52 protein-coding genes and 1 riboswitch (2 of these 53 cut by a window edge) are annotated in these 57,671 nt (G+C 72.2%); of the genes, 46 read left to right on the top strand and 6 right to left on the bottom strand.

Annotation, left to right across the window (positions count from 1 at the left end):
* The 15 genes from pyrR to MED15_RS14510 all read left to right on the top strand — a co-directional run.
* Positions 1–548: the 3' portion of a bifunctional pyr operon transcriptional regulator/uracil phosphoribosyltransferase PyrR gene (gene pyrR / locus MED15_RS14440; RefSeq protein ID WP_091401898.1), read on the top strand. It extends 37 nt beyond the left edge of the window; only the last 548 of its 585 coding nucleotides appear in the window; its start codon lies off the left edge, out of view; the stop codon is at positions 546–548.
* Positions 545–1,471: an aspartate carbamoyltransferase catalytic subunit gene (locus MED15_RS14445; RefSeq protein ID WP_091401900.1), complete on the top strand. Its 927-nt coding sequence runs from the start codon at positions 545–547 to the stop codon at positions 1,469–1,471. The genes pyrR and MED15_RS14445 overlap by 4 nt, the downstream gene beginning before the upstream one ends.
* The gene (locus tag MED15_RS14450) at positions 1,468–2,745 is read left to right on the top strand and encodes a dihydroorotase (RefSeq protein WP_091401901.1); all 1,278 of its coding nucleotides are present in this window, start codon (positions 1,468–1,470) and stop codon (positions 2,743–2,745) included. The genes MED15_RS14445 and MED15_RS14450 overlap by 4 nt, the downstream gene beginning before the upstream one ends.
* Positions 2,745–3,908 carry a glutamine-hydrolyzing carbamoyl-phosphate synthase small subunit gene (gene carA / locus MED15_RS14455; protein WP_112735907.1) on the top strand — a complete coding sequence of 388 codons (1,164 nt, stop codon included), beginning with the start codon at positions 2,745–2,747 and terminating at the stop codon, positions 3,906–3,908. The genes MED15_RS14450 and carA overlap by 1 nt, the downstream gene beginning before the upstream one ends.
* Complete coding sequence (gene carB / locus MED15_RS14460; RefSeq protein WP_112584581.1) at positions 3,901–7,248, top strand: carbamoyl-phosphate synthase large subunit; 3,348 nt, start codon at positions 3,901–3,903, stop codon at positions 7,246–7,248. The genes carA and carB overlap by 8 nt, the downstream gene beginning before the upstream one ends.
* Positions 7,245–8,291, top strand: a complete 1,047-nt coding sequence (locus tag MED15_RS14465; protein WP_112602174.1) for a quinone-dependent dihydroorotate dehydrogenase — start codon at positions 7,245–7,247, stop codon at positions 8,289–8,291. The genes carB and MED15_RS14465 overlap by 4 nt, the downstream gene beginning before the upstream one ends.
* Positions 8,292–8,378: 87 nt before the next feature.
* Positions 8,379–9,653, top strand: a complete 1,275-nt coding sequence (locus tag MED15_RS14470; RefSeq protein WP_112602175.1) for an adenosylmethionine--8-amino-7-oxononanoate transaminase — start codon at positions 8,379–8,381, stop codon at positions 9,651–9,653.
* A gap of 73 nt (positions 9,654–9,726) precedes the next feature.
* Positions 9,727–10,563 carry an orotidine-5'-phosphate decarboxylase gene (gene pyrF / locus MED15_RS14475; protein WP_112584584.1) on the top strand — a complete coding sequence of 279 codons (837 nt, stop codon included), beginning with the start codon at positions 9,727–9,729 and terminating at the stop codon, positions 10,561–10,563.
* A gap of 178 nt (positions 10,564–10,741) precedes the next feature.
* Positions 10,742–11,059, top strand: coding sequence for an integration host factor, actinobacterial type (mihF, locus tag MED15_RS14480; RefSeq protein ID WP_112584585.1), 318 nt, complete (start codon positions 10,742–10,744; stop codon positions 11,057–11,059).
* 25 nt (positions 11,060–11,084) lie between these two features.
* A complete protein-coding gene (locus MED15_RS14485; protein ID WP_112584586.1) occupies positions 11,085–11,618 on the top strand; it encodes a nucleoside/nucleotide kinase family protein in 534 nt (177 codons plus the stop codon).
* 64 nt (positions 11,619–11,682) lie between these two features.
* Complete coding sequence (gene rpoZ / locus MED15_RS14490) at positions 11,683–11,946, top strand: DNA-directed RNA polymerase subunit omega (protein ID WP_030335666.1); 264 nt, start codon at positions 11,683–11,685, stop codon at positions 11,944–11,946.
* A gap of 14 nt (positions 11,947–11,960) precedes the next feature.
* Positions 11,961–13,169 (top strand): bifunctional phosphopantothenoylcysteine decarboxylase/phosphopantothenate--cysteine ligase CoaBC, encoded by a 1,209-nt coding sequence (coaBC, locus tag MED15_RS14495; protein ID WP_112602176.1) that lies wholly within the window; start codon positions 11,961–11,963, stop codon positions 13,167–13,169.
* Between the two features lie 87 nt (positions 13,170–13,256).
* Positions 13,257–14,450, top strand: coding sequence for a methionine adenosyltransferase (metK, locus tag MED15_RS14500; protein ID WP_091401916.1), 1,194 nt, complete (start codon positions 13,257–13,259; stop codon positions 14,448–14,450).
* Positions 14,447–16,420: a primosomal protein N' gene (locus MED15_RS14505; protein WP_112735909.1), complete on the top strand. Its 1,974-nt coding sequence runs from the start codon at positions 14,447–14,449 to the stop codon at positions 16,418–16,420. The genes metK and MED15_RS14505 overlap by 4 nt, the downstream gene beginning before the upstream one ends.
* Positions 16,421–16,681: 261 nt before the next feature.
* Positions 16,682–17,665, top strand: coding sequence for an AAA family ATPase (locus MED15_RS14510; protein ID WP_112604931.1), 984 nt, complete (start codon positions 16,682–16,684; stop codon positions 17,663–17,665).
* A gap of 80 nt (positions 17,666–17,745) precedes the next feature.
* Here the strand turns inward: MED15_RS14510 and MED15_RS14515 are convergent, their stop codons facing one another.
* On the bottom strand, positions 17,746–19,026 hold the full coding sequence (locus MED15_RS14515) for a chymotrypsin family serine protease (RefSeq protein WP_112735910.1): 1,281 nt from the start codon (positions 19,024–19,026) through the stop codon (positions 17,746–17,748).
* 239 nt (positions 19,027–19,265) lie between these two features.
* Between MED15_RS14515 and MED15_RS14520 the strand changes: the two genes are divergently transcribed.
* The 4 genes from MED15_RS14520 (at position 19,266) to MED15_RS14535 (ending at position 24,757) form a co-directional block, all read left to right on the top strand.
* The gene (locus MED15_RS14520) at positions 19,266–21,749 is read left to right on the top strand and encodes an ATP-binding protein (RefSeq protein ID WP_112735912.1); all 2,484 of its coding nucleotides are present in this window, start codon (positions 19,266–19,268) and stop codon (positions 21,747–21,749) included.
* Between the two features lie 85 nt (positions 21,750–21,834).
* Positions 21,835–22,392, top strand: a complete 558-nt coding sequence (gene def / locus MED15_RS14525) for a peptide deformylase (RefSeq protein ID WP_112584591.1) — start codon at positions 21,835–21,837, stop codon at positions 22,390–22,392.
* Between the two features lie 5 nt (positions 22,393–22,397).
* On the top strand, positions 22,398–23,324 hold the full coding sequence (gene fmt / locus MED15_RS14530) for a methionyl-tRNA formyltransferase (protein ID WP_112584592.1): 927 nt from the start codon (positions 22,398–22,400) through the stop codon (positions 23,322–23,324).
* Positions 23,279–24,757: an RsmB/NOP family class I SAM-dependent RNA methyltransferase gene (locus MED15_RS14535; RefSeq protein ID WP_112584593.1), complete on the top strand. Its 1,479-nt coding sequence runs from the start codon at positions 23,279–23,281 to the stop codon at positions 24,755–24,757. The genes fmt and MED15_RS14535 overlap by 46 nt, the downstream gene beginning before the upstream one ends.
* A 55-nt stretch (positions 24,758–24,812) precedes the next feature.
* Here MED15_RS14535 and MED15_RS14540 read toward each other — a convergent pair whose 3' ends face one another.
* A complete protein-coding gene (locus MED15_RS14540; RefSeq protein WP_112584635.1) occupies positions 24,813–25,703 on the bottom strand; it encodes a septum formation family protein in 891 nt (296 codons plus the stop codon).
* 82 nt (positions 25,704–25,785) lie between these two features.
* Complete coding sequence (locus MED15_RS14545; protein ID WP_112584594.1) at positions 25,786–26,676, bottom strand: septum formation family protein; 891 nt, start codon at positions 26,674–26,676, stop codon at positions 25,786–25,788.
* Positions 26,677–26,930: 254 nt separating this feature from the next.
* On the opposite strand from MED15_RS14545, the gene rpe reads away from it, so the two are divergent.
* The 7 genes from rpe (at position 26,931) to ribH (ending at position 33,147) form a co-directional block, all read left to right on the top strand.
* Positions 26,931–27,611, top strand: coding sequence for a ribulose-phosphate 3-epimerase (rpe, locus tag MED15_RS14550; protein WP_112584595.1), 681 nt, complete (start codon positions 26,931–26,933; stop codon positions 27,609–27,611).
* Position 27,612: 1 nt separating this feature from the next.
* Positions 27,613–28,569, top strand: a complete 957-nt coding sequence (locus tag MED15_RS14555; protein ID WP_112584596.1) for a response regulator — start codon at positions 27,613–27,615, stop codon at positions 28,567–28,569.
* A gap of 78 nt (positions 28,570–28,647) precedes the next feature.
* Positions 28,648–28,818, top strand: a riboswitch (FMN riboswitch).
* Positions 28,819–28,985: 167 nt separating this feature from the next.
* Positions 28,986–30,047, top strand: coding sequence for a bifunctional diaminohydroxyphosphoribosylaminopyrimidine deaminase/5-amino-6-(5-phosphoribosylamino)uracil reductase RibD (ribD, locus tag MED15_RS14560; protein WP_112584597.1), 1,062 nt, complete (start codon positions 28,986–28,988; stop codon positions 30,045–30,047).
* A gap of 1 nt (position 30,048) precedes the next feature.
* Complete coding sequence (locus MED15_RS14565; RefSeq protein ID WP_112584598.1) at positions 30,049–30,693, top strand: riboflavin synthase; 645 nt, start codon at positions 30,049–30,051, stop codon at positions 30,691–30,693.
* Entirely contained in the window at positions 30,693–31,382 is a 690-nt protein-coding gene (pnuC, locus tag MED15_RS14570; protein ID WP_112584599.1) for a nicotinamide riboside transporter PnuC, read from the top strand. Before MED15_RS14565 ends, pnuC begins: the two co-directional genes overlap by 1 nt.
* Positions 31,379–32,644 carry a bifunctional 3,4-dihydroxy-2-butanone-4-phosphate synthase/GTP cyclohydrolase II gene (locus tag MED15_RS14575; RefSeq protein WP_112584600.1) on the top strand — a complete coding sequence of 422 codons (1,266 nt, stop codon included), beginning with the start codon at positions 31,379–31,381 and terminating at the stop codon, positions 32,642–32,644. Before pnuC ends, MED15_RS14575 begins: the two co-directional genes overlap by 4 nt.
* Positions 32,645–32,646: 2 nt before the next feature.
* Entirely contained in the window at positions 32,647–33,147 is a 501-nt protein-coding gene (gene ribH, locus MED15_RS14580) for a 6,7-dimethyl-8-ribityllumazine synthase (RefSeq protein ID WP_091401939.1), read from the top strand.
* Positions 33,148–33,175: 28 nt separating this feature from the next.
* Here ribH and MED15_RS14585 read toward each other — a convergent pair whose 3' ends face one another.
* From MED15_RS14585 to MED15_RS14595, 3 genes are read right to left on the bottom strand one after another with little or no spacing between them, the layout of a single operon-like run.
* Positions 33,176–33,919 carry an amino acid ABC transporter ATP-binding protein gene (locus tag MED15_RS14585; protein ID WP_112604919.1) on the bottom strand — a complete coding sequence of 248 codons (744 nt, stop codon included), beginning with the start codon at positions 33,917–33,919 and terminating at the stop codon, positions 33,176–33,178.
* 3 nt (positions 33,920–33,922) lie between these two features.
* Entirely contained in the window at positions 33,923–34,768 is an 846-nt protein-coding gene (locus MED15_RS14590; protein WP_112584602.1) for an amino acid ABC transporter permease, read from the bottom strand.
* The gene (locus tag MED15_RS14595) at positions 34,765–35,628 is read right to left on the bottom strand and encodes an ABC transporter substrate-binding protein (protein WP_112584603.1); all 864 of its coding nucleotides are present in this window, start codon (positions 35,626–35,628) and stop codon (positions 34,765–34,767) included. The genes MED15_RS14590 and MED15_RS14595 overlap by 4 nt, the downstream gene beginning before the upstream one ends.
* Before the next feature lie 133 nt (positions 35,629–35,761).
* Here MED15_RS14595 and MED15_RS14600 point away from each other — a divergent pair, with 133 nt between their 5' ends.
* The 20 genes from MED15_RS14600 to argH form a co-directional block, all read left to right on the top strand.
* Positions 35,762–36,025 (top strand): phosphoribosyl-ATP diphosphatase, encoded by a 264-nt coding sequence (locus MED15_RS14600; RefSeq protein WP_030335709.1) that lies wholly within the window; start codon positions 35,762–35,764, stop codon positions 36,023–36,025.
* A 50-nt stretch (positions 36,026–36,075) separates the two neighbouring features.
* Positions 36,076–36,921: an ATP phosphoribosyltransferase gene (hisG, locus tag MED15_RS14605; protein ID WP_030488425.1), complete on the top strand. Its 846-nt coding sequence runs from the start codon at positions 36,076–36,078 to the stop codon at positions 36,919–36,921.
* A 223-nt stretch (positions 36,922–37,144) separates the two neighbouring features.
* Positions 37,145–37,618 (top strand): PH domain-containing protein, encoded by a 474-nt coding sequence (locus tag MED15_RS14610; RefSeq protein ID WP_181518664.1) that lies wholly within the window; start codon positions 37,145–37,147, stop codon positions 37,616–37,618.
* Between the two features lie 536 nt (positions 37,619–38,154).
* On the top strand, positions 38,155–38,805 hold the full coding sequence (infC, locus tag MED15_RS14615; protein ID WP_091401946.1) for a translation initiation factor IF-3: 651 nt from the start codon (positions 38,155–38,157) through the stop codon (positions 38,803–38,805).
* Between the two features lie 20 nt (positions 38,806–38,825).
* The gene (gene rpmI, locus MED15_RS14620) at positions 38,826–39,020 is read left to right on the top strand and encodes a 50S ribosomal protein L35 (RefSeq protein WP_007458415.1); all 195 of its coding nucleotides are present in this window, start codon (positions 38,826–38,828) and stop codon (positions 39,018–39,020) included.
* 32 nt (positions 39,021–39,052) lie between these two features.
* A complete protein-coding gene (rplT, locus tag MED15_RS14625) occupies positions 39,053–39,445 on the top strand; it encodes a 50S ribosomal protein L20 (protein ID WP_030488429.1) in 393 nt (130 codons plus the stop codon).
* A gap of 83 nt (positions 39,446–39,528) precedes the next feature.
* On the top strand, positions 39,529–40,326 hold the full coding sequence (locus MED15_RS14630) for a TrmH family RNA methyltransferase (protein ID WP_112604916.1): 798 nt from the start codon (positions 39,529–39,531) through the stop codon (positions 40,324–40,326).
* A 218-nt stretch (positions 40,327–40,544) separates the two neighbouring features.
* Positions 40,545–41,612 carry a phenylalanine--tRNA ligase subunit alpha gene (pheS, locus tag MED15_RS14635; protein WP_030335722.1) on the top strand — a complete coding sequence of 356 codons (1,068 nt, stop codon included), beginning with the start codon at positions 40,545–40,547 and terminating at the stop codon, positions 41,610–41,612.
* A gap of 40 nt (positions 41,613–41,652) precedes the next feature.
* Positions 41,653–44,199 carry a phenylalanine--tRNA ligase subunit beta gene (gene pheT, locus MED15_RS14640; protein ID WP_112604913.1) on the top strand — a complete coding sequence of 849 codons (2,547 nt, stop codon included), beginning with the start codon at positions 41,653–41,655 and terminating at the stop codon, positions 44,197–44,199.
* A 339-nt stretch (positions 44,200–44,538) separates the two neighbouring features.
* Positions 44,539–44,865, top strand: coding sequence for a hypothetical protein (locus MED15_RS14645; protein ID WP_112604910.1), 327 nt, complete (start codon positions 44,539–44,541; stop codon positions 44,863–44,865).
* A 16-nt stretch (positions 44,866–44,881) separates the two neighbouring features.
* Entirely contained in the window at positions 44,882–46,990 is a 2,109-nt protein-coding gene (locus MED15_RS14650; RefSeq protein ID WP_112735914.1) for a tetratricopeptide repeat protein, read from the top strand.
* A gap of 137 nt (positions 46,991–47,127) precedes the next feature.
* On the top strand, positions 47,128–49,947 hold the full coding sequence (locus tag MED15_RS14655; protein ID WP_146766718.1) for a hypothetical protein: 2,820 nt from the start codon (positions 47,128–47,130) through the stop codon (positions 49,945–49,947).
* A 58-nt stretch (positions 49,948–50,005) separates the two neighbouring features.
* Positions 50,006–51,007, top strand: a complete 1,002-nt coding sequence (gene argC, locus MED15_RS14660; RefSeq protein ID WP_112726813.1) for an N-acetyl-gamma-glutamyl-phosphate reductase — start codon at positions 50,006–50,008, stop codon at positions 51,005–51,007.
* Positions 51,004–52,176, top strand: coding sequence for a bifunctional glutamate N-acetyltransferase/amino-acid acetyltransferase ArgJ (argJ, locus tag MED15_RS14665; protein ID WP_112726812.1), 1,173 nt, complete (start codon positions 51,004–51,006; stop codon positions 52,174–52,176). Before argC ends, argJ begins: the two co-directional genes overlap by 4 nt.
* Positions 52,173–53,078 carry an acetylglutamate kinase gene (gene argB, locus MED15_RS14670; protein WP_112699801.1) on the top strand — a complete coding sequence of 302 codons (906 nt, stop codon included), beginning with the start codon at positions 52,173–52,175 and terminating at the stop codon, positions 53,076–53,078. The genes argJ and argB overlap by 4 nt, the downstream gene beginning before the upstream one ends.
* Positions 53,075–54,304 (top strand): acetylornithine transaminase, encoded by a 1,230-nt coding sequence (locus tag MED15_RS14675; RefSeq protein WP_112584612.1) that lies wholly within the window; start codon positions 53,075–53,077, stop codon positions 54,302–54,304. The genes argB and MED15_RS14675 overlap by 4 nt, the downstream gene beginning before the upstream one ends.
* On the top strand, positions 54,301–55,269 hold the full coding sequence (gene argF / locus MED15_RS14680; RefSeq protein ID WP_112699802.1) for an ornithine carbamoyltransferase: 969 nt from the start codon (positions 54,301–54,303) through the stop codon (positions 55,267–55,269). The genes MED15_RS14675 and argF overlap by 4 nt, the downstream gene beginning before the upstream one ends.
* Positions 55,266–55,781, top strand: a complete 516-nt coding sequence (locus MED15_RS14685) for an arginine repressor (RefSeq protein WP_112584614.1) — start codon at positions 55,266–55,268, stop codon at positions 55,779–55,781. The genes argF and MED15_RS14685 overlap by 4 nt, the downstream gene beginning before the upstream one ends.
* Positions 55,778–56,989: an argininosuccinate synthase gene (locus MED15_RS14690; RefSeq protein WP_112584615.1), complete on the top strand. Its 1,212-nt coding sequence runs from the start codon at positions 55,778–55,780 to the stop codon at positions 56,987–56,989. The genes MED15_RS14685 and MED15_RS14690 overlap by 4 nt, the downstream gene beginning before the upstream one ends.
* Positions 56,990–57,065: 76 nt before the next feature.
* Positions 57,066–57,671, top strand: the beginning of a protein-coding gene (gene argH, locus MED15_RS14695; RefSeq protein ID WP_112584637.1) for an argininosuccinate lyase. The gene runs 858 nt beyond the window's last position; 606 of the gene's 1,464 nt are visible here — the first part of the coding sequence; the start codon lies at positions 57,066–57,068; its stop codon lies off the right edge, out of view.

Consider the following 57,671-nt stretch of genomic DNA (forward strand, 5'->3'; position numbering starts at 1 on the left):
AACAACCCTCGGTGAAGGTGATCCTCGCCAGCGCCGACGTGCAGCGCGTGGTCGACCGCATCGCCCACCAGATCCTGGAGAAGACCCAGGGCGCCGCCAACACGGTGCTGCTGGGGATTCCCACCCGGGGCACCCCCCTCGCCCGGCGGCTCGCCGACCGGATCAGCACCTTCGAGGACGTAGCCGTTCCGGTCGGTGTGCTCGACATCACCCTGTACCGCGACGACCTCCGTCGGCACGCCACCCGCGCGGTGGGTCCGACCGAGCTGCCCCCCGGCGGGATCGACGGCAAACGGGTCATCCTGGTCGACGACGTGCTCTTCTCCGGCCGCACCGTCCGGGCCGCGCTCGACGCGCTCAACGACGTGGGCCGCCCGGCCTCGGTGCAGCTCGCCGTCCTGGTCGACCGGGGCCACCGGGAGTTGCCGATCCGCGCCGACTACGTCGGCAAGAACATCCCGACCTCGCTCGCCGAGAGCGTCAAGGTGACGCTCGCCGAGATCGACGGGACGGACGAGGTCAAGCTCTACGGGGGACCTGCCTCATGATCAAGCATCTGCTCTCCGGCGGGGACCTGGACGCCGACACCGCCACCGAGATCCTGGACACCGCCGCCGAGATGGCCACCGTCGCCGGCCGGGAGATCAAGAAGCTTCCCGCGCTGCGCGGACGGACCGTGGTGAACCTCTTCTACGAGGACTCCACGCGTACCCGGATCTCCTTCGAGGCGGCGGCGAAGCGGCTCAGCGCCGACGTGATCAACTTTTCCGCGAAGGGGTCCAGCGTCACCAAGGGTGAGAGCCTGAAGGACACCGCGTTGACCCTGCAGGCCATGGGCGCGGACGCCGTGGTCATCCGACACCCCGCCTCCGGCGCGCCGCACCGCCTGGCCAACTGGGTGGACGGGTCGGTGGTCAACGCCGGCGACGGCACCCACGAGCACCCCACCCAGGCGCTGCTGGACGCGTACACCATGCGGGCCCGGCTGGGCCGGCTCGCCGGCCTGTCGGTAGCGGTGGTCGGGGACGTGCTGCACTCCCGGGTGGCCCGCTCCAACGTGCTGCTGCTCTCCACCCTCGGCGCCAAGGTCACCCTGGTCGGCCCGCCGACCCTCATCCCGGTCGACATCGCGGGCGCCCTCGCGCCCGGCACCGACGTCTCCTACGACCTCGACTCCGTCCTGCCGAACGTGGACGTGGTGATGATGCTGCGCGTGCAGCGGGAGCGGATGAACGACTCCTACTTCCCCTCCGCGCGCGAGTACGCCCGCCGCTACGGGCTGGACGGGCCGCGGATGCGCCGGCTGCCCGAGCACGCGATCGTCATGCACCCCGGCCCGATGAACCGGGGGATGGAGATCACCCCCGAGGTCGCCGACTCACCCCGCTCCACCATCGTCGAACAGGTCACCAACGGGGTCTCCGTGCGGATGGCTGTCCTTTACCTGCTGCTCGGAGGGAACAACCGGTGACCGCGTACCTGATCACCAGCGTGAGTGTCGTCGGCGCCGCGCCGACCGACCTGCTGATCCGCGACGGCGTGATCGCCGAGGTCGGTCCCGGCCTGACCGCGCCGGACGCCACAGTCGTCGACGGCACCGGCCTGGTCGCCCTGCCCGGCCTCGTCGATCTGCACACCCACCTGCGTGAGCCCGGTCGGGAGGACGCCGAGACCGTCGAGTCCGGTTCCCGGGCGGCGGCGCTGGGCGGCTACACGGCGGTCTGCGCGATGGCCAACACCTCCCCGGTGGCGGACACCGCCGGTGTGGTCGAGCAGGTCTGGCGGCTCGGCCGCGAGGCAGCCCTGGTCGACGTGCAGCCGATCGGCGCGGTCACCGTCGGGCTGGCCGGCGAGCGGCTGGCCGAGCTGGGCGCGATGGCCGACTCGGCGGCCCGGGTGCGGATCTTCTCCGACGACGGGCACTGCGTCGCCGACCCGAAGTTGATGCGCCGAGCCCTGGAGTACGTCAAGGCGTTCGACGGGATCATCGCCCAGCACGCCGAGGAGCCCCGGCTCACCGAGGGCGCCCAGATGCACGAGGGTGAGGTCTCCACCCGGCTCGGCCTGATCGGCTGGCCGGCGGTCGCCGAGGAGGCGATCATCGCCCGGGACGTGCTGCTCGCCGAGCACGTGGGCAGCCGACTGCACGTCTGCCACGTCTCCACCGCCGGCAGCGTCGAGGTGCTGCGCCAGGCAAAGGCCCGCGGTGTACGCGTGACCGCCGAGGTGACCCCGCACCACCTGCTGCTCACCGACGAACGGGCGGAAACCTACGACCCGGTCTACAAGGTGAACCCGCCGCTGCGCACCGCCGCGGACATCGCCGCGCTGCGTGCCGCCCTCGCCGACGGGGTGATCGACGTGATCGCCACCGACCACGCCCCGCACGCGGTGGAGGACAAGGAGTGCGAGTGGGCGTACGCCCGACCGGGGATGCTCGGTCTGGAGACGGCCCTCTCCATCGCGCTGGACGTGCTCGGCCCCGAGTGGGACCTGATCGCCGAGCGGATGTCGCGCACCCCCGCACGGATCGCCGGCCTCACCGGGCACGGCGTCGACCCCGCGCCGGGTGTGCCGGCCAACCTGACCCTGATCGACCCGGCCGCCCACCGCACCATCGAGCCGGCGGAGCTGGCCAGTCGCAGTCGCAACACTCCGTACGCCCGCATGACGCTGCCAGGTCGCATCGTGGCGACCTTCCTGCGTGGCGAGCCGACGGTCCTGGACGGAAAGGCTGTCAAGTAATGGTCAAGCGCAGACCCGCAATCCTGGTGCTGGAAGATGGGCGCACGTTCCCCGGCGAGGCGTACGGCAGCGTCGGAGAGACCTTCGGCGAGGCGGTCTTCAACACCGGCATGACCGGTTACCAGGAGACCCTGACCGACCCGTCCTACCACCGTCAGGTGGTGGTGCAGACCGCGCCGCACATCGGCAACACCGGCGTCAACGGCGAGGACGACGAGTCCGGTCGGATCTGGGTGGCCGGCTACGTGGTGCGCGACCCGGCCCGGATCGGCTCGAACTGGCGGGCCACCGGTGGTCTCGAGGACCGCCTCGCCACCGAGGGCGTGGTGGGCATCAGCGGGGTGGACACCCGGGCGCTGACCCGGCACCTGCGCGAGCGGGGCGCCATGCGGGTGGGCATCTCCAGCATCGACAACGACCCGCAGAGCCTGCTGGCCCGCGTGCGCCAGGCGCCGCAGATGGCCGGCGCGGACCTGTCCGCGGAGGTGAGCACCGCCGAGCCGTACGTCGTCGAGGCCCTGGGCGAGCACCGGTTCACAGTGGCCGCGCTGGACCTGGGCATCAAGCGCAACGTGCCGCGTCGGCTGGCCACCCGTGGGGTGACCACCCACGTGCTGCCGGCGTCGTCGAGCATCGACCAGATGCTCGCCACCGGCGCCGACGCGATCTTCCTGTCGCCCGGCCCGGGCGACCCGGCCACCGCCGACGCCCCGGTGGCGCTGGCCCGGGAGGCGCTGCGGCGGGAGGTGCCGCTGTTCGGCATCTGCTTCGGCAGCCAGATCCTCGGTCGGGCGCTCGGCTTCGGCACCTACAAGCTGGGCTACGGCCACCGGGGGATCAACCAGCCGGTGCTCGACCGGGTCACCGGCAAGGTCGAGGTGACCAGCCACAACCACGGCTTCGCCGTCGAGGCGCCCGGTGTGGGCGCCGGCGCGGTCGTCCCCGACCAGGTGATCGACACCGACTTCGGTGGCGTACGGGTGTCGCACGTCTGCCTCAATGACAACGTGGTCGAGGGGCTGCGGGCCGTGGACCTGCCCGCGTTCACTGTTCAGTACCACCCGGAGGCGGCGGCCGGCCCGCACGACGCGGACTACCTCTTCGACCGATTCGCCGATCTCATCGAGGGCCGGACCCACAGCAAGGGGCGCAGCAATGCCTAAGCGGACCGATCTCAAGCACATCCTCGTGATCGGCTCCGGGCCGATCGTCATCGGGCAGGCCTGCGAGTTCGACTACTCCGGCACCCAGGCGTGCCGGGTGCTGCGCAGCGAGGGGATCCGGGTCAGCCTGGTCAACTCCAACCCGGCGACGATCATGACGGATCCGGAGTTCGCCGACGCGACCTACGTCGAGCCGATCACCCCGGAGTTCGTGGAGCTGGTCATCGCCAAGGAGCGCCCGGACGCGATCCTCGCGACCCTCGGCGGGCAGACCGCGCTGAACACGGCCGTCGCCCTGCACGAGGCCGGCGTCCTGGAGAAGTACGGCGTCGAGCTGATCGGCGCGAACATCGACGCCATCAACCGGGGCGAGGACCGGCAGCTGTTCAAGGAGATCGTGGCGAAGGCCGGCGTACGGCTGGGTGTCGACGACCCGACCGGGCTGGTGCCCCGCTCGCGGGTCTGCCACTCGATGGACGAGGTCGAGGCGACAGTCGCCGAGCTGGGCCTGCCGGTGGTGATCCGGCCGTCGTTCACAATGGGTGGCCTGGGCTCCGGCATGGCGCACAACCCGGAGGACCTGGCCCGTATCGCCGGCGACGGCCTGTCCGCCAGCCCGGTGCACGAGGTGCTCATCGAGGAGAGCGTGCTCGGCTGGAAGGAGTACGAGCTCGAGCTGATGCGCGACCGGCACGACAACGTGGTGGTGGTCTGCTCGATCGAGAACATCGACCCGATGGGTGTGCACACCGGCGACAGCGTCACAGTGGCCCCGGCCATGACGCTCACCGACCGGGAGTACCAGCGCCTGCGTGACCTGGGCATCGCCGTGCTGCGCGAGGTCGGGGTGGACACCGGCGGCTGCAACATCCAGTTCGCGGTCAACCCGGTCGACGGCCGGATCGTCGTGATCGAGATGAACCCCCGGGTGTCGCGGTCCTCGGCGCTGGCCTCCAAGGCGACCGGCTTCCCGATCGCGAAGATCGCCGCGAAGCTGGCCATCGGCTACACCCTCGACGAGATCCCCAACGACATCACCCTGAAGACCCCGGCGGCGTTCGAGCCGACCCTGGACTACGTGGTGGTGAAGATTCCCCGGTTCGCGTTCGAGAAGTTCCCCGGCGCGGACCCGGAGCTGACCACCACGATGAAGTCGGTGGGCGAGGCCATGAGCCTGGGGCGCAACTTCACCGAGGCGCTGAACAAGGCGATGCGCTCGATGGAGACCCGATCATCTGGTTTCTGGACCACTCCGGACCCGGAGGGCGCCACCCGCTCGGACACCCTCGCCGCGCTGCGGATCCCGCACGACGGCCGGTTGTACACGGTGGAGCGGGCGCTGCGCCTCGGCGCGTCGATCGCCGAGGTCGCCGAGGCGTCCGGCGGGATCGACCCGTGGTTCCTGGACCAGATCGCCGCGCTGATCGAGCTGCGCACCGAGATCGTCGACGCGCCGGTGCTCGACGCCGACCTGCTGCGCCGCGCCAAGCGGGCCGGTCTGTCCGACCGGCAGCTCGCCGCGCTGCGCCCGGAGCTGGCCGCCGAGGACGGCGTACGGACCCTGCGCCACCGCCTGGACGTGCGCCCGGTCTACAAGACAGTGGACACCTGCGCGGCCGAGTTCGAGGCGACCACGCCGTACCACTACTCCACGTACGACCTGGAGACCGAGGTCGTGCCGTCGGACCGGCCAAAGGTGCTGATTCTGGGCTCCGGCCCGAACCGGATCGGGCAGGGCATCGAGTTCGACTACTCATGCGTGCACGCCGTCCAGGCGTTGCGGTCGGCCGGTTACGAGACCGTCATGGTCAACTGCAACCCGGAGACGGTCTCCACCGACTACGACACCGCCGACCGGCTCTACTTCGAGCCGTTGACCTTCGAGGACGTCCTGGAGGTCTGGCACGCCGAGGACTCGTCCGGTCGCGCGGCCGGCGGGCCGGGTGTGGTCGGGGTGGTTGTCCAGCTCGGCGGGCAGACCCCGCTGGGGCTGGCGCAGCGGCTCAAGAACGCCGGTGTGCCGATCGTCGGCACCTCACCGGAGTCGATCCACCTGGCCGAGGAGCGCGGCGCGTTCGGCGCGGTGCTGGCCCGCGCCGGACTGCGCGCGCCGGCGCACGGCATGGCCACCTCGTACGACGAGGCCAAGACGATCGCCGACGAGATCGGCTACCCGGTGCTGGTTAGGCCGTCGTACGTGCTGGGCGGTCGGGGCATGGAGATCGTCTACGACGACCCGACGCTGCGCGACTACATCGGCCGGGCCACCGACATCTCCCCGGACCACCCGGTGCTGGTGGACCGGTTCCTCGACGACGCCATCGAGATCGATGTGGACGCGCTGTGCGACGCCGACGGCGAGGTCTACATCGGCGGCGTGATGGAGCACATCGAGGAGGCGGGCATCCACTCCGGCGACTCGTCCTGCGCGCTCCCGCCGATCACTCTCGCGGGCTCGCACCTGGTCGAGGTCCGCCGCTACACCGAGGCCATCGCGCGTGGCGTCGGGGTCCGTGGTCTGCTCAACGTGCAGTACGCCCTCAAGGACGACGTGCTCTACGTGCTGGAGGCCAACCCGCGTGCGTCGCGGACCGTCCCGTTCGTCTCCAAGGCCACGGCGGTGCCGTTGGCCAAGGCGGCGGCCCGGATCGCGCTCGGCGCGAGCATCGCCGAGCTGCGGGCCGAGGGCCTGCTGCCGGCGACGGGGGACGGGGGCACGATGCCTGCCGACGCGCCGGTCGCGGTCAAGGAGGCGGTGCTGCCGTTCAAGCGTTTCCGGACCCGCGCGGGCAAGGGGATCGACTCGCTGCTCGGGCCGGAGATGAAGTCGACCGGCGAGGTGATGGGCATCGACACCAACTTCGGGCATGCCTTCGCCAAGAGCCAGTCGGCCGCGTACGGGTCGCTGCCGACCGCCGGGAAGATCTTCGTCTCGGTGGCCAACCGGGACAAGCGCGGCATGATCTTCCCGATCAAGCGGCTGGCCGATCTGGGCTTCGAGATCGTCGCCACCGCCGGCACGGCCGAGGTGCTGCGCCGGCACGGCATCGCCTGTGAGCAGATCCGTAAGCACTACCAGGCCGGTGCGGGCGACGACGCGGTGTCGCTGATCGGCGGCGGCCACGTGGCGTTGGTGATCAACACGCCGCAGGGCTCGGGTGCCAGCGCCCGCTCCGACGGCTACGAGATCCGCAGCGCGGCCGTCACCGCTGACATCCCCTGCATCACCACGGTCCCCGGCGCAGCCGCGGCGGTGATGGGCATCGAGGCGCGGATCCGCGGCGACATGCAGGTCCGCCCCCTGCAGGACCTGCACGCCATCCTGCGGGCGGCCCAGTGACAGTGTTCGAGCAGGCGGTACGGCCGTGGTTGTTCCGGCTGGGGGGCGGGGACGCCGAGGCGGCGCACGAATGGACGCTGCGGCGGTTGGCGGCCCTGTCGCGGCGGCCGGCCGCGCTCGCCGCACTGCGGGCCCGCTATGCGGTCGACGCGCCGCGCACGGTGTTCGGGGTGCGGTTCCCCAACCCGGTCGGGTTGGCCGCCGGCATGGACAAGGACGGCGCGGCGCTGCCGGCCTGGCCGGCGCTCGGCTTCGGTTTCGTGGAGGTCGGCACTGTCACCGCGCACGCCCAGCCGGGCAACCCCCGGCCGCGGCTGTTCCGGCTGCCGGCCAGCGAGGCGGTGGTCAACCGGATGGGCTTCAACAATGCCGGGGCCGCCGCGCTGGCCGCCCGGCTGGCGGCGCTGCCGCGCCCGCTCGGGGTGCCGCTGGGCATCTCGCTGGGCAAGTCCAAGGTGACGCCGCTCGACGAGGCGGTCGAGGACTACCTCGCCTCGTACCGGGCGCTGCGCGGGCACGGCGACTACTTCGCGGTGAACGTGTCCTCACCGAACACCCCGGGTCTGCGGTCGTTGCAGGACCGTGGCCACCTGGACGCTCTGCTCGGCGCGTTGGTGGGGGAGAAGCCGGTGCTGGTCAAGATCGCACCAGACCTGACCGAGGCGGCGATCGCCGAGCTGCTGGAGGTCTGCCTGGCCCGGGGTGCCGCCGGGGTGATCGCCACCAACACCACGCTCTCGCGGGACGGCCTCGCCGGCGTCGACGTCGAGCGTGGCGCGCAGGCCGGTGGTCTGTCCGGTCGGCCGCTCACCGGGCGGGCCCGCGACGTGGTCGCCTTCGTCCACTCCGAGACCGGCGGCCGGCTGCCGATCATCGGCGTCGGCGGGGTGCTGGACCCGGACGACGCGGCGCGGATGTTCGACGCCGGCGCCGCCCTGGTGCAGCTCTACACCGGCTTCATCTACCGAGGACCGGCCCTGGTCCGCGCCGCCGCCCGCGCGGCGGCCGCAACGGCGGCACCGGACGCGGTCGCCGGCCGGTGACCGCTCCCGGTCCGGTGCTGGCCCGGAGGTTCGATCCGGCCGCAGGACGTCCGCCGTCCGGACCGCTTGAGGCGCAGAGGAGTACGCGTGACACCCGAGGAGATCCTGGCCGCTGACCGGGCGCACGTCTGGCACCCGTACGCCGCGCTGCCGCCGGCCAACCCGCCGTACGTGGTGCGCGGCGCCGAGGGGGTACGGCTCACCCTGGCCGACGGGCGGGAGCTGGTGGACGGGATGTCGTCCTGGTGGGCGGCGATCCACGGGTACCGGCACCCGGTGCTGGACGCGGCGGTGACCGACCAGCTCGGCCGGATGAGCCACGTGATGTTCGGCGGGCTCACCCACGAGCCGGCGGTGCGGCTGGCCCGGACCCTGGTCGAGCTGACCCCGGACGGCCTGGAGCACGTGTTCCTGGCCGATTCCGGCTCGGTCAGCGTCGAGGTGGCGGTGAAGATGTGCCTGCAGTACCAGCGGGCCGTCGGGCGGCCGCAGCGGCGCCGGCTGGCGACCTGGCGGGGTGGCTACCACGGCGACACGTTCCACCCGATGAGCGTCTGCGACCCGGAGGGCGGGATGCACCACCTGTGGGGCGACGTGCTGCCCCGGCAGGTGTTCGCCCCGGTGCCGCCGGGCGGCTTCACCGATCCGCCCGACGACGCGTACGTGGCGGCGCTGGTGGAGACGGTCGAGCGGCACGCCGACGAGTTGGCCGCCGTGATCGTCGAGCCCGTCGTCCAGGGCGCCGGCGGGATGCGCTTCCACCACCCGGGCTACCTGCGGGTGCTGCGCGAGGTGACCCGTGCGCACGGGATTCTGCTGATCTTCGACGAGATCGCCACCGGGTTCGGCCGTACCGGCGAGATGTTCGCCGCCGAGCACGCCGGGGTGACGCCGGACGTGCTCTGTGTGGGCAAGGCGCTGACCGGCGGGTACCTGACCCTCGCGGCGACAGTGTGCACCGCGGAGGTCGCCCGGGGCATCTCGGCGACCGGCGTGCTGGCGCACGGGCCCACGTTCATGGGCAACCCGCTGGCCTGCGCGGTGGCGAACGCCTCCATCGGGCTGCTGCGGGCCGGAGACTGGGCCGGCCAGGTCGCCAGGGTCGGCGCCGGCCTGCGCGCCGGTCTGGAGCCCCTGCGCGGCACGCCGGGCGTGGCCGACGTACGGGTCCTCGGCGCGATCGGCGTGGTCCAGCTCGATCACGAGGTCGACCTCGGCGCGGCGACCGCGGCCGCTGTCGCCCAGGGGGTGTGGCTGCGTCCGTTCCGCGACCTGATCTACACGATGCCGCCGTACGTCACCGACGACGCCGACCTGGCCCGGATCGCGACCGGGGTGGCGGCGGCGGTGGCGGCTGGCTGAGTCGGCCCGGTCACCGGGTCGACGGGTTACCCGGGCGGGTCGGCCGCCCGGACGAGAAGAGGAGAACACTCCGATGGAGAGCTTCGGTACCCGGCTGCACCGGGCGATCACCGAGCGCGGCCCGCTCTGTGTGGGCATCGACCCGCATCCCGGTCTGCTGGCTCAGTGGGGCCTCCCGGACGACGTTCAGGGGCTCGAACGCTTCAGCCGGACCGTGGTGGAAGCGCTCGGTGACCGGGTTGCGGTAGTCAAGCCTCAGTCGGCCTTTTTCGAGCGGTTCGGGTCCCGAGGTGTGGCGATTCTTGAGTCAACTATCCGACAGTTACGAGATGCCGGCTCGCTCGTTCTGCTTGACGTCAAGCGCGGCGACATCGGCTCGACGGTGAGCGCGTACGCCGCCGCGTACCTTGATCCATCCAGCCCCGTGTATGTCGACGCGGTCACCGCGAGCCCCTACCTCGGGGTCGGATCGCTGGCGCCGATGTTCGAGCTGGCCGCCGAGCACGGCGGCGGGGTGTTCGTGCTGGCCCTCACCTCCAACCCCGAGGGCGCGGCCGTGCAGCGGGCCGTCACGGCCGACGGCCGCACCGTGGCGCAAACCGTGATCGACGAGATTTCCCAGCTCAACATGGGTGCGTCCCCGCTCGGGAGCTTCGGTCTGGTGGTCGGCGCGACCATCGGTGACACCGGTCACGACCTCTCCGGTGTGGGCGGCCCACTGCTCGCTCCGGGGCTCGGCGCGCAGGGTGCCGGCGCGGCCGATCTGCGTACCGTCTTCGGTTCGAGCCTCGCCTCGGTGCTTCCGTCGTACTCCCGGGAAGTGCTCTCGGCAGGCCCCGATGTGGCCGCGCTGCGGGCCGCCGCGGACCGCGTGTTGGTCGACTGTCGGGCCGTCCTGCCTGCCCGGTGACTGACTGACGGGTCGGTCACTCTACGGTGATCATGCGGCCCCCACGTTGCCGAAAGCTCCGTTGGCCGCTAGTTTTCCCCGCGCTGGGAACCATGGACCCCTTGGTTCACAGCGACACCACGTTTCACAGATGCGGCGGTGCGCCCCGCCCGCCGCGATAGGGACCTGAGGAGAACTGGTGCCGCTCCCGTCACTGACCCCCGAACAACGCGCTGCCGCGCTCGAGAAGGCCGCGGAGATCCGCAAGGCCCGTGCTCAGCTGAAGGAGCAGCTCAAGCAGGGCAAGACCACCCTCGGTGCCGTCCTCGAGCGGGCCGAGAACGACGACGTCGTTGGCAAGCTCAAGGTGTCGGCCGTCCTGCAGGCCATGCCGGGCATCGGCAAGATCCGGGCTACCCAGATCATGGAGAAGCTCAAGATCGCCGACAGCCGTCGCCTGCGTGGCCTCGGCGAGCAGCAGCGCAAGGCACTGCTTGGAGAGTTCGCCGCCAACTGAACCTGGCAGCGTGTAGAAACAAGCAGTGAGCACGGATGACGAGGCGCGCCCGGCGGCTCGGCTCACTGTCCTGGCTGGACCTTCGGGTTCCGGCAGGGAGAGTGTCGTCGAGCTCGTCCGGGCGCGTTCTCCGTCCGTGTGGATCCCGGTCGCGGCAACCACCAGGCCGCGCCGGGAGTCGGAGATCGACGGGGTGGACCGCGTCTTCCTCGCCCCCGCCGAGTTCGATCGACGGATCGTCGACGGCGAGCTGCTGGAGTGGTCCCGGATCGGTTCGCACCGCCGGGGCACCCCGTACCCCCCGCTGCGCGCCCGGCTCGACGCCGGGCAGCCGGTGCTGCTCCCGCTCGACCTGCGCGGCGTCCCACTGATCCGGGCGCGACTGCCCGATGCCCGGCTGGTGTTGCTGAGCCCACCCGGGTACGCGCCCGACGCCACGGTGGCCGCCACCGTCGAGCACGCGCTGACCCACGACCACACCGAACGGGTGGTCGAGGAGCTGGTAGGCTTACTCGGTTCTTCTTATCCGGATCCGGCCTGGTCGCGCGTGCGTGGCTGACGGTCGGCCGCCGTTGAGACTCAGCACCGCGTCCGCGCGGCTCGAAAGACGCAGAGGTTAATTCGTGGGATCCATCGCCAACCCCGAAGGCATCACCAACCCGCCGATCGACGAGCTCCTCGAGAAGACGACGTCGAAGTACGCGCTGGTCATCTTCGCCGCCAAGCGCGCGCGCCAGGTCAACGCCTACTACAGCCAGCTCGGTGAGGGTCTGCTGGAGTACGTCGGCCCGCTCGTCGAGACCACCCCGCAGGAGAAGCCCCTCTCCATCGCCATGCGCGAGATCAACTCGGGCCTGCTCACCGCCGAGCCGACCGACCAGCCGTAAGCCCCCGCTGGCCGATGTCCGCCTCGATCGTCCTCGGGGTCGGTGGCGGCATCGCCGCCTACAAGGCGTGCGAGCTGCTGCGACTCTTCACCGAATCCGGTCACCGGGTTCGGGTCGTGCCAACCGCGTCGGCGCTCCGCTTCGTTGGAGCGCCGACCTGGGCCGCGCTCTCCGGTCAACCGGTCGCCGACGACGTCTGGACCGACGTCCACGAGGTGCCGCACGTCCGGCTCGGTAAGCAGGCCGACCTGGTGGTGGTCGCGCCGACCACCACCGACCTGCTCGCCAAGGCCGCCCACGGCCTCGCCGACGACCTGCTGACCAACACCCTGCTGACCGCCCGCTGCCCGGTCCTGCTGGCCCCGGCCATGCACACCGAGATGTGGGAGCACCCCGCCACCGTTGCCAACGTGGCGACGTTGCGCTCCCGGGGGGTCCGGGTCATCGAGCCCGCCGTCGGCCGGCTCACCGGCGCCGACACCGGCAAGGGTCGGCTGCCCGACCCGGCGGAGATCTTCGCCGTCGCCGGACGGCTCCTGGCCCGCGGCGACTCCGCCCCCGCCGACCTGGCCGGTCGCCGGGTGGTCGTCACCGCCGGTGGCACCCGCGAGCCCCTCGACCCGGTGCGTTTCCTGGGCAACCGCTCGTCGGGCAAGCAGGGCTACGCGTTCGCCCGCGCGGCGGTCGCCCGGGGTGCCCGCGTCACAGTGATCTCGGCCAACGTCGGCCTCGCCGACCCGGCCGGGGTCGACCTGATCCGGGTGGGCACCACCGCCGAGTTGCGGGAGGCGACCGTCAAGGCCGCCGTCGACGCCGACGCGGTGGTGATGGCGGCGGCTCCGGCCGATTTCCGGCCCGCGACGTACGCGACTGGCAAAATCAAGAAGTCGGACGACGGTGTCGCGCCCACCATCGAGCTCGTCACGAACCCGGACATCGCGGCGGAGCTCGGCCAGCGCAAACGACCGGGGCAGGTGCTGGTGGTGTTCGCCGCCGAGACCGGCGATGCCGAGGCCAACGGCCGGGCGAAACTCGCCCGGAAGCGGGCCGACCTGATCGTGGTCAACGAGGTCGGTCCGGACCTGGTCTTCGGCGCCGACACCAACACGGTGACGGTCATCGGCGCGGACGGTTCGGTCAGCCGGCTGCCCGAGCAGGCCAAGGAAGCGGTGGCCGACGCCGTCTGGGATCTCGTCGTGGCGCGGCTGTCCGGCCGCTCCTGACGGGTGGAACAGGGCTCGACCGATCCCGACACCGGCCGCAGTGGTGATTAGACTGCCGCGGAACGACCTCACACGCTTAGGAGTGCCGTGACACGCCGTCTCTTCACGTCCGAATCGGTCACGGAAGGCCACCCGGACAAGATCGCTGACCAGATCAGCGATGGCATCCTCGACGCGCTGCTGACCGAGGATCCCCACAGCCGCGTGGCCGTGGAGACCATGATCACCACCGGTCAGGTGCACATCGCCGGTGAGGTGACCACCAAGGCGTACGCCGACATCCCGACGATCGTCCGCCGGACCATCCTCGACATCGGCTACGACTCGTCGAAGAAGGGCTTCGACGGCGCCTCCTGCGGGGTCAGCGTCTCCATCGGCGCGCAGTCCGAGGACATCGCGCAGGGTGTGGACAACGCCTTCGAGCTGCGCACCGGGGCGTCGGAGAGCGCGCTGGACGCGCAGGGCGCGGGCGACCAGGGCATGATGTTCGGCTTCGCCTGCTCGGAGACGCCCGAGCTGATGCCGCTGCCGATCGCGCTCGCGCACCGGCTGGCCCGCCGCCTCTCGGCGGTGCGCAAGGACGGCACGATCCCGTACCTGCGGCCGGACGGCAAGACCCAGGTCACCATCGAGTACGAGGGGCTGCGCCCGGTCCGGCTGAACACCGTTGTCGTGTCCAGCCAGCACGCCGCCGACATCTCGCTGGACTCGCTGCTCACCCCGGACGTGCGCGACCACGTGATCGCCCCGGAGCTGGAGAGCCTCGGCCTGGACACCGACGGTTACCGGCTGCTGGTCAACCCGACCGGCCGGTTCGAGATCGGCGGCCCGATGGGTGACGCCGGGCTGACCGGCCGCAAGATCATCGTCGACACCTATGGCGGGTACGCCCGCCACGGTGGCGGCGCGTTTTCCGGCAAGGACCCGTCCAAGGTGGACCGCTCGGCCGCGTACGCGATGCGCTGGGTTGCCAAGAACGTGGTCGCCGCCGGTCTGGCCGAGCGGTGTGAGGCGCAGGTCGCCTACGCCATCGGCAAGGCGCACCCGGTGAGCCTGTTCATCGAGACGTTCGGCACCGAGACCGTGCCCGTCTCCTCGATCGAGAAGGCCGTCACCGAGGTGTTCGACCTGCGTCCGGCCGCGATCATCCGGGACCTCAACCTGCTCCGCCCGATCTACCAGCAGACCGCCGCGTACGGCCACTTCGGCCGGGAGCTGCCGGACCTGACCTGGGAGAGCACCGACCGGGCCGCCGACCTCAAGTCGGCCGCGGGAGCCTGACCGCCACCAAGCGCAGCGACCGGCGACCCGCGGACGGGTCGCCGGTCGCGCGCGTCTGCGTGGATGTGGGACTGGCGCACCTGGACCGGCCGTTCGACTACCTGGTGCCGGCGGAGCTGGACGAGGTGGCGGTGCCCGGTACCCGGGTGAAGGTGCGCTTCGCCGGGCAACTCGTCGACGGGTGGTTGCTGTCACGCGCCGACGACTCCGGGCACACCGGCCGCCTCGCGTACCTGGAGAAGGTGGTCTCCCCGGAGCCGGTGCTTGCCCCCGAGGTCGCCCGGCTGGCCCGAGCGGTCGCCGACCGGTACGCGGGCAGCCTCGCCGACGTGCTCCGGCTCGCCGTGCCACCCCGGCACGCCCGGGTGGAGAAGGAGCCCTGCGACGAGCAGCCCACCCCGGCGGCCCCCACCGAGGCGGTCGACCCGCGCGGGTGGCGCGACTACCCGAGCGGTCCGGCCCTGCTGCGGGCGCTCGCCGACGGCCGGGCGCCCCACGCGGTCTGGTCGGCGTTGCCCGGTGAGGACTGGGCGGCCCGTTACGCCGACGCGGTGGCGGCCACCGTCGCCGGTGGGCGCGGCGCGGTGGTGGTGGTGCCCGACGCGCGTGACCTCGACCGTCTCGACGCCGCGCTCACCGGCGTGCTCGGCCCGGGACGGCACGTCAGCCTCTCCGCCGCGCTCGGCCCGGCCCGGCGGTACCGGGCCTTCCTCGCCGCTCGCCGTGGCCAGGTGCCGGTGGTGATCGGCACCCGGGCGGCGATGTTCGCCCCGGTGGCCCGGCTCGGCCTCGTCGCCGTCTGGGACGACGGTGACGACCTGCACTCCGAGCCCCGGGCGCCCTACCCGCACGCCCGCGACGTGCTGCTCACCCGCGCCCACCTCGCCGAGGCCGGCGCGCTGGTCGGTGGATACGCCCGGACGGCCGAGGCGCAGCTGCTGGTGGAGACCGGCTGGGCCGCGGAGGTGGTCGCCGACCGGGCCACCGTGCGGGCCCGGATCCCGGCCATCGCGCCGACCGGGGACGACCCGCAACTGGCCCGCGACCCCGGGGCCGCCACCGCCCGGCTGCCCAGCCTGGCCTGGACGGCTGCCCGCGACGCGCTCCGCCAGGACCTGCCGGTGCTGGTGCAGGTGCCCCGCCGCGGCTACCTCCCGTCGATCTCCTGCGCCGAGTGCCGCACCCCGGCGCGCTGCGCGCACTGTGCCGGCCCGCTCGCGCTGCCCTCGGCCGGCGGCACCCCGGCCTGCCGGTGGTGCGCCCGGGTGGCGGCCGCGTACGCCTGCCCGGAGTGCGGTGGGCGGCGGCTGCGGGCCGCGGTGACCGGCGCCCGGCGGACCGCCGAGGAGCTGGGCCGGGCGTTCCCCGACGTGCCGGTGCGCACCTCGGGGCGCGAGGAGGTGCTGACCGACGTGCCCGGCGGCGCGGCCCTGGTGGTGGCAACCCCGGGCGCCGAGCCGGTCGCCGAGGGCGGCTACGGCGCGGTGCTGCTGCTCGACTCGTGGGCCCTGCTGACCCGGGCCGACCTGCGCGCCGGCGAGGAGGCGCTGCGCCGCTGGCTGGCGGCGGCGGCGCTGGCCCGCCCGGCGCCGGCCGGTCGGGTGGTGGTGGTCGCCGACGGCGCGCTCGCCCCCGTGCAGGCGCTGCTGCGCTGGGACTCCGGCTGGTTCGCCGGTCGGGAGCTGGCCGAGCGCCGCGAGCTGGGCTTTCCGCCGGCCGTGCGGATGGCGAGCGTCACAGGAGCGGCCGAGGCGGTGGCGGACCTGCTGGCCGCGGCCCGGCTGCCGGACGACGCCGAGGTGCTCGGGCCGGTGCCGGCCGAGGAGGGCCGGGAACGGATGTTGGTCCGGGTGCCCCGGGCCCGGGCCGCCGCGCTCGCCGAGGCGTTGCACTCGGCCGCCGGCGTCCGGGCCGCTCGCAAGGCCGCCGATCCGGTTCGTCTCCAGGTCGATCCGCTGAGCCTGTTCTGAGGCGTTTCGGCCGGTGCCGACGGTCGCGGGCCTCGCCCGCTGCCGGGGGCTCTCGCACACCGCGTCCGGCAAAGTGGTGGCGCCCGAGTGGTAGCATCGCCCGTCATGCCAAGGCGTACGACGGGCTCCAGGTCGCGAGGGGGCGTCAGCCGCGCCGAGCTGGGGCCGTCGCGGGATGGCGCGACGGACGATGGCGGGAACGCGTCGGTCGGGCGCGAGGTCGATGATGTCAATGAGCCGGTGATCAGGGGTGGACCAGTCGTGACCGTTGGACAATCGATCGTCTTCAACGGCGACCTCGGCAGCGGCAAGAGCACCGTGTCGGTCGAGATCGCCAAACGGCTCGGCATGCGCCGGGTCAGCGTGGGGGACCTGTACCGGGAGATGGCGCAGCAGCGGCAGATGACCGCGCTGCAACTCAACCTGCACGCCGAGCTCGACCAGGCCGTCGACGGCTACGTCGACCAGCTCCAGCGGGACATCGCCGCCTCGGGTGAGCGCCTCATCATGGACTCCCGGCTGGCCTGGCACTTCTTCACCGACGCGCTCAAGGTGCACATGATCACCGAGCCGGGCGAGGCGGCCCGCCGGGTGCTCGCCCGCCCCTCCGGGCCGGCGGAGAGCTACGCCTCCCTGGACGAGGCCAAGGCCAAGCTCCGGGAGCGCAGCGCGAGCGAGCGCAGCCGGTTCATCATCCGCTACGGGGTGGACAAGGCCCGGCTGCGCAACTATGACCTGATCTGTGACACGACCCGGGCGTCCGCCACGGAGGTGATCGAGCACATCGTGGCCGCGTACGAGGGAACGCTCGGCGCCGAGGTGCTGCGCGACGCGCCGCCGCTGCTGCTGCTGGACCCGGCCCGGGTCTACCCGACCGAGGACATCGCCACCCTGCGCGGCCTGTGGGACACCGACTTCGTCGGTGGGGTGGCCGAGGCCGGCGACGAGGCCCTCGAACCGCTGAAGATCGGGTTCACCGGCGAGTACTTCTTCGTCGTCGACGGCCACCGCCGCCTCAGCGCCGCCCTGCAGAACGGGTTCTCCCTGGTCCCCGCCCAGCTGGTCGCCGAGGTCGACGAGCCGGTAGTGGGTGGGATGACAGCGATCGACTACTTCGCCGCCCAGGTGCGCCCCGGCCTGGTCTACGACTGGGAGGCGGCTCACAAGATCCAACTGCCGCTGCCCGAGCCCGCGCTGCTCCGCGGCGACGCGGTGCTCGCGGGCGACCCGGGCGCCAGCGTCTGAACCCGGCGTGAGGCCGGGCCGACGCGCGGGGTACGCGCGCCGGCCCGGCCACCGAGTCGTACGGCGGTCGCCGAGACGGCTCAGCCGAGGATGACGCCTGAGGCGCCCACTCCGGCCATGCCGGAGAAGATGTCCTCGTAGTACATCCGCCAGGCGCAGACCCGGTTAGTGGTCACGTAGCCGGTGCAGGGCACTGAGGTGTTGGTGTCGTCGATGGCGGTGTTGGTGCCGGTCGCCCAGACCTGGAGGTTGTTCGCCGCGTTCACGATCTCCACGGGGCCGCCGCTGTCACCCTGACCGACGGCGTTGGTACGCGTGGTGTTCTCGGCCTGTACCTGACCGCAGACAGTGCCGAAGTCGCGGACGTTGATGCAGAGGTTGCGGGCCTTCACCTGGATCGAGCACCGGGTGCCGGAGTACGCGCCGGAGGTGCACACGAAGTTGCCGACCTGGCTGGCCGAGGCGCCGATCACCTGGTTGCTGAACTCACTGAGCACCGCGCCGGCGGCATTGGTGCTGTTGTTGAAGACCCGGCCGCCCGAGCTGCCCGCGAGGAGCAGGGTGTCGGTGCCGGCGTTGCGGGTGCCGACGATGCCGATCGTCTGCCCGGTCGGGTCGGTCGCGAGGACGTTGAGGTTGGCGCAGTGCGCGGCGGAGAGCATCCGCGCCACCCCGCCCTGGAAGACCCCGAAGCCGGTCGAGCAACCACCGCCGGTGGCGGTGTTGCGCCACGCGGCGCCACCCCACCACGGGGCCGTGTCGTCCCACCTGGTGGCGGGCGCGGCGGCGACCCCGGTCTGCACTGTCACCGGTACGCCGGCGAGAGCCGTCGCGCCGAGCAGCCCGTCCTGGGTGCCGACGAGCAGGCCGGCGCCGTCGGCGCGCGGCCCGACCGTGGTGATCTTGTTGCCGACTGTCGCCCGCAGCCGGTCGGCCGCGACGATGAGCTCCCGCTGTGAGTACGCGGCGGGCAGCACCTGGGTGGCGACGGTGGCCCGGGCGGTGGCCACCAGGTTGGCGGGCGGCTCACCCTTCCAGTAGACCTGGAGCTGGCGGGTGGTGGGGTCGGCGACGATACCGGCGAAGCCGGAGTTCGCGCTGCGCTGTGCCGCGTTCGTGATCCGGGCGGCGGCGGTGTTCATGCGCTGTTGCAACCGGAGCAACTCCGACCAGGAGGCGAAGCCGCCGGGGACCGGTGTGCTGTCGACGAAGGATCCGGTGGTGGCGGCCTTGCCGCCCGGTGCGGCGGTGGCCGGGGTGGCGGTCACGCCCGCGGCGAGCAGCGTGAGACCGATCGCGGCGACGGCGACGCGACGCAGCATCGCCACGGGACGCCGGGTGGTCGGGTGTGGACGGATCATCGGGTACCTCTTCCCCCAGGGATCGTGGAGCGGGCCGAGCCCGCACCAGGACGGTGGCAGGGGCATCGACGCCACGGGGCGGATCCTGGACGGGACTGGACACCGCTGGACACCGCTGGACGGGGAGACGGTCCGCAGTGGAACTGTCATACATTGGCAGCCGTCTATCGAATGGCGTGGGGCCGGAATTACCCTGCCCGTGCGCATCCGGGGGGCCGGATGACCGGGGTGGGGGTCGCATGTCCGAGCAGTGGATACCTTCCGGCACTCATCAGACGTCACATGGGTCAGCCGAGCTGGCCCGCGCCGGCGCCGAGGCGCAGACACTGCCCGAGTTGGCCGGGTTGCTGCGCCAGTTGCGCCGCCGCGAGGCCCGGCAGCAGGGCGAGACCCTGCTGACGTACCGGCAGTTGGCCGCGAAGACCGGCTGGTCACGCGGGATCATCGGGGAGTACTTCGCCGGCAACGTTCTGCCGCCGCCAGAGCGGTTCGACGCTCTCATCCGGCTGCTCGGGGCCACCCCCGCCGAGCAGGGGGTGCTGGCCACCGCGCGGGACCGGGTCGAGGAGCGACGCCGACGCCCGAACCGGGAACACGCGACCACCGGACGGGCGGTCGCGCGGGCCAGGGTCGTCGGCCCGCGCGCCGGCACCACGTCCCCCCGGTTCCCGATACCCCGCCAACTGCCCCCGGCGCTGCCCGGGTTCGTCGGGCGTGCGACCCAACTCGCCCAGCTCGATGCCGAATGCGCTCGCGCCATGGCGCCCGAGAACGACGGCATGGCGTCGGTCACCGTCATGACCCTGTCCGGTACGGCCGGGGTCGGCAAGACGACCCTGGCGGTCACCTTCGCGCACCGGGTCGCCGATCGCTTCCCGGACGGCCAGCTCTACGTCGACCTGCGCGGGTTCGACGCCACCGGAACGGTGGTGACGGCCGTCGAGGCGGTCCGAGGCTTCCTGGAGGCCCTCGAGGTACCGCCCGAACGCATCCCCACTCACCTGCCCGCGCAGGTGGGCCTCTACCGCAGCCTGCTCGCCGGTCGCCGGATGCTGGTGCTGCTGGACAACGCCCGCGACGCCGACCAGATCCGCCCCCTGCTGGTCGGCAGCCCGAACTGCCTGGTTTTGGTAACCAGCCGCAACCGGCTCGCCGGGCTGATCGCCGCCGAAGGTGCCCGGCCGATCGGCGTCGACCTGCTCAGCACCGCCGAAGCCTGGCAACTGTTGGCCCGGCGGCTCGGCACGGACCGGTTGGCGGCCGAGCCGCAGGCGGTGGACGAGATCATCGAGCGGTGTGCACGGCTGCCGCTGGCGCTGGCCGTGCTCGCCGCGAGAGGTGCGGAGAAGCCGACGTTCCCGCTGGCCACCCTCGCGGCCGAGCTGCGGGCGGCGCCGCGACCACTCGACTCGTTCGACGGAGGGGACGCCGGCACCGACGTGCAGGCCGTCTTCTCCTGGTCGTACCGGAGCCTGACCCCGGCGGCGGCCCGCCTGTTCCGGCTCTTCGGCTGCCATCCCGGACCGGACATCGGGTTCGCCGCGGCGGCCAGTCTGGCCGGGCTGCCCCGGGCCCAGGTGCCCCGACTGCTGACCGAGCTGGCCCACGCGCACCTCGTCACCGAGCACGCCCCCGGCCGGTTCGGCGCGCACGACCTGCTCCGGGCGTACGCGGCCGAGCAGGTCGAACGTCTCGAACCGGAGCAGGCCCGGCGGGCCGCGATCCGGCGTGGGCTGGACCACTACCTGCACACCGCCCACGCGGCGGCGCTGCTGCTGCAACCGGGTCGGGACCCGGTCACCCTCACTGCCGCCGCGCCGGGTGTGCTGCCCGAGGAGATCACCGACCTCGGTCAGGCACTCGCCTGGTTCAGCGTCGAGTATCCGGTGCTGCTGGCGGCGGTCGCCCACGCGAGGCGGGCCGGGTTCGACGGTCATGCGTGGCAGCTGGCCTGGACACTGGTGGACTTCCTGCAACGCCGGGGGCGGTGGCCGGACCTGGCCGTGGCCCAGCGGAACGCCCTGGCCGGGGCGCAGCGGGCCGGCGACCGACCCGGGCAGGCGAACGCCCACCGCGACCTCGCCCGGGTGCTGTCCCGGCTGGGTCGGGTGAACGAGGCGGCGAGGAACTACCGGCAGGCCCTGGTGATCTTCGCGGAGTTGGCTGACCACACCGGGCAGGCGCGCACCCACCGGGCGTTCGGCGCGATGCTCGACGGGCTCGGCCGGCACGCCGAGTCCCTGGAGCAGAGCGAGCGGGCCCTGGCGCTGTACCGGGCCGCCGGGCACGTCGCCGGGGAGGCCAGCGCCCGCAACGCGGTGGGGTGGGCGTACGCCCAGCTCGGCCGGTACGAGCCGGCGCTCGGGCACTGCCGGGAGGCGTTGGCGCTGCTGCGGACGACAGGCGACCGGCACGGCGAGGCGAACACCTGGGACAGCCTCGGCTTCATCCACGCCCGCCTCGCTGACCACCGGGCGGCGATCCGCTGTTTCCAGCGGGCCATCGGGCTGTACCGGCGGGTCAGCGACCGCTACGACGAGGCGGACACCCTGTCCCGGCTCGGCGGGAGCCGGCAGGCGGTGGGGGACGCGGCCGGCGCCGCGCGTACCTGGCGGCGGGCCCTGGGCATCCTCGACGATCTCGGTCACCCGGACGCCGAGCGGGTGCGGGAGCTGTTGGCCGGGGAGCCGGCCGGTGACGCTGGGCACACCGGCGGTGGTTGAGCGAGGTGCGCCGCCCGATGCCCGGCCGGGCACTCCGTAGACTGGTACGGCACCGCTCGTCCATCCAAAGAAGGAGCCGTCCCGCGTGACCGTCCAGCCCATCCGTCTGTTTGGGGATCCGGTGCTGCGCACGCCGGCCGATCCGGTGGTCGACTTCGACGCCGAGCTACGTCGGCTCGTCGCCGACCTCACCGACACGATGCGTGAGCAGAACGGCGCCGGCCTGGCCGCGCCGCAGCTCGGTGTGAGCCTGCGGGTGTTCACCTTCGACGTCGACGACGTCCTCGGGCACCTGATCAACCCGGTGCTGGAGTTCCCCGACGAGGAGGAGCAGGACGGCCCGGAGGGCTGTCTGTCGATCCCCGGGCTCTACTTCGACACCAAGCGTCGGCAGAACGTCGTCGCCAAGGGCTTCAGCTCGTTCGGCGACCCGATGCAGATCGTCGGCACCGGCCTGATGGCGCGCTGCGTGCAGCACGAGACCGACCACCTCGACGGGGTGCTCTTCCTGGACCGGCTTGACCCGGAGGGGCGCAAGGAAGCCATGAAGGCGATCCGCCAGGCCGAGTGGTACGACGCGTCGGCCCCGCCCACTGTCAAGCTCAGCCCGCACATCAGCGACCCCTTCGGTCTGGGGCGCTGACCCGGATGCGCGTGATCTTCGCCGGTACGCCGGCCGTCGCCGTTCCCGCCCTGGCCGCCGTCGCCGCCTCCCGACACGAGCTGGTGGCCGTGGTCACCCGGCCCGACGCGCCCGCCGGGCGTGGGCGTGGCCTGGCCCGGTCGCCGGTCGGGGCGTGGGCAGACGAGCACGGCGTCGAGGTGCTCACGCCCGCCCGCCCCCGCGAGCCGGAGTTCCTCGACCGGCTACGCGAGCTGGAGCCGGCCTGCGTGCCGGTGGTCGCCTACGGCGCGCTGGTGCCGCCGGCGGCCCTGGAGATCCCCCGGCACGGCTGGATCAACCTGCACTTCTCCCTGCTGCCCGCGTGGCGTGGCGCCGCGCCCGTGCAGCACGCCGTGCTGCACGGCGACGAGCTGACCGGGGCCAGCGTCTTCCAACTGGAGGAGGGTCTGGACACCGGCCCGGTCTACGGCACGCTGACCGACGAGATCCGCCCCACCGACACCTCCGGCGACCTGCTGGGGCGGCTCGCCGATTCCGGCGCCGGGCTGCTGGTGGCGGTGCTCGACGCGATCGCCGACGGCACCGCCCGCGCCGAGCCGCAGCCGGCCGACGGGGTGTCGCTGGCGCCGAAACTGACAGTGGACGACGCGCGGGTGCGCTGGGGTGACCCGGCCTTCGCCGTGGACCGGCGGATCCGGGCCTGCACGCCCGCGCCGGGCGGCTGGACCACGTTCCGCGACGAGCGGGTGAAGCTCGGCCCGGTCGTCCCGGTGCCCGACGGCCCCGAGCTGAAGCCGGGGGAGTTGCTGGTGGAGAAGTCCCGGGTGCTGGCCGGCACGGCGACCGTGCCGGTACGTCTCGGCGAGGTCCGCGCCGCGGGCAAGCGGGCGATGGACGCGACCGACTGGGCGCGCGGCGTCCGGGTCGGCACAGGAGAGGACTTCGCGTGACGGCACCGGAGGGAACCCGACCGACGCGCTCCGGCCCGTCGACCGGCCGTGGCGGGGATCGCCGCCCGGTCCGACCACCGCTGGACCGGCCGCGCCGCGCCGCGTACGAGGCGGTGGCGGCGGTGCACCGGGACGACGCGTTCGCCAACCTGGTGCTGCCCATCATTCTGCGGGAGGAGGGGCTGTTCGGTCGGGACGCGGCTTTCGCCACCGAGCTGACCTACGGCACCCTGCGCCACCTGGGCACGTTGGACGCGATCCTGACCGACGCGGCCGGCCGGGACGTGGCCCGGATCGACCCGCCGGTACGCGACGCGCTGCGGCTCGGGGCGTACCAACTGCTGCACACCCGGGTGCCGGCGCACGCCGCGGTCTCGTCGACTGTGGACTTGGTCCGTTCGGTCGCACCGGGCGCTACCGGCTTCGCCAACGCGGTGCTGCGCGAGGTGTCCAGCCGTGACGCGGACGCCTGGGTGGCGAAGCTCGCCCCACCGATGGAGACGGACCCGGTCGGGCACCTCGCGTTGGCGTACAGCCACCCGCAGTGGATCGTGCGGGCCTTCTCCGAGGCGCTCGGCGGTGATCTGGGTGAGACGGAGCGCCTCCTCATCGAGGACAATGAGCGCCCTCCGGTGCACCTGTGCGCCCGGCCCGGCCTGATTGACCCGGTCGAGCTGGCCGACCAGGTCGGCGGTGCGCCCGGTGCCTTCTCGCCGTACGCCGTCTATCTCCCCGGCGGGTCGCCGGGCGACATCCCTGCGGTCGTCGACGGCCGGGCCCACGTCCAGGACGAGGGCTCCCAGTTGGTGGCCACCGCGCTCGCCGACGCGCCGTTGGACGGCCCGGACGGGCGTTGGCTGGACCTGTGCGCCGGCCCGGGTGGCAAGGCCGGGTTGCTCGGCGCGCTGGCCGCGCAGCGGGGTGCCCGGGTGACCGCGGTGGAGGTGGCCGAGCACCGGGCCCGGCTGGTCTCCCTGGCGACCCGGGACCTGCCGGTGACCGTGCTGACCATGGACGGCCGTGAGGTCGGCGGCGACCCGAAACTGCCGGAGCAACACTTTGACCGGGTGCTGGTCGACGCACCGTGTACCGGGCTGGGGTCGCTGCGTCGTCGGCCGGAGTCGCGCTGGCGTCGCCAACCGTCGGACCTGCCGCCGCTGACCCGGCTGCAACGGGAACTGCTCGGCGCGGCGCTGCGGGCGGTCCGCCCGGGTGGCCTGGTCGCCTATGTCACCTGTTCGCCGCACACCGTCGAGACGCACGTGACGGTGACCGAGGCGGCCCGCCGTAGCGGGGTTGCGGTGGACTTCGTGGACGCCCGCCCGCTGCTGCCGGCCGGCATGCCCGGTCTCGGTGACGGGCCGACAGTGCAGCTCTGGCCACACCGCCACGGCACCGACGCGATGTTCCTCGCCGTCCTGCGCCGAGGCTGATCCGCTCCACACGTCCGGCCGGTCGACCGACCGGCCGGACGTCGTGCGCGCACGCTCAGGTGACCGGGAGGCCCTTGGTGCCGGCGTTCTTCATCGAGCGGGTCAGGTTCCGGTCGGAGATCCAGAGGAAGCACTGCACGCCCCGGTTCCCGTTGCGCCACTCCTCCTCGTACGGCTGGTAGTAGATCGTGCCGGCGCGGAAGTCGAGCTGGGAGTTGTCCGGGACCTTGGCGTACTTGGCGATCATCGTCTGGCAGGCCCGGTGGGTCCGCTTGGTGCTGCGGGTGAACTCGGCGTAGCTGGTGTCCGGCGCCTGCCAGACGCCGACGAACTCGGCGTGGTGCTTGGCGGTGCAGGAGACCGGGACCATCTCGTCGATGTCGTCCTTGACCATCTTCGGGTTGAAGCAGCGGTACGCCAGCGGAGCCGCTCCGGACAGCGCGCCCCGGAGGCTGCCGGTGCGCAGGTCGACAGCTGTGTCGTCGATGCTGGCGATCTCGGTGACGTCGCAGCGGTACCAGCGGGCTCCGCCCGACCAGGCCTGCGGCGAGGGCAGCACGACGGTCAGGCCGAGCCGCCCGGAACGCCAGTCGGCCCCCACCGCCTTGTTGACCGCCGTGTCGCACCCGGTCTGCGCGGCCCGCATGCCGGCCGAGCCGGGCTGCGGGGGCGTGCCGCCGCCGGCGCCCGGGCCGGTGAGGGTGCCGACGTGCATGGTCTCCACCCGGTGCGCCTCGGTGCACGCCGTCGGGTTGTAGCCGGTCAGGAAGCCGACCTGCTGGGAGCTCTGGTGGCAGACGTCGGCGGCGGGGACGAACTGCTGCGCCGCGACGGGCGCCGGCCAGTCGTCGATGAGGTCACTGTCGATTCCGGCGGGTGCGCCGCACCCGGCCAGTGCCAGGGCCAGCGCCCCACCTCCGGCGAACGCCGCCAGCCACCGTCGCATCCCGACCTCCCGCCGCTGCTGGCCCCCGACCGGACCCAGCCGGTCGATAGCGCCACGGCGCAGCAGCATACGGCAACGATGCTCAGATCGCGGGCAGTCCCTCGGGACCGGCGCCGCGCATCGAGCGGGTGAGTTTGCGGTCGTCGCTCCACAGGAAGCAGCGCACTCCACGGTCGCCCTCCTCCCACTCCCGCTGCGACGGTGGGTAGTAGATGGACCCGGCCCGGTACGGCAGCTCGCTGTTGTTGGGTACCGCCGCGAACTTGGCGATCAGCGCCATGCAGCGCCGGTGCGCCTGCTCGGCGGACTTGGCGAACTCCGCCCAGCTCATGTCCCGCTCCTCGTAGACGCCCACGAACTCGGCGCGGTGCGGCTCGGTGCAGAGCACCGGCGCCATGTAGTTGAGGTTGTCGCCGATCAGTTTGGGGTCGAAGCAGCGGTGCGTCAGGGGCGTGTCGCCGATCAACGCGCCGCGCAGGCTGCCGGTGCGGTTCACCGGGCGGGTGTTGTCGATGCTGCCGGTCTCGCTGAGGTCGCAGCGGAACCAGCGGGCGCCGCCGGCCCAGGCGGGCGCGGACGGCAACGCGAGGGACAGCGCGAGTCGGGCCGTGTGCCAGTCGCCGCCGAGCACCTCCCGGGCCCGCTGGTCGCACTCGGCGCGAGCCGTGCGCAGCGCCGACGATCCGGGTGCCGGTCGGGCCTCGGTCAGCGCGTCGGGCCCGACGAAGGTGCCGACGTGGATGGCCTCGGCCAGGTGGTTGCGCGCGCAGTCCACCGTCTCGTACGTGCTGGCCTGCACGACCGTGGCGATCCGTGGCAGGCAGGTGTCGGTGGCGGGGGTGAACGGCTTCGGAACCCGCAGCGTCGGCCAGTCGTCGGTGAGATCGCCGTCCGCGCCCCGTGCCGGCGTGCAGCCGGCCAGCAGCATCGTCGTGACGCTGGCCAGCACCAGCGCTGGAAGCCACCGTCGCATCGTCCGCCCTCCCGGGAGCTGGCGGCCGGTCGCCGCGCCCCGCGGCGAGACCCCGGCGGGCGTGCAGCCTACGGCACCGTCCCGGTTGGAGTGTCGTCGCGTTTCCGTCGATCGGCCAGTGGCTGATGTCTGTTCGTCCGGATTCAGGGGTCCGGAGCGTCCAACTCTGCACCAATGGTCACTGCTGGATCACAGCGTGTCCCCAGAGGTGCCGCGATGCGGGTGGCGGGTGGCCACGTTCGTACACTGGCCCCGTGACCGTACCGCCGCCGATCGTCGCGCCGAGCATCCTGGCCGCCGATTTCGCCCGCCTCGCCGAAGAGGTCCGTGCCGTCGAGGACGCCGCGGACTGGTTGCACGTCGACGTGATGGACAACCACTTCGTGCCGAACCTGACCATTGGGCTGCCCGTGGTGCAGAGCCTGCGGGCTGTCACTGCGATGCCCTTCGACGTGCACCTGATGATCGAGGACCCGCGCCGGTGGGCCCCCGGGTACGCCGATGCCGGGGCGTACAACGTCACCTTCCACGCCGAGGCGTCCGACGACCCGGTGGCGCTGGCCAAGGACCTGCGTTCGGCCGGTGCGAAGGCGGGCCTGGCCATCGACCGGGACACCCCGATCGAGCCCTATCTGGACCTGCTGCCCAGCTTCGACACCCTGCTGATCATGACGATCAAGGCGGGCTTCGGTGGGCAGCGGTTCATTCCGCAGCTGCTGGAGAAGGTGCGGACGGCCCGGCGGCACGTGTCGGCGGGGCACCTGGAGCTGCGCATCGAGGTGGACGGCGGGATCGCCGCCGACACCATCGAGCAGGCGGCCGCGGCCGGCGCCGACGCGTTCGTGGCCGGCACCGCCGTGTACGGGGCCTCCGACCCGGCGGAGGCGGTTCGGCACCTGCGGGCACTGGCGGAACGCGCGGCGCCCGGGGCCTGAGGTGGAGCCCGAGGCCGACCGCAAGGACATCATTCTCGTCGTGGACGACGACGAGGACATCGCCCGGTTCGTCGAGTTCAACCTGCGGCTGCACGGCTTCGAGGTGGTCCACGCCAGCGACGGCCAGGAGGCACTGGAGATCATCGAGCGCCAGCGGCCGGACCTGGCGGTGGTCGACCTCATGATGCCCCGGATCGACGGGCTGGAGCTGACCCGCCGGTTGCGCGCCGACCCGATGACGTCCGCCCTTCCGGTGATCATGCTGACCGCCAAGGGGATGACCGTCGACAAGGTGCACGGGCTCAGCGCCGGCGCGGACGACTACCTGGTCAAGCCGTTCGACACCGCCGAGCTGGTGGCCCGGGTCTCGTCCACGCTGCGCCGCAACAAGGAGTTCCGGGAGGTCTCCCCGCTGACCGGGCTGCCCGGTAACAGCCGGATCCGCCGGGAGATCAGCGATCGGGTCCGAAACGGCGTGGACTACGCCGTCGGCTACGTCGACATCGACCGGTTCAAGAGCGTCAACGACCGGTACGGCTTCGTGCGCGGCGACGACTTCATCTCCGCGCTCGCCCGCAGCCTGCACCGGGCGGTGGTGGGCGTCGGGCTGCCACCGGCCTTCCTCGGCCACGTCGGCGGCGACGACTTCGTCATCGTCTGCGCCCCGGACCAGGTGCGCCCACTGACGTCCCGGGCGGTCGTCGACTTCGAGAACGCCGCCGACACGCTCTACGACCAGACCGACCGGGAGCGCGGCTTCGTCGAGTTGAAGGATCGACGCGGCAACATCCGGCGGGCGGCCCTGGTCACGCTCTCCATCGGGGTGTCCCTCTCCGACGCCGGCAAGCGGTTCACCGACCCGCTCGAAGCGATCGCGGTGGCCTCGGAGATGAAGACGGTGGCCAAGAGTCAACCGGGCTCGTACGTGGCGGTGGACCGGCGTCGCGGCGTCACCTGAGCGTGATACCGCTGTGAAGTAGCTCGCCTAGGTGGCGGCGGAGCCGGATCGGCGTGTAAGACTTCCCGTGTACCCACCACGCGCTGGCGGGACTCGGTGAAATTCCGAACCGGCGGTGATCCACGGTCCAACCGTGGTCAGCCCGCGACCCGGACGGCTCTGCCGTCCGGTGGACCTGGTGAAAATCCGGGGCCGACGGTTGGGGGCGGTTCGTCCGCTCCCAGACAGTCCGGATGGGAGACAGCGCGCGGGACGGACGGGTCCGAGCCGGCCGCTGGCTTCAGCGTGCCGTGCCGACCCTCCCGGGGCGGCTGTGCCGTTCCCGGAATCCGCCACCGCCTGCCCGTGGCCCCATGGCCACCGCCTCCCTGACCGCCCGCGCGCGGACCGGCGAGTGAGAGGGCAGGGGCAGGGCGATGGCCAGCGTCTCCGTTGATGAGGCGATGCGGCGTGCGATCGAGTTGGCAGCGCGCGGGCTCGGCACCACCAGCCCCAACCCCGTGGTCGGGTGCGTGCTCCTCGACTCCGACGGCGAGGTCGTGGGCGAGGGCTTCCACGCGTACGCCGGGGGGCCGCACGCCGAGATCGTCGCCCTGGCGCAGGCCGGGCGGCGGGCCAAGGGCGGCACCGCTGTCGTCACTCTGGAACCCTGTGACCACACCGGCCGCACCGGCCCCTGTAGTTCCGCGCTCGTCCAGGCCGGGGTGGGCCGGGTGGTCATCGCCGTGCCCGACCCGAACCCGGTCGCCTCCGGGGGCGCCGCCACCTTGCGCGCCGCCGGGGTCCGGGTCGACCTGGGGGTACGCGGTGAGGAGGCCGAGGCCGGCAACGTCGCGTGGTTGACCTCGATGCGCCGGGGCTGGCCGTACGTGATCTGGAAGTACGCCGCCACGCTCGACGGGCGCTCCGCCGCGGCGGACGGCACCAGCATGTGGATCACCTCGGAGGCGGCCCGGATCGACGTGCACGCGCTGCGCGGCACTGTCGACGCGGTCATCGCCGGGGTGGGCACCGTGCTCGCAGACGACCCCCGGTTGACCGCCCGCAACCTGCGCGACGGCAGCCTGGCCATCCGGCAGCCGCTGCGGGTGGTGGTGGACAGCTCGGGGCGTACCCCGGCTGACGCCCGGGTTCGCGACGGCGCCGCACGGACGTGGATCGCAACCGCCGACGAGGTCGGCGCCGACCCGGACGGCCGGGTCGACCTGTCGGCGCTGCTCGCGGCGCTGCACCAGCGCGGGATCCGCGCGGTGCTGCTGGAAGGCGGCCCCCGGCTGGCCGGCGCGTTCCTGGAGGCCGGCCTGGTCGACAAGATCGTCGGGTATGTCGCGCCGCGGTTGCTCGGCGCCGGCCCGACCGCTCTGGTCGACGCGGGAGTGACCACCATCGCCGAGGCCATCGATCTGGAGTTCGTCGACGTTACGCAGATCGGTCCGGATCTCCGGATCACCGCTTTGCCCCGCAAAAGGGAGGGCTGAGATGTTCACCGGCATTATCGAGGAATTGGGCGAGATCGTCCAGGTGGCGCCGACGGCAGGCGATTCGGCGCTGCTGGGCGTACGTGGCCCACTGGTCACGTCCGACGCCCGACACGGCGACTCGATCGCCGTCAACGGTGTCTGCCTGACCGTCGTGGAGGTGGCCGACGGTGTCTTCACCGCCGACGTGATGGGGGAGACGCTGCGCCGCTCGGCGCTGGGCGCGCTGCGCCCCGGCGACCCGGTCAACCTGGAGCGGGCCGCCGCGCTCGGTAGCCGGCTCGGCGGGCACCTGGTGCAGGGCCACGTCGACGGCGTCGGTGAACTGATCTCCCGGGAGCCGGCCGAGCAGTGGGAGACCGTCCGGTTCCGACTGCCCGCCGCACTGTCCCGGTACGTGGTGGAGAAGGGCTCGATCACCATCGACGGTGTCTCGTTGACAGTGGCCGCCGTCGGCGCGGACGAGTTCGCCGTCGGGCTGATCCCGACCACGCTCAAGCTGACCACGCTCGGCGCGAAGGGCGTCGGCGACCCGGTCAACCTGGAGGTCGACGTGCTGGCCAAGTACGTGGAGCGGCTGCTCGGCGACCGGCTCACCGACGCCGACGCCAGCGGGGCGACCGCGCACCCGGGCGGGGTGGCCTGATGGGCCCGCTCAGCTGGCTGCTGGACGCCCAGGTGCACGTCGCCGGCTCGCCGGTGCTGGCCAGGGAGATCGTCGGCAACGCGTTCGGGCTGGTCTCGGCGCTGCTCGGGTTGCGTCGGCTGGTCTGGGCGTGGCCGGTCGGCATGATCGGTAACGCGCTGCTCCTCACCGTCTTCCTCGGCGGGGTGTTCGCCACCCCGCAGGAGCACGACCTGTACGGGCAGGCCGGCCGGCAGGTGTTCTTCTTCGCGGTCAGCGTCTACGGCTGGTGGCGCTGGCAGCGCAACCGTCGCGCCGACGCCGGGCAGGCCGCGGTCGTGCCGCGCTGGGCCACCGGACGGGAGCGGCTGATGCTGCTGGTGGCCGCCGTGATCGGCACCGCCGCGGCGTACCCGCTGCTCAAGGCCCTCGGCTCCTGGGGCCCGCTGCCCGACGCCTGGATCCTCACCGGCAGCCTGCTGGCCACGTACGGCATGGCCCGCGGCTGGGTGGAGTTCTGGCTGCTCTGGATCGCTGTGGACGCGGTCGGCGTGCCGCTGCTGCTGCGCGGCGGGTTCTACCCGTCGGCCGTCATGTACCTGATCTACGGCGCCCTCTGCGTCTGGGGCTTCGCCGCCTGGTGGCGCACCTCCCGCGCCGCCCGACCGGCGACCGTCCGTACGCCCATCTACACGGAGGCTGTCGCATGACCAGCTTTGGGGATATCGAGCAGGCGATCGCGGACATCGCGGCCGGCCGGCCGGTCGTCGTGGTCGACGACGCGGACCGGGAGAACGAGGGCGACCTGATCTTCGCGGCCGAGTTGGCCACGCCGGAGCTGATGGCGTTCATGGTCCGCTACACCTCCGGCTACGTCTGCGTGGCGCTGACCGAGAGCGAAGCCGACCGGCTCGACCTGCCGCCGATGCACCACACCAACCAGGACCGGCGCGGCACCGCGTACACGGTGACAGTGGACGCCCGCGAGGGGGTCAGCACCGGTATCTCGGCGGCCGACCGCGCGCACACCAGCCGGCTGCTCGCCGGCGCGGCGACCGATCCGACCGACCTGGCCCGCCCCGGGCACGTGGTGCCGCTGCGCGCTCGCGAGGGCGGGGTGCTGCGCCGACCGGGGCACACCGAGGCGGGGATCGACCTGACCCGGCTGGCCGGGCTGCGTCCGGCCGGTGTGCTCTGCGAGCTGGTCAACGACGACGGCACCATGATGCGCCTGCCGGACCTGGAGAAGTTCTCCGCCGAGCACGGCCTCACGCTGGTCACCATCGCCGACCTGATCGCCTACCGGCGGCGTACCGAGAAGCAGGTCGAGCTGGTCGCCGACGCCCGGATGCCGACGAAGCACGGGGTGTTCCGGGCGCTCGGCTACCGCGCCGAGCACGACCCGGCTGAGCACGTCGCGATGGTGCTGGGTGACATCGGTGACGGCCAGGACGTGCTGGTCCGGGTGCACTCCGAGTGTCTGACCGGGGACGTGTTCGGCTCGCTGCGCTGCGACTGTGGGCCGCAGCTGGACGCCGCACTGGCTCGGGTCGGGCAGGAGGGCCGGGGCGTGGTGCTCTACGTCCGTGGGCACGAGGGGCGCGGCATCGGGTTGCTGCACAAGCTGCAGGCGTACCAGTTGCAGGACCTGGGCCGCGACACCGTCGACGCCAACCTCGACCTGGGCCTGCCGGCCGACGCGCGCGACTACGGCACCGGCGCGCAGATCCTCTACGACCTGGGCGTGCGGTCGATGCGGCTGCTGACCAACAACCCGGCCAAGCGGGCCGGGCTGGAGGGGTACGGGTTGACCATCACCGGCCGCGAGGGGCTGCCGGTCGGGGCGCACCCGGAGAACATGCGCTACCTGCGCACCAAGCGGGACCGGATGGGTCACCTGCTGGACGAGTTGGACGAGGTGTCCGAGGCGCCACTGGGGCGTCCGGTCGCCAACGACGAGATCGGAGCATGACGATGGCGGGTTTCGGTGAGCCGGGAGTCGAGGCGGTCGACGCCGCGGGGCTGACCGTCGGGGTCGTTGCCGCCCGCTGGCACGGCGAGCTGACCGATCACATGCTGGAGCGTGCGGTGGCCGCCGCCGAGGCGTGCGGCGCGCGTTCCGTGGTCGCCCGGGTCGCCGGCTCGGTCGAACTGCCGGTGGTCGCGCAGGCCCTCGCCCGCCGCTGCGACGTGGTGGTCGCCCTCGGCGTGGTGGTCCGTGGGTCCACCGCCCACTTCGACTACGTCTGCCGTTCGGTCACCGACGGGCTGACCCGGGTGGCGCTGGACGAGGGCAAGCCGGTGGCGCACGGCGTGTTGACAGTGGAGACCATCGAGCAGGCCCGCGACCGCGCCGGTCTGCCCGGCTCGGCGGAGGACAAGGGGTGGGCCGCCACCGTGGCGGCACTCGACGCGGCGCTGGCCGTGCGGACCGTGGCGGCGGGCAACGCCCAGCGGGTCGGCTTCGGCGGCTGACGCCCCGGCCGTCTCTGAAGGCGGGCCTTCAGAGACGGCCGGCCTCGATGATCCGGCGCAGGAACTGCCGGGTACGGGGCTGGGTCGGCTCGCCGAGCACCTGCTCGGGCGGGCCGCTCTCGATGACCCGCCCGGCGTCGAGGAAGCACACCTCGTCGGCGACCTCCCGGGCGAAGCCCATCTCGTGGGTGGCCAGCACCATGGTCATGCCGTCGGCCTTCAGGTCGCGGATCATCGCCAGCACCTCGCCGACCAGCTCCGGATCGAGCGCGGAGGTGACCTCGTCGAGCAGCATCAGTCGAGGTGAGTTGGCCAGCGCCCGGACGATCGCCACCCGCTGCTGCTGCCCGCCGGAGAGCCGGTCCGGGTAGGCGTCCGCCTTGGCACCGAGCCCCACCCGGTCGAGCAGCTCCCGGGCCTGCGCCTCGGCCTCCGCCCGGCCCCGCCGGTGTACGCGGCGCGGCGCGAGGGTGATGTTGTCCAACACGCTCAGGTGCGGAAAGAGGTTGTACGCCTGGAACACCATGCCGATCCGCCGCCGGACCCGATCGGGGTCCACCCGGGGATCGGAGATGTCCTCCCCGTCCAACTCGATGGTGCCGTCGTCCAACTCCTCCAGCAGGTTGACGCAGCGCAGCAGTGTCGACTTGCCGGACCCGGACGCGCCGATCAGCGCCACCACCTGATGTTCGGCGACGGTCAGGTCGAGCTGGTCGAGCACGGTGTGCCCGCCGAACTCCTTGCGCACGCCTCGACAGCGCAGCAACGCCATGGGTCAGCCTCCCGACTGTCGGCGGGCCGCGCGCAGCGTCACCCAGTCGGTGACCGCGATCAGCGGGATCGCGAGCAGCACGAAGAGCACCCCCGCCACGACGTACGGCGTGTAGTTGAAGGTCTGGGCGGTGGCGATCTGCGCGGCGCGGACCGCGTCGATCGGCCCGGCCAGCGAGACCAGCCCGACGTCCTTCTGCAACGCCACCACGTCGTTGAGCAGGGGTGGCGCCACCCGGCGGACGGCCTGCGGCAGGACCACGTGCCGCATCGTCTGCCGGTAGGTCAGGCCCAACGAGCGGGCCGCGGCGAGTTGGCTGGAGTGCACCGACTCGATGCCGGCCCGGAACACCTCGGCGAGGTAGCCGCCGTAGGTGAGGACCAACGCGATCCCACCCAGCACCAGCACCGGCGGCATGCCCTGCAACCGCAGCCCCGGCACGCCGAGGGTGAGCAGGTACAGCACGATGATCAGCGGTAGGCCGCGGAAGGTGTACGTGTAGCCGGCGGCCAGCGCGCGGACCGGGAAGAAGACCGGCCCGCGCAGCGTCCGCAGCACGGCGATCACCAGCCCGAGCAGCAGCGCGCCGACCGCACAGCAGACCAGCAGCCGTACGTTGAGCCAGAGCCCGCTCAGCACCGTGGGCAGCGCGTCGCGGGCGATCTCCGGATCCAGGAACGACCGCCGGACCCGGTCCCAGCCCGGCGCCCCGGTCACCGCGATCACCAGCAGCGTGCCGAGCGCCGCCGTCGAGGACGCCGCGACGAGCACGCTGTAGACGGTCTGCTGACGCCGGTACGCCGACCGGCGCAGCTGCGCCTCCGAGGGCACATGATCCAGAAGCGTCACCGCAGCTCGGCCGCCCCCGCCACCTGCGCGAGCCACTTCTGTTCCAGCTCCTTCAGTGTGCCCGCCGTGGTGAGTTGACCGACCGCCGCGCTCACGCAGGAGGTCAGTGGGGAGTTCTTGTCCAGCAGCAACCCGAACGCCTCGGGCGTACCGACCTGCGGCACCTGCCCGACGATCGTCGCGTCGGTGATCTCCGCGCCGGTGATGTAGAAGGCGGTCGGAAGATCCACCACGAGACCGTCCAGCTGCCCGTTCTGGAGGGCCTTCTTGGCATCGTCGTTGCTGTTGTAGACCTGCGGCTTGGCGGCCGGCTTGATCACGTCGGTGATCGCCTGGTAGCTGGTGGTGCCGACCTGCGCGCCGAGCCGAGCGTCCCGCAGCTCGGCCAGCGACTTCCGGCCGGCGATCTTCGAGGACTTCAACGCGATGACGGTCTGCCGTACCAGGTAGTACGGCGCGGAGAAGTCGACCGCCTGCTTGCGCTCGTCGGTGATGGAGAACTGGTTGATGTCGAAGTCGAAGTCCTTCGGCCCCGGCGCGATGGCGGTGTCGAACTTGACCCGGGTCCAGGTGACGTCGCCGCGGGCGTAGCCGAGCTTCTCGGCCACCGCGTACGCGACGGCGGATTCGAAGCCCTCGCCGCTGTCCGGCTTGTCCTTGGCGAACCACGGCTCGTACGCGGGCTGGTCGGTGGCGATGGTCAGCTTGCCCGGCGTACGCGTGGGCAGGCTGTCCTTGGCGCAGGACGGCGCGGCGGTGACATTGGGGGTGGGTTTCTCGTCCTGTGGCGCGCATCCGGCGGTGGCTACGACGACGGCACCGGCGAAGGTGAGCGCGAGGAGACGTGAGCGGCTGGCCATGGCGGACAGCGTAGAGCTCCATGGGCATCGATCGGCAATTGTCCCACCATGTTGGTAGGGAATTGTCCGCTTGCTGGATTTCGACGGACCCGGACGTGGGGCGTCACCCGGGTGGCTGGAAGAATCGTTCCCCGTGAAGACGTTCGAGGAGTTGTTCGCCGAGCTGCAGGCCAAGGCCGCCGCCGGCACCCCGGGCTCGGGCACCGTCGCCGCGCTGGACAAGGGCGTGCACTTCATCGGCAAGAAGGTCGTCGAGGAGGCGGCCGAGTCGTGGATGGCCGCCGAGCACGAGGGGCCGGAGCGCACCGCCGAGGAGATCTCCCAGCTGCTCTACCAGGTCCAGGTGTTGATGCTCGCCAGCGGTCTCGAGCTCAAGGACGTCTACCGACATCTGTGAGTGCCTCCCACCCCTGTTGATCACCAACCGGACCCAAGGAGCACTCCGTCATGCTGCGTGTCGCCATTCCCAACAAGGGCACCCTGGCCGAACCGGCCGCCCAGATGCTGCGCGAGGCGGGCTACCGCCAGCGCACCGACCCCAAGGACCTCGTCTGCCGGGACGAGGCGAACGACGTCGAATTCTTCTACCTGCGCCCGAAGGACATCGCCACCTACGTCGGCTCCGGTGACCTCGACCTCGGGATCACCGGCCGGGACCTGCTGATCGACTCGGCCGCGCCGGCCGAGGAGGTCGTCGACCTCGCCTTCGGCCGGGCCACGTTCCGCTTCGCCGCCCGCCCCGACGACATCGCCTCCGTGCAGGAGTTGGGCGGTCACCGTATCGCCACCGCGTACCCGGGGCTGGTCGAACGGCACCTCGGCGAGGTGGGCGTCAAGGCCGACGTGATCCGCCTCGACGGCGCGGTGGAGAACGCCGTACGCCTCGGCGTCGCCGACGTGATCGCGGACGTGGTGGAAACCGGCGCGACCCTGCGCCAGGCGGGCCTGGTGGTCTTCGGTGAGCCGCTGCTGCGCTCGTCGGCGGTGCTCGTCCGGCGCGCCGGCGCGCCCGCCCAACCGCAGGCCGAGCAGTTGCTGCGTCGCCTGCACGGTGTGCTGGTGGCCCGCCGCTACGTGATGCTCGCCTACGACGTGCCGGCCGGTCTGCTGGACCGGGCCAGCGGGCTCACCCCGGGCATCGAGTCGCCCACCGTGTCGCCGCTGCACCGGGAGGGCTGGGTGGCGGTGCAGGCGATGGTGCTCCGCGACGACGTGCACCGCATCATGGACGAGCTGTACGAACTGGGCGCCCGCGCCATCCTCGTCACCAACATCCACGCCTGCCGCCTCTGACCGTCGCGTCCGCAGCGCGGCCTCGGCGCGTGGGACCTCCCGACGGCCCCGCCCGGACCGGCAAGATCGCGCTCGATCATTGAAGTCGTGGTCTCGATCTCGACGGAGGCCACTGGATCCTGGATCGAGCGCGATCTTGAGGTGGCTGGTGGCTGGTGGGCTCGGGGTGGTGGCTCGGCGGGTGGTGCGTTCGATGACCGGGTGCGGATGGCAGACTGATGGGGTGAGTGAAACCGAACTGGTCCGCCTGAAGCCCCGCCGCATCCGCGTGGTCTGCTGGTCGGCGGCGGCTGCCCTGGTGGTGGTGTTCGGTCTGGTCGCCACCTCGCTGAGCGGCCCGACCGGCGATGGCTACGGCAGCTTCCAGCGCGGCGACCAGATCGCCATGATCGGTCTGGGCATCTTCGGGGCGCTGGGCTTCCTGCTGTTCACCCGTCCCCGGGTGGAGGCGGACGCACGGAGCATCCGGGTCCGTAACGTCATCAGCTCCTACGAGCTGCCCTGGGAGGTCGTCCGGGGTGTCCGTTTCGACCGGGGCGCGCCGTGGGCCAGCCTGGAGCTGCACGACGACGACCTGCTGCCGATGGTCGCGTTGCAGGCCGCCGACAAGGAGTCGGCCGTCGACGGGGTCCGCGCGCTGCGCCGGCTGCACGAGGCCCACCAGGCCCGCCTCGCCGAGCGCGCCGTCGGCCGCTGACCTGACGAAGCCTCCCACCGCCGACCTCGCGTCGTCGCCCACCGGCCAGGCCCGCCGCGGCACCCTCGCCGAGATCTGGACAACTTCCCTGAAACTGCTGCCTCCCGGCACCCTGAGGCGGCAGTTTCAGAGAAAGTGCGCGGATCTCGAAGCGGCGACAGGGCGACGCGGCGGCCGCGACGCAACGGCCGGCCACGCTCGTGCCCGGCCGCAGGTCGTGCCCGGTTTGGGGGTCGCCGGGGCGCCGGTGTAGTGTTATCGAGTCGACCAGGCTGTCTCCGCGTGCGAGCAGACAGCCTTGAAAGCGGAGCGCCTGCTCCCACCCGAGTCGCCGCTACGGTGGCCGGGTCCGGTCACCGGTTCCGGGCATGTCCCGGGTCCGGATGCGCGATCCTTGTGATCGTGCTGACCGGTCGAGCGGGCCCTGGCATGCGCCGGGGCCTTCTGCTTTTCGGGTCGGTTCCCTCCTGGGAGCCGCAGGGGTCGGCGACTGAGCAGAAACGACTCGAGGAGGCCCCATCAGCGTCGAACCACGCGTGAACGAGCAGATCCGGGCACGTGAGGTCCGACTGGTCGGCCCAGAGGGTGAGCAGGTGGGCATCGTCCCGCTGGAGCGCGCTCTTCAGCTGGCCGCGGACGTCGATCTGGACCTGGTCGAGGTTGCGCCGATGGCGCGCCCGCCGGTGTGCAAGCTCATGGACTTCGGCAAGTTCAAGTACGAGAGCGCACTCAAGGCGCGCGAAGCGCGGCGTAATCAGCAGCAGACCGTCATCAAGGAAATGAAGCTTCGGCCGAAGATCGACCCGCACGACTACGAGACCAAAAAGGGTCACGTGGTGCGGTTCCTCAAGGCGGGCGACAAGGTCAAGGTGACGATCATGTTCCGCGGTCGCGAGCAGAGCCGCCCGGAGCTGGGTTACCGGCTCCTGCGCCGGCTCGAATCCGAGATCACGGAACTGGGATACGTCGAGGCCGCTCCGAAGCAGGACGGCCGAAACATGATCATGGTTCTCGCCCCGCATCGGGCCGTCAAGGCCTCCGCGGTCGCCGCTACGGCGTCTCGCGGCGGACCTCGGGACCGGGCAGCGGACGAGTCCGCCACTCCGGAAGCCGATGAGACCGCGGCGGTCAGCGAGACCGCAGCAGCCGGTGACACCGGCCTCGCCGCCGACACCAGCGGCGAGTAACAGGGGAGAAGACGTTCCACATGCCGAAGATGAAGAGCCACACGGGGATGGGTAAGCGGGTCAAGGTGACCGGCAAGGGCAAGATCGTTGCCCAGCAGGCCGGCCTCCGCCACAACCTGGAGAAGAAGCCCTCCACCCAGACCCGCCGGCTGACCGGCACGGTCGTGCTGGCCAAGGCCGACGTCAAGCGCATCAAGAAGCTGCTCGGCCGCTGACGCGCGCCACCTTTACGTAATTAGGAGTTGAGATGGCACGCGTCAAGCGGGCTGTAAACGCCCAGAAGAAGCGTCGTACCCTGCTGGAGTCCGCGAGTGGTTACCGCGGTCAGCGCTCCCGCCTGTACCGCAAGGCCAAGGAGCAGGTGCTGCACTCGATGCAGTACGCCTACCGGGACCGTCGTGACCGCAAGGGCGACTTCCGGCAGCTGTGGATTCAGCGGATCAACGCGGGCGCCCGGGCCAACGGGATGACCTACAACCGTCTGATCCAGGGCCTGCGTCTGGCCGGCATCGAGGTCGACCGCAAGATCCTGGCCGACATGGCTGTCAACGACGCCGCCTCTTTCGCGGCGATCGTCGAGCTGGCCCGGGCCGCGGTCACGGCCGAGGGCACCGGCGGCGCGGCGGCTCAGGCCGCCTGATCCCCACGCACCAGAGCGAGGCGTCTCCCGTGTCGGCACCGCCGTCCGGGGGGCGCCTCAATCGTGCCGGAGGAGCGCACATCATGGCTTTCACCCCGCGTACCCCCAGGGTTGTCGCCGCCCGCCGCCTGCAACGCCGCCGGGACCGCGACGCCACCGGCCGTTTCCTGGCCGAGGGCCCGCAGGCGGTCCGCGAGGCCCTCGCGCGGCCGGAGGTGGTCACCGAACTGTTCGGTACGACCACCGCGCTCGACCGGTATCCGGAGTTGGCCGCCACGGCGGCCCGCGCCGACGTGCCGGTCTCCGAGGTGACCGACGACGCCCTCGCGGCGCTGACCGAGACCGTCGCCCCACAGGGGTTGGTGGCCGTCTGCCGGCACGTGGACGTCTCACTGGAGCAGGCCCTCGCGGGTGCGCCCCGGCTGGTGGCGGTGCTCGCCGAGATCCGCGACCCGGGCAACGCCGGCACGGTGCTGCGCACCGCCGACGCGGCCGGTGCGGGTGCGGTGATCTTCGCCGGAGACGCCGTCGACCCGTACAACGGCAAGTGTGTGCGGGCCTCGGCCGGCAGCCTCTTCCACGTCGACGTGGTGCGCGCCACCGACCCGGTCGCGGTGGTCGACGCGCTGCGCGCCGCCGGGCTGTCGATCTTCGCCACCACCGGGTACGGCGACAGCGACCTGGACGACCTGACCGACTACGGTCGGCTCGTCGGGCCCACCGCCTGGCTGTTCGGCTCGGAGGCGCACGGGCTGCCCGAGGAGTTGACAGCCGCCGCCGACACCACGGTGCGGGTGCCGCTGTACGGGCGCGCGGAGAGCCTCAACCTGGCTGCCGCCGCCGCGGTCTGCCTGTACGCTTCAGCGAGAGCACAGCGCTGAGGTGATTGCCTCCGGCGCCACTGACAGCAGGGGAGAGCGTCCGTCCATGAACGCGACACGGCGTTCGTTTAGCCAGCCCGCCGGTGTCGGCGGGCGGCGGGCCTGACCTGCTCCCTGCGCAACTCCTACCGGCGGGCTGCGGCACAGCCGCGCGTCCGTAGACTCGCCTAGCCGCCCCGGTGAGGGCTGGCGCCGCCGTGAGGGAGTGCCCGTACGCCATGAGCTACCGCAACGATCCGTACGACCCGAAGCAGGTCGCCCTGCTCGACCCCGCCGCACTGGCCGAGGCCGTCGCTGACGCCACGAAGGCGTTCGAGGCCGCGGCCGACCCGGACGCGCTGACCGCGCTGCGCTCGGTGCACCTGGGTGACCGGTCACCGGTCTCCCTCGCGCGCCGGGAGATCGGCGCGCTGCCGCCGGCCGCGAAGTCCGACGCCGGCAAGCGGGTCAACGAGGCCCGCCGGGCGATCGAGTCCGCGTACGCCGAGCGCGCCGAGGTGGTGGAGCGCGAGCAGGCCGAGCGAGTGCTGGTCGAGGAGCGGGTGGACGTCACCCTGCCCTACGACCGGCGTCCGCGCGGCGCCCGGCACCCGCTGAGCACCCTGATGGAGTCGATCAGCGACCTCTTCGTCGGGATGGGCTACGAGGTGGCCGAGGGGCCCGAGGTTGACCTGGAGTGGGTCAACTTCGACGCGTTGAACATCCCCGCCGACCACCCGGCGCGCGGGTTGATGGACACCTTCCACATCGCACCGGAGGGCTCCGGCCTGGTGCTGCGTACGCACACCTCGACGGTGCAGACCCGCACGATGCTCAGCCGCAAGCCGCCGATCTACGTGATCGTGCCGGGCCGCGTCTACCGCACCGACGAGATCGACGCCACCCACAGCCCGGTGTTCCACCAGGCCGAGGGCCTGGTGGTCGACAAGGGCATCACGATGGCCCACCTGCGGGGCACGCTGGACCACTTCGCCCGGGCGATGTTCGGCCCGGAGGCGAAGACCCGGTGGCGGCCGCACTACTTCCCGTTCACTGAGCCGTCGGCGGAGTTCGACGTGTGGTTCCCGGAGCACCGTGACGGCCCGCAGTGGGTCGAGTGGGGTGGCTGCGGCATGGTCAACCCCCGGGTGCTGCGCGCCTGCGGCGTCGACCCGGAGGTCTACTCCGGATTCGCCTTCGGCATGGGCATCGACCGGACCCTGATGGTCCGGCACGGGGTCAGCGACATCCGCCATCTCTTCGAGGGCGACGTGCGGTTCAGCCGCGCGCTCGGGACCGGGGCGTAGGCGATGCGGGTACGAGACACGGGAACGGTGGTCTGAAGTCATGCGAGTTTCTGTCAGTTGGCTGCGGGAGTACGTCGACCTCCCCGCCGACCTGCCCACCGGTGACCTGGAGCAGGCCCTGGTCGACCTCGGCATCGAGGTCGAGTCCGTGGTGGACCTGGCCGAGACCGTCACCGGCCAGTTGGTCGTCGGTGAGGTCCGCGAGATCGAGGAGCTCACCGGCTTCAAGAAGCCGATCCGGTTCTGCCGGGTCGACGTGGGTGCCGCCAACGGCACCGGCGAGCCGCAGGAGATCGTCTGCGGTGCCCGTAACTTCGCCCCGGGTGACCGGGTGGTGGTGATCCTGCCCGGCGGCGTGCTGCCCGGCGGGTTCGCCATCGGCGCCCGCAAGACGTACGGGCACAACTCGGCGGGCATGATCTGCTCCGCCAAGGAACTGGGCCTGGGCGACGACCACTCCGGCATCATCGTGCTGGGGTCGGACGTGACGGCCAAGCCGGGCGACGACGCGCGCCCGGTGGTCGGCCTCGACGACGTCGTCCTCGATCTGGAGATCACCCCTGACCGGGGGTACGCGCTGAGCCTGCGCGGCCTGGCCCGGGAGTTGTCGCACGCGTTCGACGTGCCGCTGCGCGACCCGGCCCTGGCGCCGGCCCCGGGTGGCACCGAGACACCGGCGTACCCGGTGGAGGTCCGCGACACGGTCGGCTGCGACCGGTTCACGGCCCGCCTGGTCCGCGGGGTCGACCCGACCGCGCCCACACCGTCCTGGATGCAGCAGCGGCTCGTCACCGCCGGCATCCGCAGCATCTCGCTGCCAGTCGACATCACCAACTACGTGATGTTGGAGCTGGGCCAGCCGATGCACGCCTTCGACGCCGACCGGATCGCCGGGCCGCTGGTGGTCCGTCGCGCCGACGCGGGGGAGAAGCTGACCACCCTCGACGGGGTCAATCGGGTGCTCACCGGCGACGACATGGTGATCTGCGACGACACTGGCCCGATCTCCCTCGCCGCGGTGATGGGCGGCGAGACCAGCGAGGTCGTCGCCGGCACGACCACAGTGCTCTTCGAGGCGGCGCACTGGGACCCGGCGATGGTCGGGCGCACCGCCCGCCGGCACAAGCTGTTCAGCGAGGCCGCGAAGCGCTGGGAGCGGGGCGTCGACCCGGCCGTGGCGCTGGTCGCGCTGGAGCGTGCCGTGCGGCTGCTCGCCGAACACGGCGGGGGCACGCCGAGTGCGGAGATCCTGGACATCGACCACGTCCGGCCGCGTACCCCGATCAGTCTTCCGGCGGACCTGCCGACCCGCCGGGTCGGCGTCGAGTACCCGCCGGCGCGGGTGGTCGCCCTGCTGGAGCGGGTCGGCTGCACTGTCGCGCAGGGCGCGGACCGGTTGTCCGAGGACCCGGGCGCGGTCGGCGTGGCCAGCGGCGTCGGGACGGTGCTGAGCGTGACGCCGCCGACCTGGCGGCCGGACCTGACCGACCCGGCCGACCTGGTCGAGGAGGTGGTCCGCCTCGACGGGTACGACCGGGTGCCGTCGGTGCTGCCGACCGCGCCTCCGGGGCGCGGTCTGACCCCGCGGCAGCGTCGCCGTCGGGCCGTCGCTGGGTCGCTGGCCGAGCGGGGGTACGTGGAGGTGCTCGCGCACCCGTTCGTGTCGCCGGAGCTGGCCGACCAGCTCGGCCTGCCGGCCGACGACCCGCGTCGGCCCGCGGTGCGGCTGGCCAACCCGCTGTCCGAGGAGGAGCCGCTGCTGCGCACCACGCTGCTCGGCCCGCTGCTCGGCATCCTCAAGCGCAACCTCGGCCGGGGGCACCGCGACCTCGCCCTCTACGAGATCGGTGCGGTCTTCCACCCGCGCCTCGGCGCCGGCAGCCCGCCGGCGATGGGCGTGGACCGGCGCCCCACCGACGAGGAGTTCGCAGCCGCCGACGCGGTGGTGCCGGCGCAGCCGGTGCACGTCGCGGTGGTGCTCTCCGGCGACCTGGACCCGGCCGGCTGGTGGGGTGCGGGTCGACCGGCCGGCTGGGCGGACGCGATCGAGGCGGCCCGTGACGTGCTGGCCGCCGCCGGGATCCCCGACGAGCGGGTCGAGGTGCGCGCCGCCGAGTACGCCCCGTGGCACCCGGGTCGCTGCGCCGAGCTGCGGGTCGACGGCTCGGTCGTCGGACACGCCGGCGAGCTGCACCCGGTGGTGGTCGCGGCGTTGGAGCTGCCCCGCCGCACCAGCGCGATGGAGCTGAACCTCGACACGCTGCCGCCGACCCCGGTGACGCCGGCGCCGACGGTCTCCGGCTTCCCGCCGGCACTGATCGACGTGGCCCTGGTGGTGGACGAGTCGGTGCCGGCGGAGCAGGTGCGCCGGGCGCTGGAGGCGGGCGCCGGTGAGCTGCTGGAGGACGTGCGGCTGTTCGACGTGTACTCCGGCGCGCAGCTCGGCGCCGGCCGCCGCTCGTTGGCGTACAAGCTCACCTTCCGGGCACCGGACCGGACGCTGACCGTCGAGGAGGCGGTCGCGGCGCGGGACGCGGCGGTCGCCGTCGCGGCGGAGCGACTCGGCGCCACCCTGCGCGGCGCCTGACGCGACCCACGACGGCCCCGGTACCCCGCAGCGGGTAGCGGGGCCGTCGTCGTTTCGCCGCCGGCTGCGCCGTGTCGGGCTTCCGACAGGCCGCGCCGGCCCTCGGCGGCGGCGAGGGCGTCCCTGGCACGTTGCGGTGGCTCGGCACCAGGCATCCGTCGGCGGTGGCATGCGTCGGCGTCGATACCGGGTGCCCTTCGGGTGATCGGCCGGGGGCTCGGCGTCGACGTTGCCGACCATGTCACGAGCCTTTCCGAGGTCGACACGAATCGGTAGCCTTGCCTGGCGAAGGGGTGAGCGCCGACGCCTGTCGCAGGCCTTCAGGTCAAGGAGCAGCGCATGATCGAGGCAATCGTCGCCGCGGCGCTCGTCAAGATCGCCGAGGGGTCCGGGACAGCACTCGTCGACCTGATCCGGCGGCGATTCGTCCGCAGTGACGAGCCGGCAGGGATGCTCGAATCCCTTGACCGGGTCGCGCAGGGCGACGCCTCGGCGGACGACATGGCGCAACTCCGTGCGCTCCTGGCCCGTTTCGCGGCCGAGGATCCGGAGTTTCTGCGGGAGCTCCGGCAGGGGTCCACGTCGATCGGCAGCACCAACGTGGTGGCCTCCAGCAACGTGGGCAAGCTGGTGCAGGCCCAGCGCGTCGGCGACATCACGATGTAGCCGGAAGGTGGCCGACATGGAGCCCGCCTCCGGAAGCTCGTCGCACAACGTGGCCGAAGGCCTGTTGGCGCACCAGGTCCTCCAGGTGGGCTCCTCCGGCCCGATCTACGTCGAACAGCCGCGAGCGGCGGCGCGCGTGCCCGAGCCACCGCACATGCTCCCGGGCGGCATCGGGAGGATCGTCGGCAGGCACCACCTGCTGCACGAGATGGACGAGGCGATGACGACGCCCGGCTCGCGCTGCTGCATGCTGTGGGGTCTGGCGGGCTCGGGCAAGACCACCCTCGCGGTCGCCTGGGCCAGCTCGCGCATCGCCGAGTATCCCGACGGGCAGTTCTTCGTCGACATGTGCGCGTACTCCGGCACACCGCGCATCGAGACCCGGGACGCCCTGCGCAGCTTCCTCGCCACGCTGGGGATCAACCGGTCCGACCTTCCTGACAACGAGGCGGAGTGGGGCGGCGTCTTCCGCGCCGTCACCGCTGGCCGGCGTTGCCTCGTCATCGTGGACAACGTGGGTTCCTACGAGCAGGTTCGGGACCTGGTGCCGGGCTTCGGGTCGGTGCTGGTGGTCACCAGCCGCCGGGCGATCCCGGAGATGAGCGTTCGGCACGACGCCCGGGTCATCAAACTTCCGTTGCTCACCCTCGACGAGGGGGTGGAGCTCATCGCCGAACGTGTCGGGTTCGCCCGCGTCGAACGGGAGCAGGCCGCCGCCCGGCGCATCGTGCAGCTTCTGGAGGGGCACCCGTTGGCGCTGGCCATCGTCTCGGCGAAGCTCGCCATCCAGACCACCTGGACGATCGACGACGCCGCGAGGGGAATCGAGGAGGAGCAGAGCCCACTTCGCTTCCTCGACGACGCCGGCCTGGGCATCGAGGTCGGTCGCGTCATCTCCTGGTCACTCGACGACCTCGACGCGGCGACGACGAAGGTCCTCTACGTCGCGTCCATGCTGCCCAGCAACGAATGCTCGGTGGCGGTGCTGTGCCTCGTCCTCGACCAGCCCAGGCGGGTGTGTGACCGCAGTCTTCAAGCCCTGTGCCTGGCATCCCTCATCGACGAGATCAGCCCTGGCCGTTACCGCTTCCACGACCTGATGAAGGCCTATCTCGCGGAGACGCTCGGGCAGGTGCTGGACCCCGCCGAGCAGGTTCTGACCGCGCGCCGCATCCGCACCGTCCACCTGGCGTTGAGCTACGCCGCCGATCGCGCCATCGACCCACACCGGGACTCCCTGCCCGTGGACCAGGAGCTGCTGGCGGTCGTCGGGTCGACCAGCTTCACAGTGGCGCAGGCCCTCTCCTGGTTCGAGTCGATCACCGCGTCCCTGACCTACCTCATCGAGCAGGCCCGGGCCGACGACGACTTCGCCTTCATCACCCGGTTCGCGCGGGCGCTCAACACGTTCCTCTACTGGCGTCAGGACGTCACGAGAACGTTGTCCGTCCAGCGGGAGGCTGTTGCCGCGGCGGCCGCCGGTGACCCGGCGATGGAGGCGCTGTCCCGACGCGCCCTCGGGCGTGCCTACGCCGACATTGGCCAGCTTGAGCCGGCGAAGGAGCAGTTGCGCGCCTCCATGGCTCTGGACGCGACGTCCGGCGACGATTCGGGTCGGGCGTCGTCGCATCACGCCATGGCCGAGCTCTGCCTCCGGTCGGGTGACCACCGGGACGCGCTGCGCTGGGGGCTGCGGGCGGCCCGGGAATCCAGAAACGGCAACAATGTCGTCCGCGAGGCCCGGGGGCTGTACGACGCGGCCCGGGCCCTGAACGAACTGGGCCACCATTCCTGGGCCCGAGGGCTCGGCCTGCGCAGCCTCGCCATGTGCGAGGAGCGCGGCAATGACTACGGCCGGGCGCTGGCCCTTCGTCTGCTCGGCGCGACCGGCCTCCGGTCGGGCGAGGTCGAGGAGGGCTGCACCTGGTTGGAGCGGGCCTGGCGGGTCGAGGAGTCCCTCGGCAACTTCCGTTCCGTCCGGACGATCCTGGGCCAGCTTGAGCAGGCGTACGGTCAGGGCGGAAACGCCAGCGCCGTGGAAGAGGTCCGACGGGCGCTGGCCCGCCTGGAGCACTATCCGGATCTCACCCAGTCGACGTTGGTGGTCGGGAGTCCGGCGATATGAGCCCTCGGTACGCGCCGCTCGTCCCGGCTGACGAGCTGGCCAGCCCTGCGTCGTATCGGCAACTGCGGCGGGAGCGGGAAGCCACGAGGTTCCGGCGCGAAGTCGAAGCGATCGTCGACAGTGCGTGCCGAGCGGAGGTGGGTGGTCCGCTTCTCCGGAGCACCTTCACGTCGCTGAGCGGGAACCTCGCGGCCGAGGGTGCGCTCAGCTTCGCCGGGCTCGTCCCACCCGAGCGTTTCGACAGCGCGCGGCGGGCGTACGACTCGGCGATCGACACCAGGGGCAGCCGTGGCTCGCTGCACAACTACCTGAACGTCGCGGACGCGGGCTCCCTGGTGGAGCACCCCGAATTCCGGGAGGCGTTCGCTCATCCGCTGCTGGTCGCGCTCGTCGCGCACGCCCTCGGCGGGCCTGTGAAGATCATCGACTTGCGGGCGAAGGACACGCAACCACTCGACGTCGTGGCGCGGGACAACACCCTGCACGTCGACAACAGCCCCTTCATGGACGAGTTCAAGGTGATCGTCACCTGGACGATGGGCACCGGTCGAGGGCCCTCGGGGCAGGGGCTCACCTACCTGCCCCGCACGAATCGGCTCCTGCGGCAGTGCTTCGTGAACGACGACGGCACCGCGTGGAGCGACGAGGACAGCTGCATCTTTCCCTCGCAGGCCCGGGTGGACGAGGCGCTCGCCGCCCAGGCCCGCTTCTTCGACGACGGCCTCCCGCGAGTCGTCCACCTTCAGGACATCGCGGCGCCGTGTCACACGATCTTCGCCGCGAGTCGGCTGGTCCATCACCGGTACCGTACGTCCGCCGGCGGGCCACGCAGCGCGATCATGGCGGCGTTCCACCGGACCGACGAGGGCACCGGCTTCCTCGGCGCCAGCGACCTCCCGGGGTCGGCTCTCGACCGGTTCCTGTTGGCGACCGGGGACGGGCGCCCCTTCCTGGAGCTTCTCGCCGACGAGATGCCCCGAATCGTCACGGCGCTCGCGGCCGCCGCGTCCCGGCCCGGCTTCGTCGTCGACCCCGACCGGCATCTCCTTCGCGACGAGGGCTTTCGCTCCTGGTACGAGCGGCAGAGCGCGGGCGTCTCCCTCGACCGACTGCGCCGCGCCACGCTGGCCACGGCTGTCGACGACGACACGCCCATCGTGCAGCGACTCGTTCTGCGCATGCAGTACGACCTGCAGGGCGCCCTCAACATGCCGCTCTACACCGACCTGCGGGAGGAGGTGCGGAAGCGGGCGCGCATCGTGATCCGGGAGATGACGCCGGAGCACATCCGGGACATCGTCACGCGGCACGACCTCGGTGCGGTCCTGCGCGCGGAGTCCGCGCCACCGCGCCGGCCGGTCGGCGAACTCGCCGAGGAGCTGCACGGCGCGCTGGTCGCCCTGCAGCGGCTCCTGTCGACGGCTGTCGCGTCCCGGCCCGCCGGCCCGATCTGGGGTTCGACCGACGGGAGCGCGGCCGCGCTGTCCCTGCGGCGCTTCATCGTCGATCTGTGCGTCGCGGCCGCTGACATCGCCGACGACGCGTCTCTGGCCACCGGGTGTGTGTTCGGTGCCCTCGGCTCCGTGCTGGCCGACGACCTTTTCGACCTGGGCGCTGCGGGCCGCGAGATCACGGGCGAGTTGTTCGGGATGTACATCCGGCTGGCGGCGCCCTCGCTGGGCGAACAGTGCCCGGCACACCCGGAGAAGGAGAAGCTGGACACCTACCTCGAATCCGTGAACGAGGAGAGGCAGACCGCCAAGCTGGCGTCCGAGGTCTGGTTTCAGGCCGCTTCCGCCGAGGTGACCGCGCGCAATGACGACTTCGTGCGCGCGCTGCTGCGGCGTGTGCTGCCGCCGGGGCGGCCCTCGCCGGAGTCCGGTGATCTCGGCGTGCTGCTGGCGGATCCCGCCGCTCTCAGCGCGTACTACTGGAGGCGGGTCGTGACCGGGAAGCCGGTGGCGGTGCGCTTCGGCGCGGCCGACCTCGACACCCTCGACGGCTACTTCGGGCTGACGGCCGGCCGGAGCCTGCCGGCCGCGGTCGCTCGGCTACGCGAGGAGACCACCGCGGGCTCGCCGGCCGAGCACCTGCTCCGCAGTATCGAGCGGCTCGCGTCACTACGGGGCCGGTCCCACGCCGAGGCGTGCCGGGATGTCATGAGCCGCTTGTCGACGCACTGGCCGGACCTCGTCCAGAGGTGTCGGGGCGGTCCGGACGCTCCGCCGCCGGCGGCCGACCGCATCTTCTCGACGCTCGACGACGCGATCGGTGCCGCAGGCGAGGAGGGCCGGCGCTCGCGCCGGTCGTCGGCGGGCGTCCCCGCGCCGCGCGCCGGGTCTGCCGAGGTGTTGTTGACGACCGCCGAGGCGCGGGAGTTGGCCCGCGTGTACATGCTCGCCCGGCTCTGCTTCAGCGCTGAGGAGTTCCGGATCGGGCAACTGCTGGCCGGTGATCCGCGTGTCCGGTACGCCGTCCTCGCCACCCATCTGTACCTGGTCTCCGAGGTGTCGCGGTCGGCGTCGGAACTGGTCGGGGAGTGGGGCACGGCGGAGATCCTGCTGCCCTTCACCGAGGCCTTCGTCAACGTCGCGGGCTACTCGTCGTCCGTCATCGATCTCACGCCGAATCCGAAACTGATCACGGTCATCAGCAACAACCTGTTGCCGGCCGTGGCCGGCGAGTTGCTCAGGCGGGATGTCGCCGTCGACGAGTTGGATGCGGACATCCTGGCCGCGGGTGTCCAGGCCGCCGTGCAACGTGGCGTCTTCGACGTCACCATCGGCCTGTTCAACCAGACCGACCGGCGGGACGTGGTGTTCCTGTCCGGCCTCAGCCGGCGGGTCTGTCCGGCGGTCCGGCCGTTCGGCGCGTTCTGTCAGCGTTGGCTGCCGTACTTCTTCGACCGTCACCCCAGCGCTCCAACCGGTCGTACTTTCATGCAGTGCTTCACATAAAATTGCAGTCACCACGTCCTGCTGCTAGCCTTCGCTGCATAGTCATGCGGAGGTGAGTATGGGGATCCGAGTCGCGGTAGCCGGGGCGAGCGGGTACGCCGGGGGTGAACTGCTGCGCCTGATCGCCGGGCACCCGGAGTTCGACCTGGTCGCCGCCACCGCACACAGCCAGGCCGGGCACCGCGTCGACGTGGTGCACCCGCAGCTCACCGGGCTCGACCTGGTGCTCGGCGAGACGGATCCGACGATCCTGGCCGATGCGGACCTGGTCTTCCTGGCCCTGCCGCACGGGCAGTCGGCGGCTCTCGCAGCCCAGCTTCCGGCCGAGGTGCGGATCGTCGACCTGGGTGCCGACCACCGGCTCGCCGACCCGTACGCCTGGGCGCAGTACTACGGTGGCACGCACGCCGGGCAGTGGACCTACGGCCTGCCCGAGTTGCCCGGCCAGCGGGAGCTGATCGCCGACTCCACCCGGGTGGCGAACACCGGCTGCTACGCCGCCGCGATCACGCTGGCGCTCGCGCCGCTGATCGCCGACGGCGCGGCCAACCCCGCCGACGTGGTGGTGGTCGCCGCCTCCGGCACCTCCGGCGCAGGCCGGGCGGCCAAGCCGCACCTGTTGGCCAGCGAGGTGATGGGCGACCTGTCGCCGTACCGGGTGGGCACCCACCAGCACGTCCCGGAGATCAAGCAGGCCACCGGCGCGACCGGCCTGTCGTTCACCCCGGTCCTGGCGCCGATGCCGCGCGGCATCCTGGCCACCGTCACCGCGGTGCCGGCGCGCGGCGTCGACCCGCAGGAGGTGCTGGCGCGGTCGTACGCCGACGCGCCGTTCGTGCACGTGCTGCCGGAGGGCCGCTGGCCGCACACCGCCGCCACCCTGGGCTCCAACTCGTGCCACCTACAGGCCACCGTCGACGTCGACTCGGGTCGTCTGATCGTGCTCAGCGCGTTGGACAACCTGGGCAAGGGCGCGGCCGGTCAGGCCGTACAGAACGCCAACCTGATGCTCGGCCTGCCGGAGACGACGGGCCTGTCGGTGTGGGGAGTCACCCCTTGAGCGTCACGAGCCCTCGGGGGTTCCGGGCGGCCGGTGTGGCCGCCGGCCTCAAGAGCAGCGGCGGCGTGGACGTCGCCCTGGTGGTCAACGACGGCCCGGACGCCGGAGTGGCCGGTGTCTTCACCACCAACCGGGTCAGGGCCGCGCCGGTGCTCTGGACCCAGCAGGTCGTGCAGGGCGGTGTGGTCCGCGCCGTGGTGCTCAACTCCGGTGGCGCCAACGCCTGCACCGGTCCGGCCGGCTTCCAGGACACGCACGCCACCGCCGAGCACACCGCCGCCGCGCTGACCTCGGTCAGCCCTCGGTTGATCCTCGGTGCCGGTGAGGTCGCGGTCTGCTCGACCGGCCTGATCGGTGAGCGGCTGCCGATGCCGAAGCTGCTGCCGGGCGTCCGCTCGGCGATCCGTGGGCTGTCCCGCGACGGCGGCCCGGCCGCCGCCGAGGCGATCATGACCACCGACACCCGGCCGAAGACCACTGTGGCCCGGGGGAGTGGCTGGACGGTCGGCGGCATGGCCAAGGGCGCCGGGATGCTCGCGCCCGGGATGGCCACCATGCTCTGCGTGTTGACCACCGACGCGGTGGCCGGGCCGGCGACGCTGGACGAGGCGTTGCGGGCGGCCACCCGGGTCAGCTTCGACCGGGTCGACTCCGACGGCTGCATGTCCACCAACGACACGGTGCTGCTGCTGGCCAGCGGCGCGAGCGGCATCGAGCCGACGCCGGCCGAGCTGGCCGCCGCCGTCACCGCGGCCTGTCACGACCTGGCCCAGCAGTTGGTGGCCGACGCCGAGGGCGCCACCAAGCAGATCGCCATCGACGTGGTCGGCGCGGCGGACGAGGACCAGGCGGTCGAGGTGGGCCGTGCGGTGGCCCGCAACAACCTGGTCAAGACGGCGTTGTTCGGCAACGACCCCAACTGGGGCCGGATCCTCGCCGCCGTCGGCACCACCACCGCCGCGTTCGAGCCGGACGAGGTGGACGTGGCGGTCAACGGGGTGTGGGTGTGCCGGGGCGGCGCCGCCGCCGAGGACCGCTCGAAGGTCGACCTGACCGGGCGGGACGTGACCATCCGGATCGACCTGCACGCGGGTACGTCGGCCGCCACGATCTGGACCAACGACCTCTCCCACGCGTACGTGCACGAGAACTCGGCCTATTCGACATGAATCTCAGCAGCGATTTGGCTCGCGCCCAGGTCAAGGCGGAGACCCTGATCGAGGCGCTGCCCTGGTTGGCGCGCTTCACCGGCTCGACGGTCGTGGTCAAGTACGGCGGCAACGCGATGACCGATCCGGAGTTGCAGCGGGCGTTCGCGGCCGACATGGTCTTCCTGCGCTACGCCGGCCTGAAGCCCGTGGTGGTGCACGGCGGTGGTCCGCAGATCTCCGCCATGCTGGGTCGCCTCGGCATCGCCAGCGAGTTCCGGGGTGGTCTGCGGGTGACCACCGCCGAGGCGATGGACGTGGTCCGGATGGTGCTGGTCGGCCAGGTGGGCCGGGAGCTGGTGGGTCTGATCAACTCGCACGGACCGTACGCCGTCGGCCTCTCCGGCGAGGACGCCCGGCTGTTCACCGCGGTGCGGCGTCCGGCGTACGTGGACGGGGTGCCGGTCGACGTGGGCCAGGTCGGGGACGTCGAGTCGGTCGACGTGTCCGCGGTGACCGACCTGATCGAGGCCGGTCGGATTCCGGTGATCTCCACGGTGGCGCCGGACGTGGAGGGTGTGCTGCACAACCTCAACGCGGACACCGCCGCCGCGGCGCTGGCCATCGCGTTGCGGGCCCGCAAGCTGGTCGTGCTCACCGACGTGGCCGGCCTGTACGCGGACTGGCCGGACACCACCAGCCTGGTCTCCGAGATCGCCGCGGACGACCTGGCCAAGCTGCTGCCCAGCCTGGAGTCGGGGATGGTGCCGAAGATGGAGGCCTGCCTGCGGGCGGTGCGTGGGGGAGTGCCCGCCGCGCACGTCGTCGACGGCCGGGTGGCGCACTCCACGTTGCTCGAGGTGTTCACCTCGGAAGGGTTCGGAACGATGGTGGTGCCGGGAGACGGGACGGACGCGACATGAGCACGTTGGCGCAGCGGTGGAAGCAGTCCATGATGGACAACTACGGCACGCCGCCGATGGCGTTGGTCTCAGGGGACGGTGCCGTCGTGGTCGACGACGCCGGCCGGGAGTACCTGGACCTGGTGGGTGGCATCGCGGTCAACGCCCTCGGTCACGCCCACCCGGCGGTGGTGGCGGCGGTGTCGAAGCAGGTCGCGACCCTTGGGCACGTCTCCAACCTGTACGTGGCCGAGCCGCCGGTCGCCCTCGCCGAGCTGCTGTTGGCGCTCGCCGGCCGACCGGGCCGGGTGTTCTTCGCCAACTCGGGCGCGGAGGCCAACGAGGCGGCGTTCAAGCTCTCCCGCCGCACCGGCCGCACCCACGTGGTGGCCACCAGGGGCGGCTTCCACGGCCGCACCATGGGCGCCCTCGCGCTGACCGGCCAACCGGCCAAGGCCGACCCGTTCCGGCCGCTGCCCGGCGAGGTGACCCACGTCGACTACGGCGATGTCGCCGCCCTCGAAGCGGCCGTCTCCGAGGCCACCGCCATGGTGATCCTGGAACCCGTCCAGGGTGAGAACGGTGTGCTGGTCCCGCCGGCCGGCTACCTCGCCGCGGCCCGGCGGATCACCGCCCGGCACGGCGCGCTGCTGGTCCTCGACGAGGTGCAGACCGGCATCGGGCGTACCGGGCACTGGTTCGCGCACCAGGCCGAGGGTGTGGAGCCGGACGTGGTCACCCTGGCCAAGGGGCTGGGTGGCGGGCTGCCCATCGGTGCGACGCTGGCCTTCGGCCCCGCCGCGGACCTGCTCACCCCCGGCTCGCATGGCACCACGTTCGGCGGCAACCCGGTCAGTTGCGCGGCGGCGCTCGCCGTGGTGGCGACCATCGCCAACGAGGGCCTGCTCGACAACGTCAAGCGGGTCGGTGAGCGGCTGCGTCGCGGCATCGAGGCGCTGGGCCACCCGCTGATCGCCGAGGTACGCGGCGCCGGTCTGCTGCTCGGCGTGGCGCTCACCGCGCCGGTCGCTTCGGTGCTGGCCGAGGCCCTGCGGGAAGCCGGCGTCCTGGTCAACCCGGTGCAGCCGGGTGTGATCCGGCTGGCCCCACCGCTGATCCTCACCGCCGCCCAGGCGGACACCTTCCTCGCGGCGCTGCCCGCCGCACTGGACGCGACCGCCCCGGCCGCCGCCGGCGCGCCGATCGCACCAGCCACACTGACCACCACGACGGGGACGACTCGATGACCCGGCACTTCCTGCGCGACGACGACCTCTCGCCAGCCGAACAGTCCACGGTCCTCGACCTGGCGGCGCGGATGAAGGCGGACCGGTTCGGCCACCGGCCGCTCGTCGGCCCCCGCTCGGTGGCGGTGCTCTTCGACAAGCAGAGCCTGCGGACCAGGATCTCGTTCGACGCCGGCATCGCCGAGCTGGGCGGGCACCCCCTGGTGGTGGACACCCAGGTCACCCACTTCGGTCGCGGTGAGTCGCTCGCCGACGCGGGGCGGGTACTGTCCCGCTACGTCGCGGCGATCGTGCTGCGGACCCACGGTGACGAGCGGATCGCCGAGGTGGCGGCGGGCGCCACCGTGCCGGTGGTCAACGCGCTCACCGACGGTTTTCACCCGTGCCAGCTGCTGGCCGACCTGCTCACCATCCGGGAGCGGTGCGGTGGCACGGCCGGCCGCACGCTGGCGTACGTCGGGGACGGCGCGAACAACATGGCGCAGTCGTACCTGCTGGCCGGGGCGACCGCCGGGATGCACGTGCGGATCGCCGGCCCGGCCGGCTTCGCGCCGGACGCGGCAGTGGTGGAACGGGCCGCCCAGATCGCCGCGGAGACCGGCGGGTCGGTGCGGGTGCTGACCGACCCGGCCCAGGCGGTACGCGACGCCGACGTGCTGGCCACCGACACCTGGACGTCGATGGGGCAGGAGTCCGACGGGTTGGACCGGATCACCCCGTTCCTGCCGTACCAGGTCAACAAGGAGTTGCTCGGTCAGGCCGCACCGGACGCGATCGTGCTGCACTGCCTGCCCGCACACCGCGGCGAGGAGATCACCGACGAGGTGCTCGACGGCCCGCAGAGCGCGGTCTTCGACCAGGCGGAGAACCGGCTGCACGCGCAGAAGGCGCTGCTGACGTTCCTGCTGGGAACCGCGACGGAAGACGCCGCGACCGGCGACACCGCCACCGGGGGCCCGCGATGACCGCCCCACTGACTCGTGCGGCCCGGCACGCCCGGATCGTGGAGCTGATCCGCGACCGGACGATCCGGTCGCAGACCGAGCTGGCCGACCTGCTCGCCGCCGACGGCGTGGGCGTCACCCAGGCCACCCTCTCGCGGGACCTGGAGGAGTTGGGCGCGGTCAAGGTGCGCGGCGGCGACGGTCCGGCCGTCTACCTGATCCCCGAGGACGGGCAGCGACCGTTGCGCGACGCCGAGGCCGCACCGGCCCGGCTGGTACGGCTGCTGCGCGAACTGCTCAACGGGGTCGACTCCAGCGGCAACATCGCCGTGCTGCGGACACCGCCGGGCGCGGCCCAGTACCTGGCCAGCGCGTTGGACCGGGCGGGCCTGCCCGAGATCGTCGGCACCATCGCCGGCGACGACACCATCCTCGTCGTCGCCCGGGAGGCCGTCGGCGGGGCCGCACTCGGAGACAAGCTCGCCGGCTGGGCCCGCCGGGAAGACACCGATGAAGGGAACGCCACGTCATGACCGAGCGGGTCGTGCTCGCGTACTCCGGCGGGTTGGACACCTCCGTCGCCATTCCGTACCTGTCCGAGCAGACCGGCGCCGAGGTGATCGCGGTCGCGGTCGACGTCGGGCAGGGCGGTGAGGATCTCGACGCCATCCGGCAGCGTGCTCTGGACTGCGGCGCCGCCGAGTCCGAGGTGGTGGATGCGCGCGACGAGTTCGCGGCCGACTACTGCCTGCCGGCGATCCGGGCCAACGCGCTCTACATGGACCGCTACCCCCTGGTGTCGGCGCTGTCCCGGCCGCTGATCGTCAGGCACCTGGTGGCGGCGGCGCGCAAGCACGGCGGCACCATCGTGTCGCACGGCTGCACCGGCAAGGGCAACGACCAGGTCCGGTTCGAGGTGGGCCTGAACGCGCTGGCCCCCGACCTGAAGATCATCGCGCCGGCCCGGGACTTCGCCTGGACCCGGGACAAGGCGATCGCCTTCGCCGAGGAGAAGGGGCTGCCGATCGACGTGTCGGCCAAGTCGCCGTACTCGATCGACCAGAACCTGTGGGGTCGCGCGGTGGAGACCGGCTTCCTGGAGGACATCTGGAACGCCCCCGTCGAGGGCCTCTACTCGTACACCTCCGACCCGACCCTGGAGCGCGACCCCGACGAGGTCGTGATCACCTTCGACGGCGGCGTGCCGGTGGCGATCGACGGTGAGACGGTCACCCCGTACCAGGCGATCCTGGAGCTCAACCGCCGCGCCGGCGCCCAGGGCGTGGGCCGGCTCGACATGGTCGAGGACCGCCTGGTCGGCATCAAGAGCCGAGAGGTGTACGAGGCGCCCGGCGCGATCGCGCTGATCACCGCCCACCAGGAGTTGGAGGCGGTGACCGTCGAGCGGGACCTGGCCCGGTTCAAGAAGGGCGTCGACCAGCGCTGGGGCGAGCTCGTCTACGACGGGCTGTGGTTCTCGCCGTTGAAGGACTCGCTGGACGCGTTCATCGACGACGCGCAGCGGCACGTGAGCGGCGAGGTACGGATGATCCTGCACGGCGGCCGGGCCACGGTGACCGGCCGGCGCTCCGAGGCGAGCCTCTACGACTTCGGGATGGCCACCTACGACACCGGCGACACCTTCGATCAGTCCCTGGCCAAGGGCTTCGTGCAGCTGTGGGGGCTGCCGAGCCGGATGGCCGCCGCTCGGGACGCCCGATTGGGCGGCGGCGGACAGTGACCCGTGCGAGCGCGCCGAGTGCGCGAGCACGGCGAGTGAACCCCGCAGTCGCGAGCGAAAGGCAACCAGCGCAATGATGGGCGACGTGGACGACAAGAGCCTGACCGAGAACAGCGCCGCCACCAACCGGACGAGCCTCTGGGGTGGCCGGTTCGCCGGCGGCCCCGCCGAGGCGCTCGCCCGACTGTCGGTGAGCGTGCAGTTCGACTGGCGCCTGGCCCCGTACGACATCGCCGGTTCCCGGGCGCACGCCCGGGTTCTCGCCGGCGCCGGCCTGCTCGATCCGGAGGAACTGGGCCGGATGCTGGCCGCGCTGGACGACCTGGAGGCGGCCTGCGCCTCCGGAACGTTCCGCCCCACCATCGACGACGAGGACGTGCACACCGCGCTGGAGCGCGGTCTGCTGGAGCGTCTCGGCAGCCTCGGTGGCAAACTGCGCGCCGGCCGGTCCCGCAACGACCAGGTCGCCACCGACCTGCGGCTCTACCTGCGCGACCACGCCCGGGGCGTGGCCAGCCGTCTGGTCGAGTTGGCGGAGGCGCTGGTCGAGCAGGCCGAGCGGCACATCGACACCGCCGCGCCGGGGATGACCCACCTCCAGCACGCCCAGCCGGTCACCTTCGGGCACTGGCTGCTCGCCCACGTGCAGCCACTGCTGCGCGACCTCGAGCGGCTGCGCGAC

Origin of the sequence: Micromonospora noduli, from assembly GCF_003264475.1 — a bacterium.
Taxonomy (GTDB): domain Bacteria; phylum Actinomycetota; class Actinomycetes; order Mycobacteriales; family Micromonosporaceae; genus Micromonospora; species Micromonospora noduli.

Excerpts from the sequence above, each read along its gene's own strand:
- MED15_RS14445 (WP_091401900.1), top strand. The coding sequence starts at position 545 with ATGATCAAGCATCTGCTCTCCGGCGGGGACCTGGACGCCGACACCGCC.
- carA (WP_112735907.1), top strand. The coding sequence starts at position 2,745 with ATGGTCAAGCGCAGACCCGCAATCCTGGTGCTGGAAGATGGGCGCACG.
- carB (WP_112584581.1), top strand. The coding sequence starts at position 3,901 with ATGCCTAAGCGGACCGATCTCAAGCACATCCTCGTGATCGGCTCCGGG.
- pyrF (WP_112584584.1), top strand. The coding sequence starts at position 9,727 with ATGGAGAGCTTCGGTACCCGGCTGCACCGGGCGATCACCGAGCGCGGC.
- coaBC (WP_112602176.1), top strand. The coding sequence starts at position 11,961 with ATGTCCGCCTCGATCGTCCTCGGGGTCGGTGGCGGCATCGCCGCCTAC.
- MED15_RS14515 (WP_112735910.1), bottom strand. The coding sequence starts at position 19,026 with ATGATCCGTCCACACCCGACCACCCGGCGTCCCGTGGCGATGCTGCGT.
- MED15_RS14520 (WP_112735912.1), top strand. The coding sequence starts at position 19,266 with ATGTCCGAGCAGTGGATACCTTCCGGCACTCATCAGACGTCACATGGG.
- fmt (WP_112584592.1), top strand. The coding sequence starts at position 22,398 with ATGCGCGTGATCTTCGCCGGTACGCCGGCCGTCGCCGTTCCCGCCCTG.
- MED15_RS14540 (WP_112584635.1), bottom strand. The coding sequence starts at position 25,703 with ATGCGACGGTGGCTGGCGGCGTTCGCCGGAGGTGGGGCGCTGGCCCTG.
- MED15_RS14545 (WP_112584594.1), bottom strand. The coding sequence starts at position 26,676 with ATGCGACGGTGGCTTCCAGCGCTGGTGCTGGCCAGCGTCACGACGATG.
- ribD (WP_112584597.1), top strand. The coding sequence starts at position 28,986 with ATGGCCAGCGTCTCCGTTGATGAGGCGATGCGGCGTGCGATCGAGTTG.
- MED15_RS14565 (WP_112584598.1), top strand. The coding sequence starts at position 30,049 with ATGTTCACCGGCATTATCGAGGAATTGGGCGAGATCGTCCAGGTGGCG.
- pnuC (WP_112584599.1), top strand. The coding sequence starts at position 30,693 with ATGGGCCCGCTCAGCTGGCTGCTGGACGCCCAGGTGCACGTCGCCGGC.
- MED15_RS14575 (WP_112584600.1), top strand. The coding sequence starts at position 31,379 with ATGACCAGCTTTGGGGATATCGAGCAGGCGATCGCGGACATCGCGGCC.
- ribH (WP_091401939.1), top strand. The coding sequence starts at position 32,647 with ATGGCGGGTTTCGGTGAGCCGGGAGTCGAGGCGGTCGACGCCGCGGGG.
- MED15_RS14585 (WP_112604919.1), bottom strand. The coding sequence starts at position 33,919 with ATGGCGTTGCTGCGCTGTCGAGGCGTGCGCAAGGAGTTCGGCGGGCAC.
- MED15_RS14595 (WP_112584603.1), bottom strand. The coding sequence starts at position 35,628 with ATGGCCAGCCGCTCACGTCTCCTCGCGCTCACCTTCGCCGGTGCCGTC.
- hisG (WP_030488425.1), top strand. The coding sequence starts at position 36,076 with ATGCTGCGTGTCGCCATTCCCAACAAGGGCACCCTGGCCGAACCGGCC.
- rpmI (WP_007458415.1), top strand. The coding sequence starts at position 38,826 with ATGCCGAAGATGAAGAGCCACACGGGGATGGGTAAGCGGGTCAAGGTG.
- rplT (WP_030488429.1), top strand. The coding sequence starts at position 39,053 with ATGGCACGCGTCAAGCGGGCTGTAAACGCCCAGAAGAAGCGTCGTACC.
- MED15_RS14630 (WP_112604916.1), top strand. The coding sequence starts at position 39,529 with ATGGCTTTCACCCCGCGTACCCCCAGGGTTGTCGCCGCCCGCCGCCTG.
- pheS (WP_030335722.1), top strand. The coding sequence starts at position 40,545 with ATGAGCTACCGCAACGATCCGTACGACCCGAAGCAGGTCGCCCTGCTC.
- pheT (WP_112604913.1), top strand. The coding sequence starts at position 41,653 with ATGCGAGTTTCTGTCAGTTGGCTGCGGGAGTACGTCGACCTCCCCGCC.
- MED15_RS14645 (WP_112604910.1), top strand. The coding sequence starts at position 44,539 with ATGATCGAGGCAATCGTCGCCGCGGCGCTCGTCAAGATCGCCGAGGGG.
- MED15_RS14650 (WP_112735914.1), top strand. The coding sequence starts at position 44,882 with ATGGAGCCCGCCTCCGGAAGCTCGTCGCACAACGTGGCCGAAGGCCTG.
- argC (WP_112726813.1), top strand. The coding sequence starts at position 50,006 with ATGGGGATCCGAGTCGCGGTAGCCGGGGCGAGCGGGTACGCCGGGGGT.
- argB (WP_112699801.1), top strand. The coding sequence starts at position 52,173 with ATGAATCTCAGCAGCGATTTGGCTCGCGCCCAGGTCAAGGCGGAGACC.
- MED15_RS14675 (WP_112584612.1), top strand. The coding sequence starts at position 53,075 with ATGAGCACGTTGGCGCAGCGGTGGAAGCAGTCCATGATGGACAACTAC.
- argF (WP_112699802.1), top strand. The coding sequence starts at position 54,301 with ATGACCCGGCACTTCCTGCGCGACGACGACCTCTCGCCAGCCGAACAG.
- MED15_RS14685 (WP_112584614.1), top strand. The coding sequence starts at position 55,266 with ATGACCGCCCCACTGACTCGTGCGGCCCGGCACGCCCGGATCGTGGAG.
- MED15_RS14690 (WP_112584615.1), top strand. The coding sequence starts at position 55,778 with ATGACCGAGCGGGTCGTGCTCGCGTACTCCGGCGGGTTGGACACCTCC.